A 53,122-nucleotide genomic window follows, 5' to 3' on the forward strand; every position below is an offset into this window, starting at 1 on the left:
GCAGGCTCAGGTGCGCGTAATATTCATAACATTTTGCAAAATACTATGTTGCCTGAATTGTCGATTAAAATTTTGAATAAAATGACTACTAACAAAAAGACTACTAATGTCAATATCAATGTTAAGGAAGATGAGTTTACATACAAAGTTTAGGACGTCTTAATTAAATTGTCATGATATAAGACTTAACAATTAGAAAACTATATATTTAAGTGCTTCGGGTAAAGTACCTTCCGTGAATTCAAGGGGAGGGTACTTTTCTTAACTCATTGAATTAAAGTTTTTTTATTTTGTTTTAGTTTGTTTTATTTTGTTTTTTTTGAGGGTTGCACGCTTCTTTTTTTTGAGTATAATACTACTCGATTTCTCTTTGTTTACCTTTTATTTACCATATGTTTACTTGTGTAAACATTATATAAATATTTTATAAATAAATTTATTGTAGGTTGTAAATCTATAATAACTAAGTTTATTTATAAAATAGAATGTAGATTTTTATATTCTATAAAGTTTAATTTAACTTTTGTTTAAATTAAATAGCCTATCCACTAATGGATAAAATACATGCACAAGGAGCATTAATAATGCAAGCAAATACATATTTGGACTACGAAGGAATTAAAGGCGAAACAACGGCTGAGGGATACAAAGATAAAATTACTGTACTTTCTGTTGATTGGAATGTTAGCCGTGAACTTTCTTCATATACTGGTACTGCACAAGATCGTGAAGCTAGCGCAACACGTCTTGGTGATGTAACAATCACTAAACTTCAAGATAATGCGTCTACGTATTTATTTGAAGAAGCGACTATCGGTAAAGGTAAAAAAGCAATCTTCTACATCACTAAACAAGGTGATAAAATTGAAGAAATTATGCAAATCGAATTAACTGATGCCATGATTTCTAGCTACAGTGTTTCAATTCAAGGTGATCGTCCAGTTGAAACTATCACAATTAGCTACACTGAAATGATGATGGCTGTTACTCCAACAGATGATAAAAATAACATTACTGCTGCGCTTAGATACGGCTACAGTGGTGTTAAAGGTCAACAAATGTAATTTTTTTGTTACCTAAGCCTTAAGGGATTATTCCCTTAAGGCTTTTTTCAACATTGAGGCAAGGAATGCAAAAAGCTACTCAGAAAAATAATATTATCTCTATCTCTACTCCTTTAGGTAAAGATACCCTATATTTAACACATTTAAGTGCCACAGAGGGAATTTCACAACTATATTCATTTACAGTATCAATGTTTACTATAGGTACAACAATTTCACTTGATGGCTTAGTGGGTAAAAGTGTATGTGTTTCGTTAAGAAATGCTGAAAGTGGTGGGGCCATTCGTTATTACCATGGTGTTATTAGTCACCTAGAATCAACAGGGATGAGAACAGCAGCTACAGACGATGTCGAAGATTATATAGATTATCAAGCTATAATAGTACCTACCGCGGCATTTATGAAAAAAAGAAGTAATTGTCGTATTTATCAAAACTTATCAGTAACTGACATCGTGGCAGATCTTTTTGGTCAACACAATGTAGCCTTTCAAGATAAAACGACTAAAAGTTATCCTAAGTATGAATACTGCGTACAATATCAAGAATCTGATTTAGACTTTGTCACCCGCTTGTTACAACAAGAAGGGATTTTCTACTTTTTCGAACACAGTAGTAGTGAACACACATTAGTGTTAGCAGATGATATAACAGCTTATAAAAAATGTGCCGAAGCAAAAGTACGTTGTTTTTCAGGGCACCTAGCAAAACCACATGTATCTCATTGGCAAGGTGGCCTGAGCATGGTCAGCGGAGCCTATCAACAAAAAGGTTATGACTTTGAACAACCCAAACTCTTTCCAAGTGGTAACAAAGTAACTGCAAGTTTACCTGCACAAGGTGGTTTAGAAATTTTTGACTACATGGGTGAATCAGAATTTAATAAGCGCCCACAACCTTACGCAAATATCCAGCTTGAAGCATTACAAAAAGATATGCATAAATGCTCAGGTCAAAGCGATTGTCGTAGCTTTAGTATCGGTAAAACATTTACCTTTGAAGATCACGAAGACAGTAGCTATAAAGGTAAAAGCTTCTTATTAACCGCCATTAGAACCAGTGCAACACAGCCTAACCAATCCGGCGCTAATCAATCAGATTCAGAAAACGTTTTTACCAATGATTTTGAATGTGTTCCTAAAGATACAGCCTACAGACCAACAGTATCTCTTAATAAGCCATTAATTAACGGTGTTCAAACAGCGGTTGTTACGGGCGACCCTGGTGATGAACAACATATTGACAAATATGGCCGAGTAAAAGTGCAATTTCACTGGGATCGTGAAGGTACCTATGACAGTAAAAGTTCGTGTTGGATCCGTGTAGCACAAAACTGGGCAGGTAATAAGTGGGGGGCTTTTTTCTTTCCACGTGTAGGTCAAGAAGTTTTAGTTGAGTTTATCAATGGCGACCCTGATCAGCCTATTATTAGTGGTGCTATTTACAATGCTGATTTAATGCCTCCTTATGCGTTACCCGCTAAAAAAACTCAAAGTGGTATTAAATCGCATAGTACTAAAAATGGTGGCGCAGATAACTTTAATGAAGTACGTTTTGAAGATGATAAAGGCAAAGAACTTTTATTTTTTCAAGCAGAAAAAGATCATGAACTTAAAGTTAAAAATGATCAAAAAGACACTATCGACAATGACCGATTAACCGAGATAGCCAATAATGACACGTTAAATGTTGGTAAAATTCTTCAAGTTACCGCAGGAAGTGAAATAGAATTTAAAACGGGCAGTGCGTCAATAAAAATGAGCAGTGATGGCTCTATTACCATTCAAGGTACAAATATAAAAGTTAAAGGTACCGATATTAAAGTCAATGGTACAGGCATTACTATGCAAGCTCCGCAAATTAAGTTGAATTAATGAAGGCCGCTTTTAATTACCCTAATGTGGGGCGTGCTGGGCAATTTTGTAAAGGCCATTATGTCATATGCCAATTTGGTTATCATTATTTAGCTTGTCGACCCGAAGACAAGCCAGATGATCCGTTATTAAAAGCGCCATTAAAAGAATTTTTAGTGAGTACGACTTATGGAGAGCAATTTTTACAAAACTTGCATCCATGGAAAAATGAACAAAATATAATAAATCAGTTGTTTTATTATTTGTCACGCGATGAATACCAACATGAGACGCAGAGTATCTCAAAATCTATAAAATGGATTGCTCATGAATTATCAATTGGAAATTTATTGTTTATACCATTGTATGAATAAAAAGACGTGTACAGCTCTTATACTAAATTACGTACTTTCTTAAAGTACTATACAAAACACAATTAAAAAGTATTAGTTTTATTAATATATCTATTTTATATCAAAATTAATTAAAGGTAATTAACATGGGAATGCCCGCAGCTACGGTTACACATATGCACGTTTGCCCTAAGGTAAATCCGGGAACACCGCCAATTCCTCATGTGGGTGGGCCAATAGTGGTTGGCTCTCCTAACGTATTAATTGGAAGTTTACCCGCAGCAAGAAAAGGCGATAAACTTGTTTGCGTAGGACCACCAGATACAATTAATGCAGGCTCAGCCTCAGTAAAAATAAATGGTAAACCTGCCGCTCGGTTAGGTGATGGTACCGCCCATGGTGGAACAATTGTTGCTGGTAACCCTACAGTGTTAATTGGGTAAGTTAATCAGAACTAAAACAATAGTATAAAAAGAATATAATAGGGGTTTCAAAGAAATACACTTATCTGAAGTGGGTTTTCTTTGTTTGAAAATCAACTTATGGATAAGCTCACCGTTCAATTTACGCAATTAATAGCCCAACGAAAAGTATTGAGCTTTAATTTCTGCTGTTATAAAGAAAGTTTTGTTGATAACACGCAAAAGCTAGTAACACTTGCTCATTTGATCCATGCCCAAAATAACAACCAATGTATTCTTAGCGCGCAAAATAGCACGCAAATTACCGATCACCTTCAGGCTAAATATCAGAGCAAAGACCAATATAACGAGCATGAGCTTGCCCTTGTTGTCGCGTTAAAATTAATAATTCAACCACAATTACAGAGCGAATTACTGACCATAATGTTAACAAGTGAACAAGCCTACTTACCGTCACTATCATTAACGGTGGCAAAATTACTGGGCAATAACTTGATTTTTACCATCGATTTTATTAATGAATTTACATTACCAATTTCTGATGTGTCTACAGATAAAGCAAATGAAAAATATCAACAACAGGTGTTTATACAAAAAGCGTTATTTACACTATATTACAGTAAAAAATTAATGACTTACTTAAGTGCAGCATTACCTGAATATAAGAATTATGACAGTAGAATAGTGTTTGCAGAATCATTATCGGCAATAAACTGGTTAACTATTGATGTGTTATCAGATAATAAATCCGATGTGCACAGAATTACCACTGAGTTTATTCAGCAAGAGTATCTTAATAGTTACCTCTTTGATGTATTTATTACGTCACTTAATGAACATGAAGTGACTCAAGTAGTAAATCTTCTTAGTGTTGATAATGCTTTTATCCCTTATATCATTCATGCCATGGCACTTAGCGGCTATATTAAATTTATCCCATTTCTTGCTCAATATTTACAACAAGCTCCTTTTGTTTCAGCGGCACATCAGGCACTACGTATAATTCTTGGTAGTAAGTTAGACAAATTAATTCCACTGACTATTCAATTTAATAACGATATAGAGCAGCGACAAAAAGATTTACAATATTACGGAGCTAAAATACTTAATGCGTGGCAACAAGGAATGCCAAGTATAGGCTTTACGTTTGAACAGCAGGACAATAAACGTTTATTAAATGGTATAGAATTATCAATACAAACCGCAGAGCATGTGGCGATATCAGGAAGCCAATGGCATCGTTATGTGGCAACGCTGTATCAACAACAAGCGGGTGCTACCGTTTATTGTTATAATGCACATGCGCTGGAAGTAAATTAATGAAAATTAAATTGCATAATAGCCATGTACTTATTGGTGCTAAATCAACAACAGCACAAGCGATAAACTTACCGCGACTACCGCCTGAAGAAACGTTAATTACTGTTAACAATGCTGACTACGTAAGTTATTTTTGCTCATTACCTAAGAGTCGCTCAAGTGATAATAATGCTCATCAAGGGTTGGTTACGAATGATAAGACCTCACGGTGCCTTCAATTAATTGAAGAATTATTTGTACAAATTGAGCAAACAGGCGAAAAAGTGCCTGTTGATGCTCCCGTATTTTGGTTATTACCTGAATTCGTTGAGTCTTATGTCGATGATAGCAATCCAAAAGATATTAATAATCAACATACATTTGCTGATTTTGCTAAAGCATTGCAACAAGCTTTACCAGAATTATTTAGTCACCCACAAAGCCAATTATTTCCTTTCGGGCGATCGTCATTTCCTATTGCCTTAACTAGCGCTAAAGCGTTATTAGAAGCAGGTCAAGCTAACACTATCACGTTAATTAGTGTTGACAGTTTATGGCATGAAATTCCTCAGTTGTTTGCTGATAATATTTTGGTTTCTAACATTAGTGAGCAAGGTATTATCCCCTCAGAAGGCGCAATTATTACGCAAATATCACAAGCGGATAAAGGCATCTCAATTGACTTTATTCAAAATAATGTAGCGCCCAGTAAACAAAGAGACTTGAGTATAAAGCAGTTGTTTTCTGAAAGTATTACTGCATTAATTGACTCTAAATTGAGTATTCAAGAAAAAAAACAACAAAGCAGTCCGATAACATTGTCTCACTTATATTTACCTGGCAATGGTGATGAAACATTACAAAGTTCTTGGTTAGAAGCCTACTTTCAATTGGCAGAGGCTGTTGATGGCAATACAAAAATTTGTCAAAGCGGTCTATTTACCGGGGAGATCGGGTGCGTTACTGGCTTATATAATTTTTTACATATAGCAAGCAGCTACGAAAATAAGTTTATACAAGGAAATACACTACAGCTTGAAGTGTCTAACTCACTTTATCAAGGCGCTGTTTTATATTCATATGATAGTGAAGGTCATGAATAAATCATGATGAATAGTGTATCAGGTAGGCTGAAGCAAATTTACGGACAAATAAGGTTTTAATAGGATGAGCGTGCAGTATTTTCAATTTAAAGGCAGAAACCGACGTATTGTCGTATTGCCTCGTAGTGCTGGAGCACCAAGTGGCTATAGTTTAGCTTCTGAAGGGGGTAACCAAGCTCAAGCATTGGTAGACGAAATATCACCCCACTTAGCTAAAGATGTTAATGCGCTGGCACAAGCCTGTGGTTTACTTAAGCAAGTTAGTATTATTGTCACACAACAAGCAAGGCAAGTTGCGCCCAGATTATGTGAAGCAATTCGTCGTGAATTAGTTCATGTGTATACTGAAAATCCTCAATCGCCTCTACATTATTCAACAGAGGAGGCTGGTCCTAAAGCCAGTGCGAGTAGTAGCGTCAAGCAACCTGAGGTAAAACCCAGTAATCAAGGTAAACAGGGCGCCAATGCAGCACAAAGTGGAAGTGTTAGCAACAATACACCGACTGAAGTCCCTATAAGCGAGCAAGCATGTCGAAGTGATCCTGTTTCACTGCTTAGTGGTGAAGAAATACTACCGTTAGACGATTTTACCTATCATGGCTTAGTGCCTATTACGTGGCGACGCCTTTACCGCTCAAGTAAAATAAATAACAACGTGGGGTTAGGTTACGGATGGCGACATGGTTATAGTGCACAATTGCTGTCTTGTTATCAAGCACCACCGAAAGTTGGCCCTGTACAGGCAGGTAAGCATTGGTTTGAATTAATTGATGAAGAAGGTGCCGTGCACGTGTTTGACCAAGTTAAACCTGGGCAAACCAGCTATCAAACATCATCAGGTTTAGCACTGTTCCATCAAGTTGATGGTAAGCAGGTATTAATTAAACCTGATGATAGCCATTGGACCTTTATAAAACAGCCTATCTTGATTAAGGACAAAGCAGGGAAAAAGCAAAAACAACAAACGCACGTTTGGTTATTAGACAATATCAGCAATCACTTAGGGCAAAGTATTACCCTACATTATGACGACCAACAGCGTTTAGTGCGGTTATCTAACAGCCCTAAACGGGGTATCGCGCTGCAATATAATCAACAAAACAATGTGACTAAAATTGCCGCTTACCGGCTAGATGAAAATAACAAAAAAGTTCTCCAATCACCGTTATTAGCGCATTATCAATACAATGACGCACAAGCTATGGTTAGCGCGACTAATAGTGAGCAAAACACAGAGCATTACCTTTATCGTCAAGACTTATTGCTTGCCCGCAGAACCCGTGCCTCGGGGTTTAGCCATCACTTTTTATGGCAAGGAGAAGGCGCTAAAGGACAATGTATTGAACAATGGGGCGATAACGATACTTATCATTATCGCTTTACATTTCAAAATAAAGCAGCAACAAATGAAAAAATAAGTACTTCAACCGATAGCTTTGGTCATACCGAGCGTTTTGTTCATAATGCACAAGGCTTGTTAACAGAATATACCAATAATAATGGTGACACTACGGTTACCGACTATGACGACTTAGGACGTAAGGTTAAAGTTACCGACCCACAAGGAGGTAGTACAGCATTTGACTACAATGAACAAGGTCAGTTATGTAGTCAAACCGATGCGTTGGGCAATAAAACCCACTATCATTACAATAACTTGGGTAAACGCATCACTACCATTGATGCGCTTGGCCGACAACACAAACGCCATTACGATGCCACCGGTCGCTTACTCGCTATCATCACCCCTGATGGCAGAAAACACAGCTATCGCTATACCGAGCAAGGTAAACTTGACAGTGAAACTGACCTTCAAGGCATAAAAACACAATATCATTGGAGTGTTGATGGTGAGTTATTAGCCAAACAAGTCGCCAATAACTTAACGCGTTTTAGTTACGACAAGCTAGGGCGTATAAATGCTGATATTAATAGCCAAGGCTTAGTGACTGAATATAAACGTAATCGTAACGGGCAGGTGAGTGAACAATGTAGTTATGGTCAATCGACACCTCATGATAAAACAGTTAAAGCGTTTTCATATGACAATGCTGGGCGACTGTTAAGTATACAAGCATCCGGCGAACTAGAATCAAGCGCAGCAAAAGAAAATGACGACCAACAAGCAACGAAATACCTAAAAAACAATCAACCAGGTAATCAACCCGACAGTCAACCCGAGCTTACCCTTTACCAATATCAAGGCTTAGCACAACCCAGTAAAAAAACCTTTGCTGATGGTAGTTGGCTAAGTTACGGCTATGACAACGAGCGTAACTTAACCGAAATAACCCGCAGTGATGGCGCACAATATCAACTGCGATACAGCCCTACTGAAAAGCCGATTGAGTTAATCGGTTTTGATGGTAGAAAACAAACCTACCAATACGATGTGAACGACCAACTTACCAGTGTAAATGACAGTGGCTTACGTTTTATTCGTTTAACGCGTGACAAGGTAGGGCGAATTATTGAACAAAGTGCGAGCCAAGCACCAACGCAAGATAAAGCGAACAATCAAGGTAAAGGGCAAGCTAAACGCCAAAGTACAGCGCTGCATAATCAGCATAATTATTTTCAGTATGACAAAATAGGGCGATTAGTTCGCGCGCATAACAGCGAGCGTACCGTCAACTTAACTTATCATGCCAATGGTCAATTAAGCACCAGCGAGGAAGGTCATTGGACGCTTCATTACAACTACAATAACTTGGGTCAACGTCAAAGCGTGCAGTTACCTGATGGTAATCAACTGTGTTATCAATACACCGAGCAAGGGCAGTTAAGCCAAGTTAGTTTAGTGTCTAATAGAGATAATGACACTTCAAGCAAGGCACAAATGTTAGTCAGTTTTCAATACAACAACGCAGGGCTAAACACTCAACAACGCTTAGGCAATGGCATTGAACTAACACAACAATTTGATGTTTATTCACGTTTAACAAACCAGCAATGGCAACGTACAGACGAATCCCTTGCTTTTAGTGAAATTCGTACCTATCAATACGACAATAAACATCAGTTAACGGCATTGCAGCACAAAACTCGCACTCAAGCGAAAGCTGAAACAAAGCAAGATAAGACTTTTCGTTATAATAGTCTGAGCCAGTTAATCTCAACAAGCGTTAAGCAAACGAATCACACCAATAGCAATAACAGCAACCTTAATAATGCTGAAGTATTACGACCTGTTGATAAAGAACAGTCAAATACTAAAGCTGAGCATTCAGAGCACATCGAGCAGAAAGCACAATATCAATGGGATGCTTTTGGTAATCCACAAAGTGCCCTTACCGATACGAGTCAAAGTGACATTGTCGTAATCAACGACCAACTGCACCGTTTTGCAGGTACCGATTATCGTTTTGACAGCTGTGGCAACCAAATCTCTTTATTGGGTAAAGGTAATAAACAACAACGTGTTTACAATGCGCTTAATCAATTAAAACAGCTCAACCATAATGGCAAACTCGCCCATTACGAATACGATGCTTTAGGACGACGCAGTGCCAAAATTACTGAGCAGGGCAGAATCGACTTTATTTGGGATAACAACCAACTCATTGGTGAACACCAAAATGGCAAGTTTACTTGGTTTGTCTATCAGCCCGATACGTTTTTACCCATTGCGTTAATCAAACAAGATAAAATTTACTACTATCACCTAGACCAACTCGGCACGCCACTTTGTTTAACAGATAGCAATGCAACCCAAGTATGGCGCAATGACAGTGATGCGTTTGGCTATGAGTTAGGCAGTAGTAACGAAAGTAATAAAGAGAATAGCCAAGAAAATACCTTCACTAATTTAATTGAAAACCCATTACGTTTTCAAGGGCAGTATTTTGATGAAGAATCAAACTTGCATTATAATCGTTTTCGCTATTATTGCCCAAAACAGCAACGCTTTATCAACCAAGACCCGATAGGGTTGGTGGGTGGGGTTAACCATTATCAATATGCGCCTAATCCGGTTAATTGGGTAGACCCGTTTGGGTTGTTGTGTAAAGAAGGGCAAGCAAAAGTTGCAGAGGCAATCAATAATAGTGACAATATAAGTTCTGACTTAGCTAAACAACTGATTGAGATATCTCAGCTGATTGATTCGCCTTACACGGCAGATGAAATGGTCGACCATATTAATTCAGGCACAGCTGAACAATTAATTGCAGAGGATAAACTTGAGCCGAACTCAGATCCAAAATCTTTAGAAGAATGTCAGGAGAGATTAAATGCTGCCCGAGAAAATATCATCAAAAATGGTTATAAGGCTAAATATAGTGACAAAGAACTCGTGGCAAAAGCAAAAGGTGATTCAGTAGGTAAGTCACGTTTTTTGATTAGTTTTCAACCGGTTAATGGTGGTGGCGATGCTAAGTTAGCTTACCAAAAAGATAACGGTTTAGTAGCGTTGTGGGCAACAAGTTTTGATATGCTAGAAAATGCTGATAGTGATCCACAAATTATTGCTGACTTATTAGCGACAGGCTACGATCCCAAAAAAGATTATGTGCTTCATATTGTAGATCGCGGTGAAGACTTGGCCTTGTTTGGCGAAAATACTTTTGTGCCTACTTGGGATAAATTAGAAGAGCCTGCAATAAATCAATTAGAACCAAAGTATCATGATGCAATAGGTGATGTTCTTAATTCCGATTACCAAAAACAATATGCGGCGCATATGGAAGACTATTGGGGAAATGATTTAAATGAGTTTAATAAAAAAGATCAAAAAAGATTTTTGAGTTCACTAGATAAAGAGCAACAACAAAAATTTTCTGCTCGCCATGCACTAAGAACAGAGTTTGGTGCAAACAGTGAATTTACTGGTGATGGCATGACTCAATGTCGGCATGCAGGAAATAACCATGGCGTAGTTGAAACTTTAACGCTTGAAAATGATCCTCCGACTATTGCAGAAATGCACAATGTTACCACCATACATTTAAACCCTATTAAAGGATAAAGACATTGAGTAATGTTATACAACAACCCTTAGGGTTAATAGATCACAATAATCTAAAAAGTGATGAAGAAGTTTTGTTAAAAATTTATTATGAAATGTTTTTTGATGAAACAACTTTGCTTATTAAAAAGGATAATTACTTGGTGGTATCAACTGATTTTTATTCGAAAATGGATAAAAAAAGAAGGTATACACAATCGGAATACCCATTAATCTCATTACCTTGGATAATTGACCGAATTGAAAATGGCTTTTTTAAAAAGCCTGATGAAGGTGGTTTTTCAGCCTTTGAGCGTAGTACTAGCGCTGAGTTTGATGGAGAAATCATCGGCATAAACGCCATGATACATTGTTGTGCTGAAAACTTACCCGGCTTAAATATTTGGAATGGAAATAGAAAAGACTATCTTGCCAATATGACCCCTCATGAGTGGGATATTCCAAATACTATGTTGAAAAACGGTTTATTAGATGAACTTAAAAAAATAGCGGCTAAATATTCTTGATTTATCTGCTCTACAAAATAGTTTGGATAATTAGGGTCAGATACACATGAAATTTAACCGAACGCTTTTCATCAACAAGCGTTGGTTATGATTTATAAAAAAACGGAGCAGGTTTGATAAGAAATGCCTGACAGTTAAAACATACCATTAAACGGCAATGTAAACTTTAATCAAGAAAAGGAAATCACGATGTCAACACTGAAAATCACCCAATCCGTCGGGCTTGGCGGAATCAATAAACCTAACGATGTTAAAGCCGTGCAAACCGCTTTAAACTCACTGTTAACATTGATACCACCAACAGAAAAAATAAAAGTTGACGGGCAGTTAAATACACGTATAGAAAACTCTAAAACTATAGCGGCAATTAAACTGTTTCAAAGTAAAGTGCTTGGTCAATTACGTCCTGATGGCAGAATAGATTCTAACGGGCGTACGCATCGTAAAATCAACGAGAAACTTGAACATCTAGCTGTTAGGAAAGAGGCTATTTTAAAAATGCCTGCAACTTATGCCGTATGGATGAAAACAGCGATTAATGAACTGGGCGAAAGCGAAGTCTCTGGTACAAAAGCGAATCCTCGAATTTTATCCTATTTTAAGGCGTCTAAATTCTGGGGGAAGGATGATTCAGGTGGAGTAAACGCATGGTGTGGCTCTTTTGTTTCTTGGGTTATGAAACAACATCATTATGAGCCAGTTAAAAATGCCTTTAGAGCGAAAGAATGGGCAACATTTGGTAAAGAAATAGATAAACCACTTTACGGTGCTATTGGTATAAAAACCAGAAAAGGGGGCGGACATGTAGCCTTTGTAGTTGGTCAAAGTGCTGATGGTAATTCGCTTTTTATGTTAGGCGGCAATCAAAGTAATAGTGTAAACGTGACAAAATATAGTAAAGACGTATGGGCAACATTTGTTGTCCCTGCTGACTTTGATGAGTCGTGCGAAACGTTACCTATTTACACGAAAAAGGCCTTGATGGCAGGAAGTGAAGAATAATGAAAAATACCACGTTAGTATTACTTTTATTATCATGTTTTTCATGCTCATCTATAGCGACGACAACTGTCGCTGCAAAAAATATAACTACAGCAACAGATGCTACAAACATGGAACTTGAAGGTTTTAAAGAGGCAATTAAGCATGTGCATTATCTTGCTAAAGCAACAATTACAGACGTTGAAATCATTAAAGAAGATGATGAAACCGATAAACATGTTTATTCTGCAGAAGTATTAGCAACCTATAGAGGCACGGAGCAGAAAATAATTAACTATGAAATGTTTGTTGAAAAAGGTGAAGAAGCGGTTGTAGATAATACTCCTATTTATATTGCTTTATGTATTGATAAGCAAGGCGCTTATTATTGGCCTGGAACCGGCTCGCAATTTACAGTCAGTGAAGCTATTAATATATGGCTAACTGAAAATAAAAATATAGTACGTGATATGCATACAACAGGTAACTGGTGTAACTAGAACGGTAATTAAAAATTAAGTGCAATAAGACCAGCTATTGATGCGAAATTTGCCTTGCTTATTTTATCAAGGTACTTAAAGAAACTATCAAATTAGAGTGCAAGCTAAAATGATATTGTAAATTATTTCAATAGGTTAAAGGGATATTGAACTGAGTTCAGATTAGGTGCTTTCACTTTAGCTGTTCAATGGTTGTTGTAACTATTTAACTTGTTATTTCAAATACAAAAAAACCAGTAGTTTCACTACTGGTTTTTTATTTATGCTACCAATTTACCTGCATTACTAATGTAGGTAAATAATATTAGTAACTTTCGTTATGTACGCTTAATACTGCACGACCAGAAGGATCTGCATTATCTTTAAAGCTTGCATCCCAAGCTAACGCTTCTTCTGTACTACAAGCAACAGATTTGCCACCAATAACACAATCAGCAGCCGTTGCTAATGGGTATTTTTCTTCAAAGATTGTACGGTAGTAATAACCTTCTTTGTTATCAGGTGTATTAACTGGGAAACGAATATGTGCATTTTCAAGCTGTTGATCAGTAACTAAAGATTCAACATGCGCTTTTAAGCCGTCAATCCAAGAGTAGCCAACACCATCAGAGAACTGTTCTTTTTGGCGCCATAAAATTTCTTTTGGTAAGTAACCTTCAAACGATTCACGTAAAATAGCTTTTTCCATTTTACCGTTACCACACATTTTATCGGCTGGGTTGATGCGCATTGCAACGTCCATGAAGTTTTTGTCTAAGAACGGAACACGAGCTTCAATACCCCAAGCAGACATTGATTTGTTTGCACGTAAACAGTCAAACTTGTGTAAACGATCTAACTTACGTAACAATTCTTCATGAAATTCTTGCGCGTTTGGTGCTTTGTGGAAGTATAAGTAACCACCAAAAATTTCATCAGCACCTTCACCAGAAAGTACCATTTTAATACCCATAGCTTTAATTTTACGCGCCATTAAGTACATTGGAGTAGATGCACGAATAGTCGTTACATCGTAAGTTTCTAAGTGATAGATAACTTCTTTAAGTGCATCAATACCTTCTTGCTCGGTAAAAATAACACTGTGATGTGTTGTACCAATGCTGTCAGCAACGGTTTGCGCCGCTACTAAATCTGGAGAGCCAGCTAAACCACACGCGAACGAGTGAACTTTAGGCCACCAAGCTTCAGCTAAGTCGTTATCTTCAACACGACGTGCTGCAAACTTTTGGGTAATAGCAGAAATTAATGATGAATCTAAACCACCTGATAATAATACACCGTAAGGTACATCAGTCATTAAGTGACTTTTTACTGATTCTTCTAACGCTTCACGAATTTTAGTCGTGCTAGTCGTGTTGTCTTTAATTGCCGCGTAATCTTGCCAGTTACGTTTGTAGTATTTAGTTACTTTACCAACACGACTATCTAAGATATGTCCTGGAGGAAATTCTTCAACTGTTTTACAAATAGGCATTAAGGCTTTCATTTCTGAAGCAACGTAAAAGTTACCTTCTGCATCATAACCAGTGTACAGAGGAATAATACCAATATGGTCACGGGCGATAAGATAGCTGTTGTCTTTTGAATTATATAAACAAAAAGCGAACATACCTTGTAGTTTATCTACAAAGTCAGCACCGAATTCTTCATATAAAGGTAAAATAACTTCACAATCTGATGCAGTTTTAAAGTCGTAATCAACGTTTAAGTTTTCAGCTAATGCTTTGTGGTTATAAATTTCACCATTTACCGCTAAAACGTTAGTTTCATCGTTGTTGTATAATGGTTGAGCGCCGTGCTCAGTATCAACAATTGATAAACGTTCATGAACTAAAATTGCGTGGTCATTACTGTAAATACCTGACCAATCTGGGCCACGGTGACGTAAAAGACGAGAATATTCTAACGCTTGAGGACGAAGTGCATCAGCACCTGTTTTTATATCTAATATACCAAAGATCGAACACATTGAAGCGCTACTCCTTTAATTATTGTTTGAATCGAATTGTGAGTTGAAAAGTTATTGTGACTTAAAAAGGTGAATAAATTTTCAGAATGCGTACATTGACACGTTGACCGAAAAAATCAAGGATTAAGTGAGTTTTTTGCAGGATAATACAATAAAATCTTATAAATTAGTTAATTTGAATTAAGTTGATAAAAAATGGCGAGGATAAATCATTTTCGGCCATAGTATTATTTGGCCGTTAGAAGCATTTATTGAGTACTCATTTATTGCTAATAGTCATGTGAAGTACTACTAGCAATAAATAATAAATATAATTATTTAGTGAATAAAATTAGCCTAAATGTTTATTGAAAAAAGCTAATGTTCTGCTCCACGCTAGCTCCGCGTTGTCTTTATCATAACGGCCAGTCGAGTCGTTATGAAAACCGTGTTTAGCATTTTTGTACATATACATTTGATACGGTACTTTATAAGCAATTAAGTCTTCTTCATAATCAGGCCACGCTTTATTTACCCGATCATCAAGTTCACCAAGCTGTATCATTAATGGCGCTTTAATATTTTTTCTTAACTCTTTTACTGCCGCAGTACCATAAAAAGGTGCGCCCGCATTAATTAAAGTAGAATCTACAGCTGCTAAGTAGTTAACAATATAACCACCAAAACAGAAACCAACAGCGCCTAATTTGCCATTACTCTTTTCGTGTGATTTTAAGTATTTAGCTGCAGCGACAAAATCTTGTTGTATTTTGGATTTATCCATACTTTTTTGCATGGCTTTGCCTTCATCATCATTACCCGGGTAACCACCTAACGGATATAAAGCATCGGGCGCAAAAGCAATAAAACCTGCTTTAGCTAATCTACGGGCAACATCTTTAATATAAGGATTAAGACCACGGTTTTCATGAACGACTAAAACCACAGGCAGCTTTCCTGCCTTGTTTGTTGGTGTTACCAAATAACCTTGGCCTTTACCATAACCTAAAGGGGAGTCGAACGTTTCATAAGTTGCCTTAATGTCAGCATCGTTGAACGATACTTGCTCAGCTAAAGCATAATTAGGTAATAGTGCACTGGTTAATACACTCATTGAGTAACCAATAGCAACCAATGTTCCTAGTTTTTTGATGAAATCTCGACGGTCCATACCACCGTGAGCGTATTCATCGTACCAATCAAAGGCTTCTTGTGGGATATCATTTTTTAATTCATGCGATATATTTTTGGGGAGCTCTTTTGACATAGTTGCCTTCCGATGAAGTTATGTAAGTTAAAACGTTAACTCAAGAATATAGTGATTTTACAAATACGCAAACATAATTATTTAACGAGTAAATGGAACTACTAAGGTAATTGCTCAGTAATATTGAAGTACAAAAAACGCAGTAACTTATTTAATTAAGTGGCTGCGTTTTATTTAATGCTTAAAGTAATGCGTTAGTGTTAATTACTTTATGAATTTTAAGTAAGTGCCCAATTAGCCGCAAAATAGACACAAATATAACCTACCGTATAAGCGATAGCTAAGTAGAAAATATTTTGTAAATAACTAATAAAGTTCAGCTCTTTTATTTTACTCATTGCAATGATACCTGCTGCAGAGCCAATAACTAAGATTGAACCACCAACACCGGCAGCATAGGTTAATGTAAGCCATTCGGTTACTTGCATTTCAACCCCAGACTTTAATAAAGCAGCAGTTAAAGGTACGTTGTCTATAAGTGATGACATAAAGCCGACAACATAATTAACGCCAATAGCAGGAAAGTATTGGTACATTTCAGTAAAGCCGTCTAATACGCCAATTACCTTTAAAATACCAACCAGTAATAAAACCCCTAGAAAGAAAAGCAAGGCATCAAATTCCACTTCACGCACATAGTTTAAAACATCTGTATTGTTTTTATTAGGCAATAATTTAGCTACTAAAAACATAACCGACAAGCCAAACAAAAAGCTTAATACGGGCGGAATTTTAAATAATACGTTAGCGAGTAAAGTACCTGAAATAGTAAAAACAAAAATCATGGCGATAATAATGTCAGACTTTTCAATTTTAATGCGTGTTTGTGCAAGTGTTACCTTGCCTTTTAACTTTAACGATAAAAGGCTCGCTAAGGTTAATACCCCTATAAAAGAAGGAACAACTAATAAAAGTAAGTTTGAAATTGTCACTTTGTCTTCTAGGAAAATCATTAACGTGGTTACATCACCCGTTATTAGTGAGACACCGCCGCTGTTTACTGAAAATATAATTAGGGTTGCATATTTTAAACGCTTTTTAACTTCTAGTTGTAAGTTCATTACCACAGTTATAGCAACCAGTGTTGCGGTAACGTTATCGGCAAAAGATGAGAACACAAAGGCAAATATAGCGATAACAAACATTAAACCGCGCTCAGAAATACTATGTGGCAAAATACGTTGTACAAGAGCTGAAATAAAGCCTTTGCTATTTAAGTAGGCTACAAAAGTCATGGCAGACATAAGAAAGAGCCAAAGTGTGGCTATTTCTAAAAGGTTTTCATTTAATTCATGGGTAATTTCACTGGGATGGCTATTATTTATTGGAAATATAAAAGCTAGGATCCAACAAAGTGTACCAAAAAACAACGTGGTTTTAGCTTTGTTGATGTGGATGATGTCCTCAGTAATTATCATCAAAAAGCTGATGATTACGAGTACAAGAATAACGGTATTAATCATAATTATGGACTACTAGTTAGCATGCGAGACTAGACTAACTATATTGTTTAGTCAGTAATTAAAGTCTCAGTATTAAAACGAGATTTACCTATAGATATACTTGATAACATTTAGTTGATAAAGGTTATCTGTAAATAAGTAAATAGTAAGGGTTATGCTGGGAGAACGTAGGGAGGGTCTCTATTACACAAACTAAATTTAATCGGTGTTTTAGAAGGTATGAAGTGATAAGCAATTAAATCGTGTGCAAAATACACTTTATTAACAATAACAAACTCTGTGCAGGAAATAACAGGCTCGTGAGTATGTTCAACCTCAAGTTGACCATAAACACCAATGTTTGCCTGAATTTCAGACGAGCAGACTTGTGCGTAACTTGCACTAGAAAAGCAAAAGCATATTAAAAAGTAAGGTAAAGCCAGTAACTTATTAAACGTCATCTTAAAGGGGAGAAGTTATGCACGTAATAGGCGTCAATTATATACGTAACTGGTTTGCAAATAAATGTAAAACTGTAATATCAGTAATGTAATGGGCTGTTACTAAATTAAGATGGGTATTAAGAGCTAATGATTAGCTTGTTTCCGTTCAAAGCAAGTCATATTTATTTAAACGTGGACATAGCCGTTATTGATAATTAGTTAAGCCGGTGTTTATGCTTGTTTTTTATTTGTCTTTATTGCATGGTATTGCCAATAAAGACTAAAAAAAGGTTAACACTCAATGAAAAAATTAAAAAATGAAGCTGAGTTACTTAAAAAAGCAATATTAATTGCAGAAAAATATGCCGTTAATCGAGGTTATAAAAATTTTGATCCTACCAATTCAGCTAAAGACAAAGTTGAAAGCTTGTATCGTTTATTAGTGAACGACAAACTTATTCAACCATTAGCAATTGACAATGAAGATCAACCAAACATGAAACATAAACTTGCGCTTTGGATTGCTAAACAATTACCTGAAGGGCATGCATTACTTAAATAAGCTGAAATAGGGCTCTCTTTAGGGTATTTATTCTATAAACGAGCCAGTATCAGCAATTATTCATGGTATTCAATCTTTAAGACTGGTAAATTAATGTCCAAAATTTTAGTTATAAATTAATTAGCTTTTAGTAATAGTTTTAAACCATAAAATTAGTTATCTATTTAAAGCAATTAAAAGTTATAAAACCGTAGTCGAGAGTCGAAATATGTACAAAACTGATGATGTACGCATCAATAATTTAAAAGATTTACTGCCTCCAATAGCATTATTGGAAAGATTTCCTGCATCAGAGCAAGCTACTGAATCAGTGGTTGCAGGTAGAACAGCTATTCATAACATCCTTGAAAGTAAAGATGATCGCTTATTAGTGGTTATTGGTCCTTGCTCTATACATGATCCAAAAGCCGCACTTGAATATGCTAATCGATTAGTAAAACTACGTGAAAAATATAAAGATAGTCTTGAAGTTGTTATGCGCGTTTACTTTGAAAAACCACGTACAACAGTTGGTTGGAAAGGGCTAATTAACGACCCTTATATGGATAATAGCTTTCAATTAAACGATGGTTTACGTTTAGGTCGTAAGTTATTAGTAGATATTAACGATTTAGGTTTACCTACCGCAGGTGAATTTTTAGATATGATAACGCCACAATACATGGCTGATCTTATGTGTTGGGGCGCAATTGGCGCTCGTACTACAGAATCACAAGTTCACCGTGAAATGGCTTCGGGTCTTTCATGTCCAGTTGGTTTTAAAAATGGCACAGACGGCACAGTTAAAGTAGCAATTGATGCAATTGGCTCAGCAGCAGCATCACATCACTTTTTATCAGTAACTAAGTTTGGTCATGCAGCAATCGTTGAAACAACAGGTAACAGTGATTGTCATATTATTTTACGTGGCGGTAAAACCACTAATTTTGATAGTGAGAGTGTGAGAGAGGTTACCGATCAATTAACAGCAGGTGGTTTAAACACCAAAGTGATGATTGATTTTAGTCACGGTAACTCAAAGAAGAAATTTGAAAACCAAATGCTTGTTTCTAGCGATGTAAGTGAACAAATAGGTGCAGGTAACGATAACATCTTTGGTGTTATGGTAGAAAGTCACTTAGTTGAAGGTAATCAAGGTCTTGTTGATGGTAAAGCTGAAGTTTACGGTAAAAGTATTACTGATGCTTGTATTGGTTGGGATGATACTGAAACCTTATTAAGCCAATTAAATGATGCTGTAATTAAACGTCGTCAAACTAACAGCTAGTTTATAATACGATTATCTTGTGATCTATTACAAGGGAGTTGGCTAATCATTCCCTTTGATCGCAATTCATGATAAAACGTCTACTTGATTCTTAATAAGTAGACGTTTTTTTATGCCGCAAACGCCACCTTTTTCTCCGTCGATAAACACATCGATTGAAGCTACCGCTTCTTCACAACAATTGTCTTCAGCCAATAATTTAACTGATAAAGTACAAGCTAGCCAAACGGCTATCAGTGCAATTTTAACCAAGGTTGAAAGTGTGGTGTTAGGTAAACCTAAAGAGTGTCGATTAGCACTGGCTTGTATACTCGCGCAAGGGCACTTACTCATTGAAGATTTACCTGGTATGGGGAAAACCACACTATCTCATGTGTTAGCAGTAACGTTAGGCTTAAGTTATCAACGAAGCCAATTTACTAATGATTTATTACCTGCGGATGTTTTAGGTTTTTCAATATTTGATAAAGCAACAAACCGCTTTGAGTTACACAAAGGACCTATTTTTAATCAGGTAGTACTTGCTGATGAAATTAACCGCGCTAGTCCTAAAACACAAAGTGCATTACTTGAAGCGATGGCTGAGCATAGAGTGAGTATTGATGGCGAAACCCATGAATTACCAACACCATTTTTTGTTATTGCCACACAAAACCCGCTTTTTCATGCGGGTACTTATCCTTTACCCGAATCGCAACTTGATCGCTTTATGATGCGCTTATCGTTAGGTTTTCCGGATTTAAAAGCAGAAAAGAAAATATTATTAAGCTCCACACAGCGCACCAATCAAAAATTGAATACAGAAGAGTTTATTAGTGAATCATCAGCGTTAAAGCATAACAATAACGAGCATGACGCTGTTATTTCGCCAGATGAATTGATGACTATGCAAGAAGCTGTATCACAAATATCGGTTTCAAATGATGTGCTTGAATATATAATAGCCTTATGCCAAGTAAGCCGACGTGCTTATGTTAATACTGAAAATACTTATCAAAGTGAAGCACAGTCAGATATTAGCTGTAAACCATTATCACCACGGGCATCTAAAGCAATATTACAAGCGGCAAAGGCCATGGCATTTATTGATAATCGTGATTATGTTTTGCCTGACGATGTACAAAGCGTATTTTATGTTGTTTGTCAGCACCGTTTAGAAATGCAGCCAAGTCAACAGTTTGGTAGTAGTAATGCATCAAGTGTTGCTAACAAAATACTAAGTAGTGTTGATGTGTTAAATCCTCTCGGTCATGTTTAAGCCTAACTATATTGAAAACAATTATGTTTAAAAAACTATGCTTAAAACGTCTATGTTTAAAACGTCTATGTTTAAAATGACTATGCCTAAAATGTTTAGATTTAATTTAACAGATCTTATCCCTAAGCCCGTGAGCAATTTTTTACATAAAAAATTTGAATATTGGTTAGCTAAACGTATCCCTAGCCAAAAGTCGCATCAACTTAATAGCCGTAACATTATGATTTACCCAAGCCGTTTTGGTTTATCGTATTTAGCTTTTGTGGTCTTAGTGTTTTTATTGGGAACTAATTATCAAAATAATATTATTTTGTTGTTTAGTTATTTATTGGCAAGTTTATTCATCAGCATAATGCTACATAGTTTTTATAATTTTTCAAAATTACGTTTTCAAAGTAACCCTGTGCAGCAAGGTTTTGCGGAGGATACATTATATTTCCCCATTAATGTTACGGCTGATAAGACCCATTTTGATATTAATGTTCACTTCACTAATAAAAGCCTTAATAGTCCTATTGAGAAATGTGTACCGTGTTGCCAAGGCACACAAACCATCAACCTTACGTATAAACCGCCTAAACGCGGTAAATATAAACTTGGCAGAGTAACGGTATTTAGTGAATATTCATTAGGATTGTTTAAAAGTAAAAGTGTATTAGATTTTGGTCATTGTGCCATTGTGTACCCTAAGGCTAAAAGTTTAGTAACTGGGCAATATCAACTTCCAGCACAAGCCGAGCAAGCTAATGTAGACAGTTTTCAAACAACTAATTTACCCGGTACAGATGACTTTTCTGAATTAAAAAAATTTGTTAGAGGTGAATCAAAGTCAAGAACAGCATGGAAGTTACTTGCGAAAGGGCAAGGCCATTACTCAAAGCATTATCAAGGTAGCCAGGGGAGTTTGCAGTGGTTAACTTTGGCTGACATGCCGAGTAATAATCTGGAAACAAAACTCCGTTATTTGAGTTTTCTTATTGGCGAATTTACTGCCACTAATCAAACCTTCGGCTTAGCGCTGTCGAGTCAAGCGACCAGCAATAACTTGCAAGAGAACACAGAGCAATTAAATAAAATGATGATATCGCCAAATACAGGGATTGAACATCAAATAGCTTGTTTAACGGCATTGGCTTTATATTCATGATGGCTAATAAGAAAGTACAATCGCGGTTTAATGCGAAAACTAAAACTACAAGTAAAAAAAATGCTAAAGCCGCGGATAGCACTGATACTTTGTTAAAAAATAAGTTTTGTTTAAACAACAAGCATGCTTGGTTGCTTTGGCTTTGCCAATGTTTAAATATTGGCATGATAGCCGTTGAATTAAGTACTTGGATGCTATCAGTTATTACCTTATCTTTACTATGGCAGGCGATTTTACTCAACAAAAAACAAAACTTAGATAAAAATAAGGCGTTGGCTAGTGGCCTGTTTTCTAAAAGTAAACTTGCAACTATCGCTTTGGGCTTATTCGCATTACTTGGCTGTATTGCCATTGCCTTAACAGCAAGACAAGTTGGTTTACTGATCAGTATGTTGCACTTGCTTTGCTTTTCGTATGCACTAAAAGCCTTTGAAATAAAAGCACGTGGCGATTTTTATCAGTTAATCTTATTAGGTATCTTCGTTTTAGCCTCGTCGCTTATCTTTAAACAAGATTTAGCCTTTTCGCTATTAACAATCGTTTTATTAATTATTAATTTAGCGGTACTACTGCAGTATTTTTCAATTGAAAAACGCTTTGTTAGCGATATTAAAGTGATTGTTATTTTACTTGGGCAGAGTACTGTTTTAGCTGTAGTACTTTTTTTAGTTTTTCCAAGGCTATCGCCTTTTTGGCAAATGCCTACCAACAAATCGGCGGAAACAGGCTTGTCAGACTCGGTTAAACCGGGTGATATTGCTAATTTAACTCGCTCAACAAAGCTGGCATTTCGTGCTGATTTTGATCAACAAGAGTTACCCGCATATTCAACACTTTATTGGCGAGCTATGGTGTTAGAAGATTATGACGGCAAACAATGGACTCGTAATAAATCAAAAGACAAAACGGCTACTAGTTTAGATTTAAATGAAGAAATAATATATAACCAAGATACATCTTCATTATCGCCACTTAACTATGAAATAACCGTAGCGCCAAGTTTTCAAAAATATTTGTTTGCTTTAGCGCCAGCGGTTTTAGTTAATGAAAATCAGCAGTCAACAGAGACTCTTAATATTAAAGCGAAAGATGATTACACCTTTATGAGTAAAAAGGTCATTACCCAAGCAAAGTCTTATCAACTTAATAGTTATTTGTGGTTACCTTTATCTTTGGAGCTATCAGCTGAGAGTAAACAGCGTAATTTAGCTTATCCAAAAGGAAGTAACCCTAAATTAGAGCAATTAGCGATAACCTTAAAAAATGATTATCAAAAGCCGAAAGCACGCGCACAAGCGGTACTTAATATTATTAACCAACAAGGTTATGCATATACATTACAGCCACCACTTTTAAGTGATAATAGCCTAGATCAGTTCTTTTTCGATACAAAATCCGGTTTTTGTGTCCATTATGCCAGTAGTTTTACCTTTATTATGCGTGCTGCTGGTATTCCAGCACGTATGGTTACCGGTTATTTAGGAGGGGAATATAATGGCAGCACTGATCAAGAATCAGGAGTTAAAACAGGTCATTTAAGCATTTATCAATATGACGCCCACGCTTGGTCTGAAATATGGGTAGAAGATAAAGGTTGGATAAGAATTGATCCAACAGGAGCGGTTGATCCAGAACGAGTAAACTCTGGTTGGTCAAATGAGTTATTGCAACAGCAATCATCGTTGAACAATGATTTGCTTAGTTTGTATCAAGTTAAGAACATAGAATGGTTGAACACTTTACGCTTACAGTTTGATGCTCTTGATTACCAATGGACACGCTGGGTTATTGGATTTACAGCAGAACGACAATATGACTTATTAAAAAGTTGGTTTGGTAACATGGCCTCGTGGAAGTTGGCGCTGATTATTGCCGTTTCGTTAGTTGTTAGTATGCTAATACTGTTGTTATTACTGCATTTTATTAATAGGACAAAAACAAAGTCGCAAAATGTCGCTTTGTGGCAAATATTGTATAACCAAGCATTAAATAGATTAGCAAAGCAGGGTATAGATAAACCAATTTCGATGACAGTGAATGATTTTGCCAAACATATTAGAGAGCAATATCCAGAGCTTGCTATTAGCTTCACCCGCCTTACGGTTAGTTATAATATGCTTTGTTATAAAGACTTGAGTGTTGAGCAAAAAGGCAAACAAATAAGTTTGATGAAGCAACAATATAAAGACTTTAAACAGACCTTAAACTCAAATAATAAAAGTTAATCACGTGAGTGAAATTCACATAACGCGCTAAATAAAACACATATTATCAAATAGTTAGTTGTGTTAATACGTCTGAATTTTTATCTTTGGCAAGCATGTACTTTATAACATGCTAACTTTAGCGATGGTTTTAGTTATAAATATAATAAAAAATATTGTTTAATATTTATCATAAAATTGAAACATTTAACCTTTATTCTCTGCTTTTATATAAATTAATAGCTTGTTGAAAACATAAATTTTGGCTAAGTTTATATATAGTACTTTCAAGTTTTACTTTTCTTTTGATGGCTAAATTCATTACAGAGATCTGTTCAATTTTGCCCAATAGTGAAGTTTAAACATTAAACTTTTAGCTATAAATATAACTATATTTTAGTCATGATATTAGCTCAGGAGTACCGCTATGCCACATATACCAAAAGATTATGAGAATGTTTTTGATCACCTTGACCATGGACAAATTAATAAAACGGTTATATTAGTGTCAACGCTTAGTTACTTAACTTTAATTGGTTGGATAGCAGCCATGGTGATTAACGGTAAGCACAATTCAACATTAGTAAGTTTTCATTTACGCCAATCTATCGGTTTAATTATTACCGGCGCTTTTCTTACCTTAATCCCTTTAGTAGGCTGGGCACTTAACTTAGGTATTATTATCGCTTGGGTAATGGGGTTATATTCAGCTACCCAAGGGCAAGAATATAAAGTACCTTTAGTCGGTAAATTCTATCAAAAACACTTAATATTTATTAAATAGCTCACTACCTTTAGAACTAACGATATTTTTGACGTATAAATATTACGTAAAAAATATCGTTCTTTTTTATTTAAAAACCTACCACTTATCTTGTCACCTTATGGCTATCATCATGCTGTAAAAAACGTTATCTATTGTCAATCTAATGAGCACTTATTTATCTGAATTCAGACTGTTTTAAATGAATTGTTTGGTTATTATACGCAATTAAAATTAGCTGACATTTTACTAGTGTTCGGTAGTGCCATGTGGTTAAATTTGTGTTTGTTTTTATGATTGATTTTGTACGATAAAAACAACCGCAATTTAACTTACCTTACTTAATGGGCCGCCATCTTGATTTACCTTTATCCCGCGAACAAAATGGAAAATTTGTTATTGCTTCTTAACAAGATTTCAGCGCTTTCTCCACTCGGCGTATTCAATCAAGAAGTTATTGTTGTACAAAATGCTGGTATGCAACATTGGTTAAACTTAGCGATTGCGAAAGAACGTGGAATTAGTATGAATATGCGTTACGCGTTACCTGCTCAATTTTTGTGGAAGCTAATACGTTCGCTAGCTAGCGATGATAAGGTGCCAGATCAGTCTCCTTATTCAAGAGAGGTGCTTTGCTGGCGTATTTATGCGATTTTAGGGAAAAAATCAGTAGTTACAGATGATGATTTTAGTCAGGCTACACACTATTGGCGTGGTGATAAACCAAACGAAATTGAGACTGAAACAATAAATATTAAAGGTAAACACGCACAATTAAAACGTTATCAATTAGCCACACAATTAGCCGATTTATACGAGCAGTATTTGATTTTTAGACCACAATGGCTTGACAGTTGGCAACAGGGAAAATTCGATCTTGATGGCTTAGAAAACATCGCGACCAGTGAACATAAATGGCAAGGTAAACTATGGCAATTATTAATCACTGAATTACCTTATAACCCCGTTGAATTAATGCAAGATGCAATTGCGAATATTGAGTCTAAAAAAGAGCTTATTCCTTCAAGAATTAGCTTTTTTGGTTTAAACACCATGGCTCCTATGTGGTTAGATTTTATTAATGCACTGAGTGAGCACGTTGAAGTCCATTTTTTCCATCTAAATCCATGTTTTTCTTATTGGGGCGATATTGTTACCCAAAAAAGCGCTTTAAGTCAGGCCTTATTAAATGCTAAAGGTAAGCTCTCTCAGTGGGCCGATGGTGTAGACGATGTACAAAGTTTTGTCGGTAATTCGTTATTAGCCAACTTAGGTCAACAAGGGCGTGAGTTTATGTCTATGTTGCAAGAATACAGCACCATAGACATAGAGTTATTTGAACAAGCGAAAAATTCACAAACAGAAGGTGAAACACCTGAGAGCATTTTACATCAAATACAAAACGATATTTTGTCACTTACCGATGCAAGCATTAGCAGGGCTGATGACTTAGTTGATAACGCTGCAAGTAAAAAACACCTGCAAGATGACTCCATTGTTTTTACTAGCTGCCATAGTGCGTTGCGTGAAGTACAAGCATTACATGATTATTTATTACATCAATTTAATCAGGATAAAAATTTAACACCAAAAGATATTTTGGTGATGTGTCCGCAAATTGAAGAGTACGCCCCTTACGTAAATGCAGTATTTGCACGTGGTTGGCAAGACATTACAGGTGAAGTGCCGCCATTACCTTGTTCAATAGCTGATCGTAGTGCGAAAGATAGCGACCCGCTTGTTGCTGCTTTTACAGAATTGTTAATGCTGCCTGATAGTCGATTTGGCGTATCGCAATTGTTAGCTTTTTTACGCTTACCGGCAATGGCCAGTCAATTTAACATTAACGGCGAAGACCTTGTTAAAATTTCAGCTTGGTTAGAACAAGCGACCGTACATTGGGGGCTAGACTTAACTCATAAACAATCATTGTTAGGTGATAAAGCTACCGCTTCATTTACTTGGCAACAAGGTTTATCGCGTTTATTACGAGGCTTCGCTTTTGCCGATAGTGAACATATCTATCAGGATCAACTTTTATTAAGCCATGTTGAAGGCAGCGATGCTATTTTACTCGGCCAATTAATGCTCTTTATTGAACAGTTACAATATTTTAGTAATAACTTACAGAAGTCCCGTACCGCCGCGCAATGGCAAGTTTTCTTACTCGATCAACTAAACAGTTTATTTAGCCGCGTTGATACCGACAACGTTAGTTATGAAAATAGTTTAATGGTCATAGAACAAGCTATTTCAGGCTTAGTTGAGCATTGTCATAGTGCTCTTTTTGAAGATGATATTTCGCTATTAATTGTGCTTGATTATTTAACACAACACTTTAGTCAAGGCGATGCCAGTAAACAGTTTATGGTAGGGCAAGTTACTTTTTGCTCTATGCTGCCTATGCGAAGTATTCCTTTTAAGGTTATTGCAGTTCTTGGTTTAAATGATGGTGAGTTTCCACGACAGCGCCAACCGTTAGGCTTTGACTTAATGCAATTGTCTAAGGCCAAGTTAGGCGATAGATCACGCCGGGGCGATGATAGATACTTATTTCTTGAAGCGATAATTTCGGCAAGAAACTCACTCTATTTGAGCTACCAAGGACGCAACATTAAAAACAACAGTGAAAAACAGCCGTCATTAGTGGTTAAAGAATTAATGGAATATTTAACACAAGGTTATGGTTGGGACTTTACACAAGACAGTACATATCAATTACCCATGCAAGCTTTTAGTGAGCATAACTATCACGGTAAATGGGCAAGTTTTGATGCGAATTGGCTAGCCTTAGGGCAACGTACCAATGAAGAAAGTGCTAATGAAAAAATCGCCGATATAGACGGTATTAAGGAAAGTTTGATTGTTTCGCAATCAACAGATGAATTAAATACTCAAAGCATCAACCTGTCGTGTCAGCAATTAATTCGCTTTTATCAGCATCCTGCCAAAGTATTTGCGCAACAGCAACTGAACTTATATTTTGAAAATAATAATATACTGCTTGAAGATGTTGAGCCTTTTGAGGTGAATCGTTTAGAAAGTTACTTATTAAGACAAGATTTTCTTAATACGAGTTTGAGTGCTGTATCTAATAGTGAATTTACTGAAGAGCAAGTTAAACAATACTTAAACCAAGCGAAGACAAGGGCACAGTTATCAGGAAAATTCCCTGACTTACCAACCACGGCTAAATTATTTAATGAATATCTAGAGGATGCACAACATTTCAGTGAAGAAATTACTCAGCAGTATTGTGATAATCCTGAAATCATCGCATGCCAACTCTCGCTGAATGTTGATGGCGTTGAAGTGATTTTAACTACGCAGTTATCAGTAAAAAATAACTTACTTGTGCATTACCGTAGCTCAAGTGCAAAAGCGAAAGACAAATTTACTCTCTATTTACAGCAACTAGTACTACAAGTGTGGCAAGATCAAATGCTTCCACAACAAGATTGTGAAAGTACAGAGAAGTTAAAGCAAGTCACGCACAGTATCGGCTTTTATTTTAATACTCAATCGCAAAAAGTAGAGCAATTTACTGTAACAACGATTCCTGATGCGAAAGCAAAACTCCAAAATCTCATCAAGTTTTTCTTTAAAGGGCAACAACAAGCCTTATTGTTAAATGGTGAACTGGCAGAAAAAGTGTTTACTAAGTCTCGCGGTCAACTAATAGAAATGAATCAAGCACGTTTTGAAGAGTTTTGGTTAGGTAATATGAATACTCGCGGTTTAGGAGAAGATGATTATCTTAATTATTTTTGGCCACAATGCCCACAGTATTGCGATTATCAAGCCGATATCGAGTTAATCTATCAAGATTTATACGCGTTAGTGACAAAGGTCGAAGCTAAAAAAGGCGCTAAAGCCAAGCAGGGAGCTAAATAATGACTGAAGCATTTACAACACCTGACAACGAAATAACCTTAAAAAACCTTGATGCGACAACTATTCCATTACAAGGTAAACACCTTATTGAAGCCAGTGCTGGTACAGGTAAAACCTATAATATCACGCGTATTTATCTGCGTTTATTACTTGAACGAGAGTTAACGGTCGAACAAATACTACTAATGACTTTCACCAAAGATGCAACCCAAGAACTTCGTGGCCGCATTGATGCTTTTATTCGCTTAGCATTAAACAACTGGGATAGCTTGTGTGCCGAAGATCCTTATTTTGCAACAATCAATGAACGAGTAGAAAAAACTCAACGAGAGTTTTTACTCAAGCGGGCACTATTATTTTTAGATGAAGCTGCTATTTTCACCATTCATGGTTTTTGTCAGCGAGTATTAAATCAATATGCTTTCACTAGTGGTTTGCCGTTTAATGCCAATATGGCCGCTAACTCTTCTGAAATTACTTTACAAGTTTGCCAAGATTGGTATCGCAGCTTAGCCAAAGCAGATCAAAATAGCTTTATGTTAATTGCTCAATTTTGGTCAACACCGAATAGTTTTTTATCAAGCTTTGGTAAAGCGATTAGTCACACGAGTGAATTGTCGGTGATTGATGCAGCAAATGTTGAAGCTGAATTTATCCATCTAGTACGTCAAGCATCACTTGCTTTAACAAACAACAGTACGCTTATAGAAAACGCCTTGATATTAGTTAAAAAAGGCGCAGATCAAGAGTTAAGGCGTAGCGAATTAGCGCAGTTAACGGCTTGGCTTGATCGTATTGTTAATGAAGAAGTTTCATTGCTTGAAGTAGGAAAAAATAATGAAAAAATGCCTGACAGTTTTATTGATGGTAGGCGCTATGGGCGCTCTAAATTTAAAGTTGAATTAGTTGAAGCATTATCACCTGTTATTGCAGTGAAAGAGCAAGTTAAGACTATAGCCGATAAAATCAACAAAGCTAAAGCTTACGCCATCGTTAAATCGGGTATTTATGCTATTCGTCAAAAAGTGATAGAACAAAAACAAGCGCTTAATATTTTAGATTTTGATGATTTAATTAACACTTTAGCTGATTGCCTTAACGCAAGTAAGGATAATAGCGGCTTAATTGAAGATGTGAGTTTTGCTAAAGATATTGCTTTTACTAGTGACAACGCAACTCTGTTAGCGAAACAATTATTACTACAATATCCCGTGGCGTTAATTGATGAGTTTCAAGATACCGATCCAAAACAATTTGGTATTTTACAAAATATTTATTATGGCAAAAGTGCCGAACAAGCCAATGCAGGCTTGTTTTTAATTGGCGATCCTAAACAAGCTATTTATGGCTTTCGCGGTGGTGATATCTTTGCTTATCTTAATGCTCGTAGCGGTTGTGACTATCATTGGCTGATGGACACTAATTGGCGGTCAACACCTGAAATGATTGCTGGTTATAACCAACTGTTTTCCTATAAAGGGGCTGATGAAACTATTTCAGTTTCAGCAACGAACAGGAAGAACTCTGAGAGTGTATTTGGCTTTGGTATTCCATACTCACCGGTTCTTTCAGGTAAAGGTTTAGCAGGTGAAGAATCTGCAAATACAGAATTGGTTGATGAGAGCTCTAACACGGTTGATGTTAGTGATGACAACAACAAAGCATTACAGTTTATCCATTTTAGTAATGAAGACGAAAGCCAAACGGGCAAAGTAAAACAAAACAGCCGCCCAGTACTTGCACAGTGGTGTGCTAACGAAATAACGAGCTTACTCAGTGTTAATCAACAAACAGGACAAGCGTTAGCTAAACCGAAAGACATTGCTATTTTAGTGAGAGATGGCGCAGAAGCGCGAGATATAAAAGATGCCCTACAACAAGCTGGGCTTGATAGTGTGTTTTTGTCTGATCGCGCAAACTTATTTCACTCTGTTCAGGCAAAACAATTATTGTGTTTATTGAAGGGTATTTTATTGCCTGAAAACGAACGAGTTTTTGTTGCTGCCTTGTCTTGCGGCTTATTAGGTTACGATGCCAACAAATTGTATCAATTACAACAAGATGAAATAGCCTACCAAAGTGTAAAATTTACTTTTGTTGATTATCGCAAGCAATGGCAACGACAAGGTTTTATTACTATGGCTATTAACTTACTACACAATTTAGTTAAAGTGCCAGAAAGTAATCTACAAACTAGTCGACAAGGTAGTAAAGATCGTAGTTTAACCAATATTTTACACCTGTTTGAAATATTACAAGCGGCAAGTGTCCGTTTAAGTCAGGGGCAAGAATTACTGCATTGGTTTGAGCAACAATGTCATCTTGAAACAAACGAGGTAGAAGCGGAATTACGTTTAGAAAGTGATGGCGACCTTATTCGCTTAATCACTCAACATGGCTCTAAAGGACTTGAATACCCGTATGTATTTATTCCGTTTGCTTGTCGGCAAAAAGATCCCTTAAAATTTGGCGGTAAATCGGTTAACTATCTTGAGTATCATGATAAAAACGGAAACTTATGCTTGAGTTTAGATGGCTCAACGCAGGCTAAAGAAGCCATGCGTGATGAAGCCTATGCCGAAAGTATTCGTTTATTGTATGTAGCGGTAACTCGAGCTGAACAACGCTGTTATATATTGTGCTGTGGCTTTGAGAACTATCATTTATCACCACTAGGTCAAACTTTACAGCTACAAGAAGAAGACAATTTGACCATAGCACTACAAACACTCAAAGCCAGTGCAGAGCATGCTATCGGCATTCGTGAAGTATCACTTGATAAAGATAATTTGGCAGATGAAATATTAGCCCACTCAGGTATTGAATTAGCGGATGCCGCTATAACAGTACCAACAGTTAGCCAATTTAACGGCAATATTGAACGTGATTGGTGGTTAAGCTCATTTACCGCATTGAGTCGAAATATTCGACATGCCGGAGTTTCAAATCCTGATAGGGATAGTGATTCTGTTAAGCTAACCTCAACAGAATCCAATCCAATAGATGATGCTAGTGCCGACAATATTTGTTTTAAACTTGCTAAAGGCGCACATACCGGTAACTTATTGCATGATATTTTAGAACATACCGATTTTTGTCAACCCGATTGGCAAGTTGCTTTTGAACAACCCTTAGTAAAATATGGCGCGTTAATTAGCAGTAGTAGCGATAGTAAAGCTAAGGTTTTTACCGCTGATGATTTAGCGCATTGGCTAACACAAGTGATCAATACACCATTAACTATTAGTCATGTAGATAAAGATAATAACGAGTTAAATGACACTCCTGCAATACTTGCTAAATTACCGCTAAATAAAACATTACGCGAAAGTGAATTTTATTTTCCGATGGAAGGAGGGCAAGGGACAAGTGCTTTAGCTAAATTGCTAACCGATCATCGAAATAATAATTTAAGAGGTAGTGTTAATAGCCAACAGAAATATCCGGTAAGCTTGCCAAGTTATAAAAAGCTATCAGGTATGATGCATGGTTTTATTGATTTGATTTTTGAATACCAAGGTAAATATTATCTTTGTGACTATAAATCGAATCATTTAGGCGATAACTTTAGCGATTATCAGTTTGGTGCTTTACTCGATAACGTCGAAAAGAATTATTATGACTTACAATACCTTATTTATGCGTTAGCCTTGCATCGATATTTACAACAAAATTTACAAGGTTATGATGTAAATAAAAATTTTGGCGGCGTGTATTATTTATATTTACGCGGCATGAAAAATACATCACAACACCAAGGCTGTGGTGTTTATTATCGAGACATTAGCGAGAAAGAAATTAATCAGCTAGATGATATATTTTCGGCTAAGTATTCAGTAAGCCCTGAAATAAAAGCAGAGGAGGCTTAGTATGCGCAAATCAATTTACAGCCATTTTAATGAAGCTAACTCGACTATTGCTGGTATTGAAGCTATCGATTATTTTTTTGCTAAAGAAGTGCTAACTTCTTTAGCAAGTGCTTTTACAGAAAATACTCAACAAATTGAACCTATCGAACAAATTGAATCTAGCGAAATAAGTGAGCAAGTTACAGCAGATAAATACGCTAATTTATATCATTTATTTTTAGCGTTAAGCGCGAGTTTACGTGCTGGTCATAGTTGCTTACCTTTGTCTGATGTTGCAGGTCAACACTGGGGTAAAAGCTATACTTCTGTGCCTAAAGCTAGCGCTACAGCATTAAATGATCAGAGTAACGCTGTGGTGAATGAAGATGAATCAGTAAATTACGAGCTGAGTCATGTTGGTTTTGTTTTTGCCTCATTGGCTTGTTTTCAAAAGTGGTTAAACGAATTACCTCTGCAAGTAGCAGATCAGCAGCTCATTATTTTTGATAATGACAAGTTATATATGCGTCGTTATTTTCAATTTGAACAAACGTTAGCGCAAAGTATTAAAACGCGTTTAATAGCGCCGTGCCGATATAGTGATGATGATATTCGTGCATGTATTAACGAACTGTTTCCTGATGACTCACAAAATAACGACAATGAGGTTGACTGGCAAAAAATTGCGGTCGCGAATGCCATTAATAAAAACTTTAGTGTTATTGCCGGCGGACCAGGAACTGGTAAAACTTACACAGTAACTAAATTATTAGCGGCATTAGTAAAACTTGAACAAGAAAATAAAGCAGAACAAATTAAGCAACCTGAGCAAGGTAAACAAACAACATCAGCATTAAATATCGCGCTTGTTGCCCCCACTGGTAAAGCAGCACAGCGCTTATCCGAATCTATCCTTGATGCTATTAATGGCTTTAAAGACTTTATAGATGAGAGAATACTTTCTGATATTCCTAGCCAAGCACAAACCATTCATCGTCTATTAGGGGTTATTCCTAATTCGCCTAACTTTAGGCACGATGAACATAATCAATTATCGTACGATATTGTTTTAATTGATGAAGTGTCTATGGTGGACTTACCCTTAATGACTCGAGTATTTCGTGCTTTAAAGGAGTCAACCAAGGTAATATTACTCGGTGATGCCGATCAACTTCCGTCGGTGGCGGCAGGTAGCGTATTAGCAGATATAGCACCACGTCCACATAGCGGTTACAGCGAAGAAAATCAACATTATTTAGCTGATGTTTGTCAGTTAAATACCATGCAGCAACAAGCTTTAAGCTCAATTAAAACAAAGTATACTCTGTTGAATCAAACTGATTATTTAACCTTTTTAATTAAATCTCGTCGTTTTGATGGTAAAGGCGGTATTGGTTTGATCGCTTCTGCGGTGATTAAAGGAGATGCTAAAAATAGTTGGCAGTTACTTAATAATATGCAAGCAGATACTACCGAGCCATCTCAAGCTGAAACTCTAGTTCCCGAAAAGCAATTAGTGCTTGCAGAAGGAGCGCTTGAGCACTGGTTAGCACCTTTAGTAAAAGAGTACTTTCAACCTATAGCCAGTTACCATGATGTCAAAGCAGCTTTTACTTTATTGTCAAAATTTAGAGTTTTGTGCGCAACACGACAAGGTGATTATGGGGTAGAGCAACTTAATGAAACTATTAAGGCTTATTTAGGTCAAAGTACGCCATTTCATTTGCAAAGCTCGCAAGGGCAAAATGGGCAAAGTATGCTTTATCACGGTTTGCCTATTATGATAAATCAAAATGACTATCGCTTAGGTCTGTATAATGGTGATATCGGCTTAATTTGGCATATTGAAGATACTAATGGTATTAAACACTTAATGGCTTGTTTTGAAGATGCATCGGCGACTGATGGTATTAGGAAAATATTACCGTCGCGTTTACCCCAGTACGAAAGTGTTTATGCCATGACTATACACAAGACTCAGGGCAGTGAATTTTCACATGTTGCTATGGTACTTTCACAAACAGAAAGTGAATCTCAAAATAGCGGCGTAAGTAGCTCTGCAATAAATGCTAGCCAATTGTTATCACGTGAATTACTTTACACTGGAATTACTCGCGCCAAAAAACAATTAACAATAGCAACTACTCAAGCGGTGTGGAGGCAAGGGGTTATAGGACAAGTAAAACGTCATTCAGGTTTATCACTTGAGTAATAGCATACAGTTTTAAATATTAGATAACTAATAGGAATTGTTGGTAGATTATTGTTGGTAGGTAATAAGTCAAACCATTAACAATAATTTAAATTATCATATTATTAACGTAAGTTTTTAACATGATTTTTTAATATAAATAAAGAAAGTAGACTAAGGATTTTAGTAAACACATGCAATTAATAGAGATAGACAAAGCACGTTACAGAAAACATTTGAACATTGTTATTATTGGCTTTATTAGCTCATTACTGATTTTGTCGCTTGGTTTTGGTACCTTGCTGAACAGTGTTTTTTCTAACGTTGATGAGCTTAATGCGTTAGCAAAAACAGCAAGTGAGGTTGCTGGCACTTCATTTGAGCCAGAAACTAATTTTAAATATAACTTATTAGGGGTAATTTTAGCGTTACTTGCGAATGCAGCTATTTTGCATGCGTTAAAAAGCAGTGCGTTTTTTAAAGAAGTTTATTATGTTTGGCAGATAAAACAGTTACAAAATTTAATTTACCGTAAAATTAGCGCAATTAAATTAGCTGCAAGTAAAGGCGAAGAATCAGCTTTACTTATTTTATCGTTTTATTATCAAAGTCAGTTACAAGTTTATCAACTAGATGATAATACGATTACCTTAGATATGACGGTTAATGAATTACAAAGTGTTAACGATAGTATCGCCGAGCATGGCTTAGATTTAAACACTAAACAATTTGAAAAGAGTTTGTTATCAAAGTATTAGTGACTTATTAAAGCTAATATAAAACAATAAAAAACCAGCATTCTTTAAAAGAGATGCTGGTTTTTTTAATTGGTTTGGCTTGTTTAATTTATCAATCGTTTATCAATAAATGAATAAAGAAAAGTCGCCTAAATTTTTACTGGCTTATCTAGCGCGGAAGATAATGCGACCTTTTGATAAGTCGTACGGTGTTAATTCAACCGTTACTTTATCGCCAGTTAAAATACGAATGTAGTTTTTACGCATTTTACCCGAAATATGTGCAGTCACAACGTGACCATTCTCAAGTTCTACGCGGAACATAGTGTTAGGTAAGGTATCTAAAACCGTACCTTGCATTTCAATATTTTCTTCTTTCGCCATGGGGCGCTAAACCTCTAATGTTGTGCAAATTAGCCAATAAATATCTCGTTATTGAGTAATATTATGTGGCAGATAAAAAAGCTGCGCGAATGATGCCTAATTGCTTGCCTAAAGTAAAGGCTTGAGGCTATTTATTTAGCAATTTAGCGTTGAATTAACTCGAAATCTTAGTATTTAGCTGCCATTTTCCATTTATAAACCGCTCAAATGGGAAATATCTGTTTTTATAATTCATCTTTTGACAGTCATCAATTTGATAACCTAAATACAAATAAGGTAGCGCCATTTCTTGGCATTTTTTCAATTGTGTTAAAATTGAAAATACACCTAAACCATTAGCTTTGTAGTCAGGATGGTAAAAAGTATATACCGCAGATAAGCCATTACTTAATACATCGGTTACCGCAACACAGATTAATAAATCCTCATCAAGATCATTATCTTGAGAGGCAGGTAACCATGTTTCAATAAACATTTGTTCTGTTAAGTCACAACTTAAAAAACTTTCAAACTGTTGAAATGAAGCAGGGTACATACTGCCGTCACTATGTAAGGTATTAATGTAGTTTTCAAATAAGGGGTAGTAACTGTCTTTTAGTGAGGCTGATTGCTTGATTATAAAGTGGCTATTACGTTTTTGCGCACGCTTTTGACTTTTTGACGGGGTAAATTCATCCGTTATTACACGAATTGATTGGCAAGCATTACAAGTATTACATTGTGGGCGATAACTTTGAGAGCCACTGCGACGAAAGCCTTGGGTCATTAACCAAGCATAACTCTCACTATTGTGTAAGCGTTCATCTACAGCAATTAACAAACGCTCTTTTTTATCGGCTAGATAATTACAAGGGAACTCTTTGGTTAAACCTAAGGTATATGAAGTGTCGTTCATTAAATACTACCTGTTAATATAAAGTGCAGCTATAGTTGAGTAAGTGAAAAATAATTTACTCTTGTCTCGATAATATCAGTTAAAGGGTTAAGGTACGCGCTCGCCAAAAATTATCAGGGACATTTTGCTCTTTTGCAAATCGCTGCTTTTGTAAAAAGGCATCGCGAGTTATTTCAATAGCGCCCATATCTTCTAAAAAAGGGTTCAATAACTGGCAATCGATAAAACTTATATCAATAGAAGCAAGTAACTTTCCTAGTGCAGCCAACGCAAACTTTGACGCATTAGGTTGTTGGTAAAACATCGATTCACCGGAGAAAAAACCATTGATTGCAACGCCATATAGGCCGCCGACTAACTGTTTAGTCGAGGATGTTTGTTCATTTGTTATGGTATCGATGGTTTGCCAAACTTCAATAGAATGTGCGTAACCTAATTGATGTAATGTTAAATAAGCGGTTTGCATTTCATCAACAATCCAGGTTTCATCATTACGAAAGGGCGCGTCAGCACAATATTGTATAACTTGTTCAAAGCTTTGATTGAGTGTTATTTTAAACGGAGATTTTTTAATTGCTTTGCGTAACGTACGATTAATACGTAATTGTTCGATATTAATGATGGCCCTGGGATCGGGTGACCACCACATAAGTGGATCGCCATCACTATACCAAGGGAAAATCCCCTGACCGTAGGCGGCTAATAGACGCTCAGGAGATAAATCACCACCAAGTGCTAATAAGCCATTAGGCTCAGTAAGGGCATATTCAAAAGGAGGGAAGGTCAAACTATTATCATCAAGTTGATACAAAATTTGACTCATTTCCGTCCTTAATTTGGTTAGTTAATACCACTATATTGCTTTTTTAACTATTTAATTACTCAATTTCTAATTAGCAACTAAACAATTAAGTAAAGTGGTAAAAGTAATATCTATAATGCGTCTAAGTAACGTTCAGCATCAAGAGCAGCCATACAACCAGCGCCTGCTGAAGTAATTGCTTGACGATAAATATGATCGGCAACATCACCCGCAGCATAAATACCTTCAACACTTGTTTGTGTCGCATTACCTTGAGTACCACTTTGAATAGTTAAATAACCATCTTTCATAGCAAGTTGGTCTTTAAAAATATCAGTGTTTGGTTTATGACCAATGGCAATAAATACACCAGCAACTTCAAGCTCTTCTGTTACGTCTGAATCAGTTTCTTTTAAACGTAAGCCGGTAACACCCATGTTATCACCAAGTACTTCGTCTAAAGTACGGTCTGTGTGTAACACAATATTACCGTTTTTAACTTTCTCATATAAACGATCGGTTAATATTTTTTCACTACGGAAAGTATCACGACGGTGAATTAAATGTACTTCACTAGCAATGTTAGATAAGTAAAGCGCTTCTTCAACTGCAGTATTACCACCACCAACAACCGCAACTTTTTGGTTTTTGTAGAAGAAACCGTCACACGTAGCACAGGCAGAAACACCACGCCCCATAAAGGCTTCTTCAGACGGTAAACCTAAATATTGTGCTGAAGCACCAGTACAAATAATTAACGCATCACAAGTATATTCACTGCTACCTTTTAATTTATAAGGCTTAGAAGAGAAGTCTACAGATTCGATATGATCAAAAATAATCTCTGTATCAAATTTCTCAGCATGCTTTTGCATACGCTCCATTAATGCAGGGCCTGTTAAGTCATCAGCATCACCAGGCCAGTTTTCAACTTCAGTGGTCGTTGTTAATTGACCACCTTGTTGCATACCTGTGATCATTACAGGCTTTAAGTTAGCACGGGCTGCATATACCGCAGCAGTATAACCAGCAGGGCCTGAGCCTAATATTAAAAGGGGACAATGTCTTACGTCGCTCATGAGATCTCCAATAAAATTTGAGTAGCTAATTTATTAGCTGATGATTGGTTAAGTAGTTAACACTTAACTACTTATAATAATTTATTAATTGGGATGATAAGGAAATAAAACAAGGGGGTAAATAACTTCTTCGTTATAACTTAAATTAAAATGTAAGTATTTAAGCTATTTATATAACTAGTCTAAATCACCTGTTTTAACTTGCTGTATAAAAAAACATGCATTTATAGTAATTTGTTGCTGCCAACCAAGCGCTAATTTGATACTTTAGCTGTTCTATACCTAATTTTTACGTGTTATTTTCCAATGGTACTTACAATTGTCTTCTGAACTTATAGAAAAAAATGATGCTTCATTTGATGCATTAGCAAACAAACAGCTTTCTGGCGTGCAACGTTTACTTGAAGCGGGCCTATTATTTTTCACCGTTTTTGCTATGTTTATGATGTTGGCATTATTTAGTTTTGATCCCGCAGATCCCGGTTGGGCACAAACCGGCTATCAAACTGAAGTCCGTAATTTGGGCGGCGCAGTTGGTGCTTATTTATCTGATTTGCTTTTAAATCTTTTTGGTTTTATTGCTTACAGCTTACCTTTTGTTATTGCTATTGTTGGCTGGTTATTGTTTCAACGTTTTCATGAATTAATGAAACTTGATTATTTAACTTTAGGCTTAAAACTTATTGGCTTTTTCATGTTTTATCTTGGTATAACTTCGTTAGCCAGTATGAACTTTGATGATATATTTTATTTTTCAGCTGGCGGTATTTTAGGTAATGCGCTTAGCGCTACCTTATTACCGTACTTTTCGTTTGTCGGCTCCACCTTAGTATTTTTATTATTTACCTGTGCAGGCTTTGTATTATTAACTGGGTTTTCTTGGCTTAAATTTGTTGATGCTGTTGGTAAATATACGATTGTCGCCGCACTGTGGTTAACAACCATACCTAAAATGATTAAGGAAAATTTTGGTACCAGTGACACAACAACGAATGACACAAATAACGATAAAGGCATTTTTGATTTTATAAAAAATAATACGGCAGAGGAAAGCCAAAAAGCGAAAGAGCAATTAGCTAGCAGACAACAAATAGATAGTGAATTTGAAACACAAAACGAAGCAGTCTCAGAAGAGTCAATCGCTACACAAGATAACCCTGTGCCATTGCGTTCAAAACAACACGAATCAAATCAGTTATCACCTGATGAATTGCCTTCAGGTATTTTTGCTAAAACAGCGACCATGCCAATTCCTGACTTTTTCAACGCCGAAGAAGAGGAGGGCGGTGCAGAACGAACTTCAACGAGGCCTGCTAGTAAAGTTAATACTAAAAATGAGCCTTTCATCGATATTGCTGATTTAATGTCAGAGCCAACACAGGGCAATATACAAGATCATGTTAATGATAGTGAAATTACCGCAGCTTTTGCTGACGTTGAAAAACTGAATGTAGCTGATGATAAAAGCCCGTCAAAAACAGCGGTTAAACCTTTAAAACCTATAACACACAGTATTAATGACGATAATGGTCAGGTTAATTTAGTGCCTGCAGAAGAAGTAAACGAAGTGGGCATGCCATCTATTGATTTACTTGATAGGCCCGATAAAGCTAAAAACCCAATTAATCAAGAAGACTTAGATCAAGTTAGTCGTTTGGTTGAAGCTAAACTACTTGATTTTGGTGTTACCGCTCAAGTGGTTTCAGTTTATCCAGGCCCGGTAATTACGCGTTTTGAATTAGATTTAGCGCCAGGCGTTAAGGTTAATAAAATAACGAGTCTGTCTAAAGATTTAGCCCGTGCTTTATCTGCAATTAGCGTACGTGTTGTTGAAGTGATACCAGGTAAATCAGTTATTGGTTTAGAACTACCGAATAAACATCGTGAAATAGTGTACTTAAGTGAAGTACTTGATTGTCCCGCTTTTGCTGAGTCTTCATCGCCACTTGCTATGGTACTAGGTAGTGATATTGCTGGTGAGCCTGTTGTGGTTGATTTAGGCAAAATGCCGCATTTATTAGTAGCAGGTACTACGGGCTCTGGTAAATCTGTTGGTGTTAACACCATGATTGTTAGTTTGCTTTATAAATCGACGCCAGAAGATGTGCGTATGATCATGATCGACCCTAAAATGCTTGAGCTTTCGGTGTATGAAGGTATTCCACATTTACTCGCTGAAGTTGTTACCGACATGAAAGATGCTGCTAATGCACTGCGTTGGTGTGTTGGTGAAATGGAACGCCGCTACAAAGTAATGTCGGCGGTTGGTGTACGTAACTTAAAAGGCTACAACAAAAAAATCCTTGCTGCAATTGAAGCAGGTGAACCACTTATTGATCCTACTTGGCAACCTACAGATAGTATGGATCAAACTCCGCCAATGTTAGAAAAACTACCGAGCATTGTAGTTATTGTTGATGAATTTGCCGACATGATGATGATTGTTGGTAAAAAAGTTGAAGAGCTTATTGCCCGTATTGCGCAAAAAGCGCGTGCAGCAGGTATTCATTTAATTTTAGCAACACAGCGTCCATCAGTTGATGTTATTACCGGTTTAATTAAAGCCAATATTCCAACCCGTATGGCGTTCCAAGTATCATCTGGCTTAAACTCACGTACTATTCTAGATCAACAAGGTGCAGAGCAATTATTAGGTATGGGTGACATGCTTTATTTACCGCCAGGTACGGGCGTACCAACTCGTGTGCATGGTGCATTTGTTGACGATCATGAAGTACACGCTGTAGTTAAAGACTGGAAATCTCGTGGTGAACCTAATTACATAGAAGAAATTTTATCAGGTGAGCACGATCAAGATATTTTATTACCGGGCGAGCAAGCAGAAGCAAGTGAAGGTGAAGAGATTGATGCACTTTATGATGAAGCTGTTAATTTTGTTACTGAAAAGCGTCGTGTTTCAATCTCAAGTGTACAAAGACAGTTTAGAATTGGTTACAACCGCTCGGCACGAATTGTTGAACAAATGGAAATGCAAGGTGTCGTATCTACACCGGGTAATAATGGTGCGCGTGAAGTATTAGCGCCACCACCAGTACGTGACTTTTAAGCTCACGTTTATAAAGAATAATTAAAGATCATTTTAGAAGTAGACTATGCCATTAAATTTTAATAATCATTCCCTTTTTCGAAAAGTAGCTTTAACGAGCTTATTAGTACCTGCTCTTGTTGTTAATCAAGCAAGTGCCAATACCGCACAAAATATCATTGAACCCGTTGCGTTAACTGCGCAATCAAGCCAAGCCAAACAACACCTAATGGCAAAACTTGCGACCTTAACGTATTTTAGTGCGGATTTTACGCAACAGATACTTAGTGACCAAGGCGAAACTTTGCAACAAGGCTCAGGTAACCTGGCAATTAGCAAACCTAACTTAGCGAATTGGAAAACCATAACACCTGATGAAACACTCATTGTAAGTGATGGTAATACTCTATGGTTTTATGATCCCTTTATTGAACAAGCCAGTGCATTTAGCCTTGCTAAATCTATTCATAATACACCAATATTACTGCTTACCAGTGATGAGCCTCAATTATGGGCACAGTATGACGTGCTAGAGAGTGATATTGCCAAAGATGAAGCCGGTAATAAAATATCTCGTTTTGTGGTGTTCCCAAAAAATGAAAGTGGTCAGATTAAAAAATTGACATTAAGTTTTCTACATACAACTAAACCAGCTGAACAAGCAGAGTTAACTGAGTTTTCATTTCAAGACGCTACAGGGCAAATTAGCCAAATTAATCTCAGTAACTTTAACAGTGCAACAAAACCTGCTGATGCATTATTCTCTTTTAGCTTACCTGAAGGTGTAAGACTTGAAGACAAACGATAATTTATCATCAGGACAGCAAGACTCATTATTTTCTTTAGATGATAATGAAAGTTCGTTAACTAGTGACGATAAGGGCGATTTAGATTCAAAGACAAGTAGTTTTATGCCACTTGCCGCTAAAATGCGCCCGTTAACGTTAGCTGACTATGTTGGCCAACAGCATATTTTAGGTGGTAATTCACCCCTAACGCAATCTATCGTACAAGGCCATTGCCACTCCCTTATTTTTTGGGGGCCACCAGGCAGCGGTAAAACCACACTTGCTGAAATTATTGCACAACATGCCAATGCCGAAATTGAACGTGTATCTGCGGTAACCTCGGGTATTAAAGAAATCCGTAGCGCGATTGATAAAGCCAAATTACGTGCACAAGGCGAGGGTGATAATAAGCGAAGAACAGTATTATTTGTAGATGAAGTACATCGTTTTAATAAATCTCAGCAAGATGCTTTTTTACCGCATATTGAAGACGGCACTATTATTTTTATTGGTGCGACGACAGAAAACCCTGCGTTTGAATTAAATCAGGCATTATTATCTCGTGCTCGTTTATATACGTTAAAAAAACTCACCCGTGAAGATTTAGCGCAAGTATTACAACGTGCTATCTTGTTATGTGAAACAGAACAACAAATAAAAATTGAGCTAAGTGATGATGCAAAACAAAGTTTACTCAATAGAAGTGATGGTGATGCTAGACGCTTACTTAATCTTTTAGAAAACTGTCTTGATAGTGTATCTTCTGTCGAAGATCATGAAAAGATTGCAGTTAAACAAGTTAGCGTTGAGTTAATCGCCCAAGTTGCAGGCAGTAAAATTGCCTTGTATGACAAAGGCGGCGATGCGTTTTATAACTTAATTAGCGCTTTTCATAAGTCGGTGCGTGGCTCAAGCCCTGATGCCGCGCTCTATTGGTACGCAAGAATATTAACCGCAGGTGGCGATGCACTTTATGTTGCCAGGCGTTTGCTGGCTATTGCCAGTGAAGATATTGGCAATGCTGATCCACGCGCTATGCAATTAGCTATCAATGCTTGGGATACTTTTCACCGAGTTGGACCAAGTGAAGGAGAACGAGCTATAGCGCAAGCAACCGTGTATTTAGCATTAGCTCCCAAAAGTAATGCAGTTTATCAGGCTTTTAATAAGGCTAAAGCATTAGCACAACAAACTTGTGATTTAGATGTGCCCGAGCACTTAAAAAATGCAACTAGTAATATTACCGAAGAACTAGGGCACGGCAAAGAGTATCGATATGCACATAATGAAGAGAATGCTTTTGCCGCAGGAGAAAATTATTTTCCCGAAGCTTTAGCACGTGCTGATAGCTCACATACAACCTTATACGAGCCTACCGATCGCGGTTTAGAAAAACAGCTTAAAGATAAAATCGATTTTTTAAATCAACTTAATAGGAACAGCCATGAGCAACGCTATAAGTAATTACATGTTGTATATTTATATAGCACTTGGTGGGGCTTGTGGCGCTAGCTTACGCTTTTACATTTCACAATTAGTACTAAGTTGGCTTGGAAAAGGGTTCCCTTTTGCGACATTGATGGTTAATATCATCGGCTCATTTACTATGGGCTTGTTATATCAACTAATAGAACATGAAATTCTTAACATTACCGTACATAGAACATTAATTGGGATTGGGTTTTTAGGCGCATTTACCACTTTTTCTACATTTTCATTAGACTCCTTGTTATTATTGCAACAAGGCGATGTACTCAAAGCGGCAATCAATATTCTATTAAACGTTTCACTGTGTATTGCTGCAGCAGCGTTAGGTATGTATATCGTAACAACATTAGTAAAGTAGTAACAAAGCCATTGTAAAATATAAATAATGCAAACATTGGATTTAACTTTGAATACATTAAAAGTGTTCGATACTTTAGGTCGAGTGTTAGAAAAATATTGATAACTTTAAAACAAGAATGTGAATAATTATGCTTGATGTAAAACACCTTAGAACAGATTTAGATAACACCGCACAACAGCTTGCTAAACGTGGCTTTGAATTAGACGTAGCCACATTATCGGCTTTAGAAGAGCAACGAAAAGCAATTCAAATTAAAACCCAAGAATTGCAAAGCGAGCGTAACACGCGTTCTAAATCTATCGGCCAGGCAAAAGCTCGTGGCGAAGATATTGCGCCATTACTTGCGCATGTTAGCCAACTTGGTGAAGACTTAGATGCCGCTAAAACTGAACAAGATGACGTGCTTGCTAAAATAGATGCTATTGCGAGCGCTATTCCAAACTTACTTGATGAATCAGTACCTGAAGGTAAAGATGAGTCTGAAAACGTTGAACTGAAACGTTGGGGTACACCACGTGAGTTTGATTTTGAAGTAAAAGATCATGTTGATTTAGGTTTTGCGGCAGGTAAAGGGTTAGATTTTGAAAGTGGCGCTAAATTAGCAGGAACACGTTTTGCGGTAATGCGTGGCAAAATAGCTAGATTACATCGTGCTATTGCCCAATTCATGCTTGATACACACACAGAAGAGCATGGCTATCAAGAAATGTATGTTCCCTATTTAGTCAATGCTGATTCATTATACGGTACAGGACAATTACCAAAATTTGGTGAAGACTTATTTCATACCGATTTATCAAACAAAAAATTATCATTAATTCCAACATCAGAAGTTCCATTAACTAACTTAGTGCGTGATGAAATTGTTGATGAAGCAGACTTACCAATTAAAATGACGGCGCATACACCATGTTTTAGAAGTGAAGCAGGCTCTGGTGGTCGTGATATTCGAGGTTTAATTCGTCAACATCAATTTGATAAAGTTGAAATGGTACAAATTGTTAAGCCTGAAAATTCAATGGAAGCACTTGACCAATTAACGCGCCACGCTGAAATCATTCTTGAAAAGCTAGAATTACCTTACCGTACTGTACAATTATGTAGTGGTGATGTTGGTTTTAGTGCAGCAAAAACATTCGATTTAGAAGTGTGGTTACCAGCACAAGATACGTACCGTGAAATTTCATCATGTTCAAACATGGGTGACTTCCAAGCACGTAGAATGCAAGCTCGTTTTAGAAACAGTGAAACCAATAAACCAGAATTATTACACACATTAAACGGCTCAGGTTTAGCAGTAGGGCGCACGTTAGTTGCTATTTTAGAAAACTATCAACAAGCTGATGGTAGTATTAACGTACCAACGGTATTGCAGCCATACATGGGTGGATTAACCAACATCGGTTAATAGCATTAACGCTGTTACTATAAACAATGACATAAACGCGCTTAAGTTACTTGGGCGCGTTTTTTAGTCATTTATAGTAGATCTGATAACGGACTACGAACACCGTTAGCCCCGTGCTCAAGAACGTGAGTATATATTTGTGTCGTTCTTATATCGGTATGCCCTAATTGCTCTTGTACAGTTCTAATATCAGCACCGCGCTGTAATAAGTGTGTTGCAAAGGAATGGCGGAGAGTATGACAGGATACATTTTTCTCAATCCCCGCTTGTTGAGTGGCCAACTTAACTGATTTTCTCAAGCCTGTTTCATCGATATGATGGCGTCTTAATTTATTCGACTCTGGATCTTCACTTAACCTATCTGAGGGGAATAGATAGTGCCAGTTTTCTTCTCTACTAGCATTTGGGTATTTTCTTGAAAGGGCATATGGCAACCAAACACCTTGATAATCAGGATTCTTTTGATCACACTTAAAATACGATTTAACAATAGATATTTGTAACTTTAGTTCATCGCACAACTCTTTTGCTAAAGTTACTTGACGGTTTTTCCCGCCTTTACCTTGCCAAATTTGTATACCGTAATGATCAAAGTCGATATCTTGAATGCGCAACCTTACAACCTCCATCAAACGCAAGCCGCTACCGTACATTAAGTGACAAGCTAGACTGTGCCTTTTGGGGATGTGAGCTAATAACTTGGTAACTTCAGCCTTAGTTAATACAATAGGCAACTTGGTACTTTGAGCCGATTTGTTAAAATTTAATTCAATAGACAACGGTTTATCTAAAATGGCTTTATAAAGAAATACGATGGCATTTAAGGCGGTAGATTGTGTTTTCGGCGCAACATTGCGGCTATTGGTTAAATAAGATAAAAAATCTTCAACCTCTTTGTCATGGCATAAGTTTGGGTGAGATTTTCCATTATAATTAATATACGCTTTAATCCAGTATAGATATGTTTCAATAGTTCGTTTAGCATAACGTTTTAAACGCATTTGTTCGCTAATATAACTAAGTAGAGGTGATGACATTTATTTTATCTCGATATGTTAAAATTAAACTGTATGTACATACAGTTTAGCATAAGTCCTGCTTTCTGCCATAAAACAGGACATTTTCCCGCTATCACTCATCAACCAGTCATGTTAATAATTATAATATATTGATTTAAAAGCAGTAGTGTAATAATCTGAGTGTTAATTAAAAATAAGCAGTAAAACTTACCTCCGTGGATAGGAGGAAATTTTCCTGCTAATAAACTGTTAAGTGGCTCGGAGGCCGAGAGTATTGTTCACATATCTTAGAAGTCTTTTCTCGAATGATTTACTTGTTGAGTTAAGTGAAAGTAAAATTTCGATTAAGGTTTTTTCGTCAGATATAAAGTTTGAAGAAGAGCCATATATTGCTGTAGAGAATACCAAAAAAGGTGAAATTGTTAAGGCTATAGGAACAGAAGCAAAACGGGAAACTACTACCAATATCACAATAACTAACCCTTTTAAGCACACTAGATCATTTGTTGCAGACTTTATGCTTGCTGAGAAAATTCTTCAACATGGAATCTATCAAATCCATAAGTCTAGAATTCGTCCAGCACCAAGAATCATTATGCACCAACTTGAGAAAGTTGAAGGTGGTTTAACTTCTATAGAAGACCGCGTACTACGGGAGCTTGCTGCTGGTTCAGGAGCAAGAGAAGTTATAATATATTTAGGTGGTAAAATTAACACTAGCGTTGAAAGTTTTGACTCTGTAAAGTCAAGAGTATCAGCCACTTAACAAGTCGCTCAAAAGGACAAAAAACAGTTGGTTTTTGCTCCTGCGTCGCTTATTTTAACCAACTATTTTTTGCCTCTTAGCGAGGCGTTAGGTGCGTAGGCATAGTCATGAGTAATATATCTAGTATTCCGACAGAAGAAGACTTTGCACGCGCCAAACTTAAAATGAAAAAGCGCCTAAAAGCAGAGTCTGATTTTAAAGTAGAAATGCGTTCTTCTCTTACGCGGAGTATTCCATGCCATGACATTTGGGTGTGGTTTAACGAACCTAATTGTACAGTAAGTTATGTATTTCCTACCGATGCTAACTTAAACGATTGTGATAATGACTTTCATAAAAATATCGAGTCTGTTGCTAAACATATCGCTGATAATAATGGCTTTAAAGGTGTTGTAATCGAGTACCATTCGCATGAATATGTTTTAAAAAAGTATAATGGTAATTATGATAGCTACTTCAGGTGAAATACGCACCTAACAAGCTAATTAATAAGGACAAAAAACAGTTGGCTGTTTTCGTTCCTCAACATTTTAGCCAACAATTTTTTGCCCATTATTAGGGCGTTAGGCATACAGGATGAGCAATCGCAATTGGGTCTGCTTTAGTTGCAGAATCACAAATAGAAAGTCTTCTAGATTTGCAGGTGAAGCAATTTGTTCCGAATGTGGTGGCGAACTTAAAAATATTGGCTATAAAATTCCAGTTCCTCCGAAGAGTAAGCCGAAAGAATGGAAGAAACTTCAGGAGAGTCTTGCATCTCAAGCCAGAGAACTTGAACGGGTCAATTTTAAAGCTAAGGTTCAAAAACGTCACGATCTTGAACAGGAGTTAGTAAAACTTAAAGCTTTGCCAGTTAATGATGGTAGGCAAAGTTTAATAAAGCAGCTTGAGAAAAGGTTAAAGAATGCCTAACAAGCTGTTAAACAAGGACAAAAAACAGTTGGTTTTGCTCCTTCGTCGCTAATTTTAACCAACTATTTTTTGCCTGTTAACAGGGCGTTATATGCTTTCCAAGAAAGTATTCTTTAAATTTTAAAGTTTGGTGCGTGGTTATGTTTTTGCGCGTCAAACTCAATGTGTTTTAACTTGCGGTGTGTGATTTTAATTTTAGCGCACACAAGCAGGTTGTGTTTTTCGCTAAACTCGGTTTGGTGTTTGCACTAATAAGCATTGCCTTTTATACCTTTTTCAAAGGTGGCAACGCTATTATTTTAGTTCTGGCTTCAGTGAGTAGCTTCAAAAGTTCACGGTCAGGTTTTTATATTACGGTGCCTTAAAGTTCTTGTAGTGTTTAGTTCAACGTACGCTGCATATAACAAGGCACTCAAACGGAAAATTTACAGTTGGCTGCGGCTCGTACCTCGCGCATTTTAGCCAACTATAATTTTCCGCTTAGTTTTGCGTTATATGCCGCCACTAATCTAAAAAAATTATTTTGTGGTTTAGGCATTTTATTTAAATTTATTGTGCTTATTTCGTTCTTTTTTGTGGTAAGTTTTAGCGCAGTAAAATTGGTTTAGTATTTTTGGTTACACAGTTTTCGCCTAATTTGTTTTGGTGAATCCATTTACAAAAGTGTTAGCGGCTCAAATTCATGGTTAGTGGCAAAGTGGTGGTTCGTTGTTAGCTCTACTCATTCCATTCTACTAACTTTTATATTTTTTAAACGTTATGTGTTTTCTAACCAGTAAACATATAACAAGTTGCTTCATCGGACACGTACAGTTGGCTGCGGCTCGTACCTCGCGCATTTTAGCCAACCATACTTAGCCGCTGAGCAAAGCGTTATGTATTTCAAGGAGTGAGATGATGATTTCCTGGGTAGGTAAAATAACTATTATTCTTTCGTTAGTAACATCTAATGCACTTTACGCAAGTTGTATCCCTTCACCTGAACCTTGTAATGATACAAATACTAGTTCAACCTCTATTGAACCTGCTGTTATCATCATTCCGGTAGTGATTTTAGGTGCTGGTATATGGTATTGGCTTTCTGATAATGAAGAGCCATCAATTAATAGTGAAAACTTAAAATCGGAAGATATATATTCACCTTACTCTTTTACTTTGGCTCCATTAACCAATAACGAAACTGGTGGAATTCAGTTAAAGTTTGCATATGAGTTTTAAATACATAACAAGCCAATCAAGCAGGACAAAATACAGTTGGTTTTTTGCTCGTGCCTCGCTTATTTTAACCAACTATACTTTGCCTCTTATTGGGGCGTTAGTTGGCACAACTTGTTCAAGAATAATTTTGTGTAAATAGGAAAGTTATCTCGCATAAACTGCGCTTGTTTCTGTTCTTTTATGTGGTTAATTTTTTCGTGAAAAAGTAGTTTAGTATTTTTTGCTCTACAGTTTTCGCCTAGCTCTGTTTGTAAATTCAATTAGCAAAAGTGTTCAGGCTCAAATTCACGGTTAGCGGCAAGTTGTGCGGTGCTTTTTAGCTCTTACTTACTCAATTAAATTTCAGTGTTGTTGGTGAGTAAAATGTGTTTAACTATCAACCAACTAACAAGGCAATCAAACGGACAAATTACAGTTGGCTGTCGTTCGTGCCTCACTATTTTAGCCAACTACAATTTGCCGCTTATTGTGGCGTTAGGCATTCAGGAGGTTTCGTTGCAATATCGAAAATTTGATGAATATAAATTGATGCAAGAAGCTGTAGATGGCTTTTGTGGAATTATCTTATTTTCATTTGCAAAAGAAGAATCTGAAATTAAAGAGCTTATTTTGAGAAACTCAATAGCAAAAGCATCAATGAGTTTAAAGGGAATCTTTGCCCAATGGGGTATCAAAAATTTTCAAGATGGGTGGGCGATGTACAGAAATGTTCTCGATAGACTTTTTCACATAGAGCACATAGCCCAGAACAATCAATTTCAAGACTTTGATGATTGGTCTATCTATCAACAAGCTATAAAACAAAATTTAGTTAAAGGCGACAATCGGTTTCAAAACACTAGTCCGCCGCTAAATGAAAAAATGAAGGTTAGAGTAAAAGAATTATTAAAAAACAAACCTAAATGGAAGCGTCCAAAAGCTGAAGATGTAGCTAAAAGTATGGAAATGGATTTCTTATATAAATATGGGTTTGATATGGCAACAATGCATACACACCCGATGTCTGACGACGGAACACAAGATTTCCATTCTATAACTGGAATACCTTCTGATGAAAAGTTTCCTGATCAAATAGCTTTATTACACAATAGTATTTTGGCTGTAACATTGATAATTCAAAATGTACTAAATTATAGCTCTCTCAAGTGGATGAATATCATGTGGGACTTTATCGAGCAGCTAAGGTTGAGCCTAAATGATGGTAATAAAGACTACGGAGTGACTTTTGTTAAAATAGCTAACAGATTTGGTGAGCAATTACCCTTGTGTGCCAAAAATGCCTAACAAGAACATCAAACGGAAAATTTACAGTTGGCTTTTTTCGTTCCTCAAAATTTTAGCCAACTATAATTTTCCGCTTATGTAAGCGTTATATGCTAATAAAATTAGCTTTAATTTAAGGGCTTTTTAGTGCGTAGTTTTTCGCTAAACAAGGTTTGGCGTTGTCACTAATAAGCGTTGCCTTTATTACCTTTTTCAAAGGTGGCAACACTATTAATTCGTTTTGGCTTTAGTGAGTAGCTCAAAAGTTCACGGTCAGGTTTTTATATTACGGCAACTTTAATTTCGTGCAGTGTTTGGTTTTACCATCGTTGCATATAACAAGTTGCTCAAAAGGACTAAAACAGTTTGCTCGTTTTTTGCAAAGTAACGCAAAAAAGCAAGCCAACCATTTTAGCCTCTTAGCAAGGCGTTATATGCCACCACTTGTTCAAGTAATATTTTGTTGTGGTTTTGGTGTTTTAGTAAAGAGTATTGCGCTTGCTTCGTTCTTTTTTGTGGTAAATTTTAGCGCAGTCAAATAGTTTTAAATGCGTGGCTACACAGTTTTCGCCTAACGTGTTTTGGTGAATCCATTTACAAAAGTGTTAGTGGCTCAAATTCATGGTTAGTGGCAAAGTGGTGGTTCGTTGTTAGTTCTACTCATTCCATCCTACTAACTTTTTTATTTTTTAAACGTTATGTGTTTTCTAACCAGTAAACATATAACAAGTTGCTTCATCGGACACGTACAGTTGGCTGCGGCTCGTACCTCGCGCATTTTAGCCAACCATACTTAGCCGCTGAGCAAAGCGTTAGCTGTATTCAAACGGATAGGTGTTATATCAAATATTTTGGCTTATTTTTACTGTTCGTATCCATTGAGGTTTTCGCATGTCGTGATCCTATCCATCATGGAAAGCATCAATCTGATATTTTTCGTGATGCCATCGAAGACGACAGAATTATAGTTGTTGGTACTGTAGCTGATTACACATGCTATATACCTGATAAAGTCACAAATAGAGCATTTAAAGATCACGATGTCTGTTATCAAATTCTTACTATTGAAGTAAATAAAACATTTAATGGTGTACCCAAAAAAAATTACAATCTTGGGCTAGGCAGGAATTCATCTTGTGATAGTGGAGACTTTCACCCAACAAAGTCAATATCAACGAATGGAAGCTCTAAAAAAGTTACAAATTATCAGGTTGGTAAAGAATATCTATTTATTATTTATGAACGAGAGAGAGACAATAAAAAATATAATTATGTGAGGGCTGGTGAAATACTTGGTACTAAAACTTTGCCTTATATAAATAAGTATACAGAGTACAATACAGCTAACAAGTCGTTAAAGCAGGACAAATAACAGTTGGCTTTTGCTCCTGCGTCGCTTATTTTAGCCAACAATTATTTGCCTCTTAACGAGGCGTTATATGCTCTTAGTAATTTTGTTTTAGAGCAAGAGAATTTACGGTGTATTTTTCGCTAAACTCGGTTTGGTGTTTGCACTAATAAGCGTTGCCTTTTATACCTTTTTCAAAGGTGGCAACACTATTAATTTAGTTCTGACTTTGGTGAGTAGCTTCAAAAGTTCACGGTCAGGTTTTTATATTACGGCAACTGCCAGTTTGTGTAGCGTTTTGTATTACTACCGCTGCATATAACAAGT

At 36.5% G+C, this 53,122-nt stretch carries 40 protein-coding genes (1 of these 40 cut by a window edge); 32 read left to right on the forward strand and 8 right to left on the reverse strand.

Going from position 1 to position 53,122, the window contains the following annotated elements:
- From tssH to KO502_RS07320, 11 genes are all read left to right on the forward strand, one after another.
- Positions 1 to 153, forward strand: the end of a protein-coding gene (tssH, locus tag KO502_RS07270; RefSeq protein ID WP_216021910.1) for a type VI secretion system ATPase TssH. 2,451 nt of this gene lie to the left of the window's left edge; 153 of the gene's 2,604 nt are visible here — the last part of the coding sequence; the start codon falls outside the window, past its left edge; the stop codon is at positions 151 to 153.
- Positions 154 to 584: 431 nt separating this feature from the next.
- A complete protein-coding gene (locus tag KO502_RS07275; RefSeq protein WP_216021911.1) occupies positions 585 to 1,064 on the forward strand; it encodes a type VI secretion system tube protein Hcp in 480 nt (159 codons plus the stop codon).
- Positions 1,065 to 1,129: 65 nt separating this feature from the next.
- Positions 1,130 to 2,938: a type VI secretion system tip protein TssI/VgrG gene (gene tssI / locus KO502_RS07280; protein WP_216021912.1), complete on the forward strand. Its 1,809-nt coding sequence runs from the start codon at positions 1,130 to 1,132 to the stop codon at positions 2,936 to 2,938.
- The gene (locus KO502_RS07285) at positions 2,938 to 3,291 is read left to right on the forward strand and encodes a hypothetical protein (protein WP_216021913.1); all 354 of its coding nucleotides are present in this window, start codon (positions 2,938 to 2,940) and stop codon (positions 3,289 to 3,291) included. Before tssI ends, KO502_RS07285 begins: the two co-directional genes overlap by 1 nt.
- A gap of 125 nt (positions 3,292 to 3,416) precedes the next feature.
- On the forward strand, positions 3,417 to 3,713 hold the full coding sequence (locus KO502_RS07290; protein ID WP_216021914.1) for a PAAR domain-containing protein: 297 nt from the start codon (positions 3,417 to 3,419) through the stop codon (positions 3,711 to 3,713).
- A 99-nt stretch (positions 3,714 to 3,812) separates the two neighbouring features.
- Positions 3,813 to 5,012, forward strand: coding sequence for a hypothetical protein (locus tag KO502_RS07295; protein ID WP_216021915.1), 1,200 nt, complete (start codon positions 3,813 to 3,815; stop codon positions 5,010 to 5,012).
- The gene (locus KO502_RS07300; protein WP_216021916.1) at positions 5,012 to 6,094 is read left to right on the forward strand and encodes a hypothetical protein; all 1,083 of its coding nucleotides are present in this window, start codon (positions 5,012 to 5,014) and stop codon (positions 6,092 to 6,094) included. The genes KO502_RS07295 and KO502_RS07300 overlap by 1 nt, the downstream gene beginning before the upstream one ends.
- Before the next feature lie 70 nt (positions 6,095 to 6,164).
- The gene (locus tag KO502_RS07305; RefSeq protein WP_216021917.1) at positions 6,165 to 11,060 is read left to right on the forward strand and encodes an RHS repeat-associated core domain-containing protein; all 4,896 of its coding nucleotides are present in this window, start codon (positions 6,165 to 6,167) and stop codon (positions 11,058 to 11,060) included.
- A gap of 5 nt (positions 11,061 to 11,065) precedes the next feature.
- Positions 11,066 to 11,566, forward strand: a complete 501-nt coding sequence (locus KO502_RS07310) for a hypothetical protein (RefSeq protein WP_216021918.1) — start codon at positions 11,066 to 11,068, stop codon at positions 11,564 to 11,566.
- A 189-nt stretch (positions 11,567 to 11,755) separates the two neighbouring features.
- Positions 11,756 to 12,568 carry a TIGR02594 family protein gene (locus tag KO502_RS07315; RefSeq protein ID WP_216021919.1) on the forward strand — a complete coding sequence of 271 codons (813 nt, stop codon included), beginning with the start codon at positions 11,756 to 11,758 and terminating at the stop codon, positions 12,566 to 12,568.
- Entirely contained in the window at positions 12,568 to 13,047 is a 480-nt protein-coding gene (locus tag KO502_RS07320; protein ID WP_216021920.1) for a hypothetical protein, read from the forward strand. Before KO502_RS07315 ends, KO502_RS07320 begins: the two co-directional genes overlap by 1 nt.
- A gap of 304 nt (positions 13,048 to 13,351) precedes the next feature.
- On the opposite strand, the gene asnB is transcribed toward KO502_RS07320, so the two are convergent.
- From asnB to nhaD, 3 genes are all read right to left on the reverse strand, one after another.
- A complete protein-coding gene (gene asnB, locus KO502_RS07325) occupies positions 13,352 to 15,016 on the reverse strand; it encodes an asparagine synthase B (RefSeq protein ID WP_216021921.1) in 1,665 nt (554 codons plus the stop codon).
- A 331-nt stretch (positions 15,017 to 15,347) separates the two neighbouring features.
- Positions 15,348 to 16,262 (reverse strand): dienelactone hydrolase family protein, encoded by a 915-nt coding sequence (locus KO502_RS07330; protein WP_216021922.1) that lies wholly within the window; start codon positions 16,260 to 16,262, stop codon positions 15,348 to 15,350.
- A gap of 218 nt (positions 16,263 to 16,480) precedes the next feature.
- Positions 16,481 to 17,725, reverse strand: a complete 1,245-nt coding sequence (nhaD, locus tag KO502_RS07335) for a sodium:proton antiporter NhaD (protein ID WP_216021923.1) — start codon at positions 17,723 to 17,725, stop codon at positions 16,481 to 16,483.
- A 723-nt stretch (positions 17,726 to 18,448) separates the two neighbouring features.
- Here nhaD and KO502_RS07340 point away from each other — a divergent pair.
- The 10 genes from KO502_RS07340 (at position 18,449) to KO502_RS07385 (ending at position 36,039) form a co-directional block, all read left to right on the forward strand.
- Positions 18,449 to 18,709 (forward strand): DUF5062 family protein, encoded by a 261-nt coding sequence (locus KO502_RS07340; RefSeq protein ID WP_216021924.1) that lies wholly within the window; start codon positions 18,449 to 18,451, stop codon positions 18,707 to 18,709.
- Between the two features lie 208 nt (positions 18,710 to 18,917).
- The gene (aroG, locus tag KO502_RS07345) at positions 18,918 to 19,976 is read left to right on the forward strand and encodes a 3-deoxy-7-phosphoheptulonate synthase AroG (RefSeq protein ID WP_216021925.1); all 1,059 of its coding nucleotides are present in this window, start codon (positions 18,918 to 18,920) and stop codon (positions 19,974 to 19,976) included.
- Positions 19,977 to 20,088: 112 nt separating this feature from the next.
- Positions 20,089 to 21,234, forward strand: coding sequence for a MoxR family ATPase (locus tag KO502_RS07350; protein ID WP_216021926.1), 1,146 nt, complete (start codon positions 20,089 to 20,091; stop codon positions 21,232 to 21,234).
- 76 nt (positions 21,235 to 21,310) lie between these two features.
- Positions 21,311 to 22,381, forward strand: a complete 1,071-nt coding sequence (locus KO502_RS07355) for a DUF58 domain-containing protein (protein WP_252730599.1) — start codon at positions 21,311 to 21,313, stop codon at positions 22,379 to 22,381.
- Positions 22,378 to 24,606, forward strand: a complete 2,229-nt coding sequence (locus tag KO502_RS07360) for a DUF3488 and transglutaminase-like domain-containing protein (RefSeq protein ID WP_252730601.1) — start codon at positions 22,378 to 22,380, stop codon at positions 24,604 to 24,606. The genes KO502_RS07355 and KO502_RS07360 overlap by 4 nt, the downstream gene beginning before the upstream one ends.
- A gap of 406 nt (positions 24,607 to 25,012) precedes the next feature.
- Positions 25,013 to 25,369: a hypothetical protein gene (locus KO502_RS07365; protein WP_216021927.1), complete on the forward strand. Its 357-nt coding sequence runs from the start codon at positions 25,013 to 25,015 to the stop codon at positions 25,367 to 25,369.
- A 336-nt stretch (positions 25,370 to 25,705) separates the two neighbouring features.
- The gene (gene recC / locus KO502_RS07370; RefSeq protein WP_216021928.1) at positions 25,706 to 29,242 is read left to right on the forward strand and encodes an exodeoxyribonuclease V subunit gamma; all 3,537 of its coding nucleotides are present in this window, start codon (positions 25,706 to 25,708) and stop codon (positions 29,240 to 29,242) included.
- On the forward strand, positions 29,242 to 33,111 hold the full coding sequence (recB, locus tag KO502_RS07375) for an exodeoxyribonuclease V subunit beta (protein ID WP_216021929.1): 3,870 nt from the start codon (positions 29,242 to 29,244) through the stop codon (positions 33,109 to 33,111). The genes recC and recB overlap by 1 nt, the downstream gene beginning before the upstream one ends.
- 1 nt (position 33,112) lies before the next feature.
- Positions 33,113 to 35,302, forward strand: a complete 2,190-nt coding sequence (gene recD / locus KO502_RS07380) for an exodeoxyribonuclease V subunit alpha (protein ID WP_216021930.1) — start codon at positions 33,113 to 33,115, stop codon at positions 35,300 to 35,302.
- Between the two features lie 173 nt (positions 35,303 to 35,475).
- Positions 35,476 to 36,039 (forward strand): DUF3087 family protein, encoded by a 564-nt coding sequence (locus KO502_RS07385; protein WP_216021931.1) that lies wholly within the window; start codon positions 35,476 to 35,478, stop codon positions 36,037 to 36,039.
- A gap of 144 nt (positions 36,040 to 36,183) precedes the next feature.
- Here the strand turns inward: KO502_RS07385 and infA are convergent, their stop codons facing one another.
- The 4 genes from infA to trxB all read right to left on the reverse strand — a co-directional run bounded on the left by infA (position 36,184) and on the right by trxB (position 39,178).
- Complete coding sequence (gene infA / locus KO502_RS07390; RefSeq protein ID WP_011043571.1) at positions 36,184 to 36,402, reverse strand: translation initiation factor IF-1; 219 nt, start codon at positions 36,400 to 36,402, stop codon at positions 36,184 to 36,186.
- Between the two features lie 154 nt (positions 36,403 to 36,556).
- Positions 36,557 to 37,297 (reverse strand): arginyltransferase, encoded by a 741-nt coding sequence (locus KO502_RS07395; protein ID WP_216021932.1) that lies wholly within the window; start codon positions 37,295 to 37,297, stop codon positions 36,557 to 36,559.
- 79 nt (positions 37,298 to 37,376) lie between these two features.
- On the reverse strand, positions 37,377 to 38,120 hold the full coding sequence (aat, locus tag KO502_RS07400) for a leucyl/phenylalanyl-tRNA--protein transferase (RefSeq protein ID WP_216021933.1): 744 nt from the start codon (positions 38,118 to 38,120) through the stop codon (positions 37,377 to 37,379).
- A gap of 110 nt (positions 38,121 to 38,230) precedes the next feature.
- Complete coding sequence (gene trxB / locus KO502_RS07405) at positions 38,231 to 39,178, reverse strand: thioredoxin-disulfide reductase (protein ID WP_216021934.1); 948 nt, start codon at positions 39,176 to 39,178, stop codon at positions 38,231 to 38,233.
- A gap of 319 nt (positions 39,179 to 39,497) precedes the next feature.
- Here trxB and KO502_RS07410 point away from each other — a divergent pair, with 319 nt between their 5' ends.
- The 5 genes from KO502_RS07410 to serS all read left to right on the forward strand — a co-directional run bounded on the left by KO502_RS07410 (position 39,498) and on the right by serS (position 46,269).
- On the forward strand, positions 39,498 to 42,245 hold the full coding sequence (locus tag KO502_RS07410) for a DNA translocase FtsK (protein WP_216021935.1): 2,748 nt from the start codon (positions 39,498 to 39,500) through the stop codon (positions 42,243 to 42,245).
- 46 nt (positions 42,246 to 42,291) lie between these two features.
- Entirely contained in the window at positions 42,292 to 43,032 is a 741-nt protein-coding gene (gene lolA / locus KO502_RS07415) for an outer membrane lipoprotein chaperone LolA (RefSeq protein ID WP_216021936.1), read from the forward strand.
- A 103-nt stretch (positions 43,033 to 43,135) separates the two neighbouring features.
- Positions 43,136 to 44,476, forward strand: a complete 1,341-nt coding sequence (locus KO502_RS07420; RefSeq protein WP_216021953.1) for a replication-associated recombination protein A — start codon at positions 43,136 to 43,138, stop codon at positions 44,474 to 44,476.
- On the forward strand, positions 44,457 to 44,858 hold the full coding sequence (crcB, locus tag KO502_RS07425; RefSeq protein WP_216021937.1) for a fluoride efflux transporter CrcB: 402 nt from the start codon (positions 44,457 to 44,459) through the stop codon (positions 44,856 to 44,858). Before KO502_RS07420 ends, crcB begins: the two co-directional genes overlap by 20 nt.
- A 130-nt stretch (positions 44,859 to 44,988) precedes the next feature.
- Complete coding sequence (gene serS / locus KO502_RS07430) at positions 44,989 to 46,269, forward strand: serine--tRNA ligase (protein ID WP_216021938.1); 1,281 nt, start codon at positions 44,989 to 44,991, stop codon at positions 46,267 to 46,269.
- 71 nt (positions 46,270 to 46,340) lie between these two features.
- On the opposite strand, the gene KO502_RS07435 is transcribed toward serS, so the two are convergent.
- Positions 46,341 to 47,306 (reverse strand): integron integrase, encoded by a 966-nt coding sequence (locus KO502_RS07435; protein WP_216021939.1) that lies wholly within the window; start codon positions 47,304 to 47,306, stop codon positions 46,341 to 46,343.
- Positions 47,307 to 47,562: 256 nt separating this feature from the next.
- Between KO502_RS07435 and KO502_RS07440 the strand changes: the two genes are divergently transcribed.
- The 6 genes from KO502_RS07440 (at position 47,563) to KO502_RS07465 (ending at position 52,819) form a co-directional block, all read left to right on the forward strand.
- Positions 47,563 to 48,054, forward strand: coding sequence for a rod shape-determining protein (locus KO502_RS07440; protein WP_252730605.1), 492 nt, complete (start codon positions 47,563 to 47,565; stop codon positions 48,052 to 48,054).
- A 107-nt stretch (positions 48,055 to 48,161) separates the two neighbouring features.
- Positions 48,162 to 48,518: a hypothetical protein gene (locus KO502_RS07445; RefSeq protein ID WP_216021941.1), complete on the forward strand. Its 357-nt coding sequence runs from the start codon at positions 48,162 to 48,164 to the stop codon at positions 48,516 to 48,518.
- 112 nt (positions 48,519 to 48,630) lie between these two features.
- Positions 48,631 to 48,966, forward strand: coding sequence for a hypothetical protein (locus KO502_RS07450; RefSeq protein ID WP_216021942.1), 336 nt, complete (start codon positions 48,631 to 48,633; stop codon positions 48,964 to 48,966).
- An 894-nt stretch (positions 48,967 to 49,860) separates the two neighbouring features.
- Positions 49,861 to 50,184 (forward strand): hypothetical protein, encoded by a 324-nt coding sequence (locus KO502_RS07455; RefSeq protein ID WP_216021943.1) that lies wholly within the window; start codon positions 49,861 to 49,863, stop codon positions 50,182 to 50,184.
- A 363-nt stretch (positions 50,185 to 50,547) separates the two neighbouring features.
- Complete coding sequence (locus tag KO502_RS07460) at positions 50,548 to 51,468, forward strand: DUF5677 domain-containing protein (RefSeq protein ID WP_216021944.1); 921 nt, start codon at positions 50,548 to 50,550, stop codon at positions 51,466 to 51,468.
- Between the two features lie 709 nt (positions 51,469 to 52,177).
- The gene (locus KO502_RS07465; RefSeq protein ID WP_216021945.1) at positions 52,178 to 52,819 is read left to right on the forward strand and encodes a hypothetical protein; all 642 of its coding nucleotides are present in this window, start codon (positions 52,178 to 52,180) and stop codon (positions 52,817 to 52,819) included.
- Positions 52,820 to 53,122 lie beyond the last annotated feature (303 nt).

It is taken from the genome of Colwellia sp. E2M01, assembly GCF_018860585.1.
In the GTDB taxonomy this organism is placed as follows: Bacteria; Pseudomonadota; Gammaproteobacteria; order Enterobacterales; family Alteromonadaceae; genus Colwellia.

Excerpts from the sequence above, each read along its gene's own strand:
- KO502_RS07435 (WP_216021939.1), bottom strand. The coding sequence starts at position 47,306 with ATGTCATCACCTCTACTTAGTTATATTAGCGAACAAATGCGTTTAAAA.
- lolA (WP_216021936.1), top strand. The coding sequence starts at position 42,292 with ATGCCATTAAATTTTAATAATCATTCCCTTTTTCGAAAAGTAGCTTTA.
- nhaD (WP_216021923.1), bottom strand. The coding sequence starts at position 17,725 with ATGATTAATACCGTTATTCTTGTACTCGTAATCATCAGCTTTTTGATG.
- KO502_RS07290 (WP_216021914.1), top strand. The coding sequence starts at position 3,417 with ATGGGAATGCCCGCAGCTACGGTTACACATATGCACGTTTGCCCTAAG.
- recD (WP_216021930.1), top strand. The coding sequence starts at position 33,113 with ATGCGCAAATCAATTTACAGCCATTTTAATGAAGCTAACTCGACTATT.
- KO502_RS07360 (WP_252730601.1), top strand. The coding sequence starts at position 22,378 with ATGATGGCTAATAAGAAAGTACAATCGCGGTTTAATGCGAAAACTAAA.
- KO502_RS07355 (WP_252730599.1), top strand. The coding sequence starts at position 21,311 with ATGACTATGCCTAAAATGTTTAGATTTAATTTAACAGATCTTATCCCT.
- KO502_RS07300 (WP_216021916.1), top strand. The coding sequence starts at position 5,012 with ATGAAAATTAAATTGCATAATAGCCATGTACTTATTGGTGCTAAATCA.
- KO502_RS07450 (WP_216021942.1), top strand. The coding sequence starts at position 48,631 with ATGAGCAATCGCAATTGGGTCTGCTTTAGTTGCAGAATCACAAATAGA.
- KO502_RS07395 (WP_216021932.1), bottom strand. The coding sequence starts at position 37,297 with ATGAACGACACTTCATATACCTTAGGTTTAACCAAAGAGTTCCCTTGT.
- KO502_RS07295 (WP_216021915.1), top strand. The coding sequence starts at position 3,813 with ATGGATAAGCTCACCGTTCAATTTACGCAATTAATAGCCCAACGAAAA.
- KO502_RS07330 (WP_216021922.1), bottom strand. The coding sequence starts at position 16,262 with ATGTCAAAAGAGCTCCCCAAAAATATATCGCATGAATTAAAAAATGAT.
- aroG (WP_216021925.1), top strand. The coding sequence starts at position 18,918 with ATGTACAAAACTGATGATGTACGCATCAATAATTTAAAAGATTTACTG.
- KO502_RS07445 (WP_216021941.1), top strand. The coding sequence starts at position 48,162 with ATGAGTAATATATCTAGTATTCCGACAGAAGAAGACTTTGCACGCGCC.
- serS (WP_216021938.1), top strand. The coding sequence starts at position 44,989 with ATGCTTGATGTAAAACACCTTAGAACAGATTTAGATAACACCGCACAA.
- KO502_RS07350 (WP_216021926.1), top strand. The coding sequence starts at position 20,089 with ATGCCGCAAACGCCACCTTTTTCTCCGTCGATAAACACATCGATTGAA.
- tssI (WP_216021912.1), top strand. The coding sequence starts at position 1,130 with ATGCAAAAAGCTACTCAGAAAAATAATATTATCTCTATCTCTACTCCT.
- KO502_RS07385 (WP_216021931.1), top strand. The coding sequence starts at position 35,476 with ATGCAATTAATAGAGATAGACAAAGCACGTTACAGAAAACATTTGAAC.
- KO502_RS07285 (WP_216021913.1), top strand. The coding sequence starts at position 2,938 with ATGAAGGCCGCTTTTAATTACCCTAATGTGGGGCGTGCTGGGCAATTT.
- KO502_RS07460 (WP_216021944.1), top strand. The coding sequence starts at position 50,548 with ATGTGTTTAACTATCAACCAACTAACAAGGCAATCAAACGGACAAATT.
- aat (WP_216021933.1), bottom strand. The coding sequence starts at position 38,120 with ATGAGTCAAATTTTGTATCAACTTGATGATAATAGTTTGACCTTCCCT.
- KO502_RS07320 (WP_216021920.1), top strand. The coding sequence starts at position 12,568 with ATGAAAAATACCACGTTAGTATTACTTTTATTATCATGTTTTTCATGC.
- KO502_RS07455 (WP_216021943.1), top strand. The coding sequence starts at position 49,861 with ATGATGATTTCCTGGGTAGGTAAAATAACTATTATTCTTTCGTTAGTA.
- asnB (WP_216021921.1), bottom strand. The coding sequence starts at position 15,016 with ATGTGTTCGATCTTTGGTATATTAGATATAAAAACAGGTGCTGATGCA.
- infA (WP_011043571.1), bottom strand. The coding sequence starts at position 36,402 with ATGGCGAAAGAAGAAAATATTGAAATGCAAGGTACGGTTTTAGATACC.
- KO502_RS07365 (WP_216021927.1), top strand. The coding sequence starts at position 25,013 with ATGCCACATATACCAAAAGATTATGAGAATGTTTTTGATCACCTTGAC.
- trxB (WP_216021934.1), bottom strand. The coding sequence starts at position 39,178 with ATGAGCGACGTAAGACATTGTCCCCTTTTAATATTAGGCTCAGGCCCT.
- KO502_RS07275 (WP_216021911.1), top strand. The coding sequence starts at position 585 with ATGCAAGCAAATACATATTTGGACTACGAAGGAATTAAAGGCGAAACA.
- KO502_RS07315 (WP_216021919.1), top strand. The coding sequence starts at position 11,756 with ATGTCAACACTGAAAATCACCCAATCCGTCGGGCTTGGCGGAATCAAT.
- KO502_RS07420 (WP_216021953.1), top strand. The coding sequence starts at position 43,136 with ATGCCACTTGCCGCTAAAATGCGCCCGTTAACGTTAGCTGACTATGTT.
- KO502_RS07340 (WP_216021924.1), top strand. The coding sequence starts at position 18,449 with ATGAAAAAATTAAAAAATGAAGCTGAGTTACTTAAAAAAGCAATATTA.
- crcB (WP_216021937.1), top strand. The coding sequence starts at position 44,457 with ATGAGCAACGCTATAAGTAATTACATGTTGTATATTTATATAGCACTT.
- recB (WP_216021929.1), top strand. The coding sequence starts at position 29,242 with ATGACTGAAGCATTTACAACACCTGACAACGAAATAACCTTAAAAAAC.